The organism is Aerococcus kribbianus, from assembly GCF_026805545.1.
GTDB classification, from domain to species: Bacteria; Bacillota; Bacilli; order Lactobacillales; family Aerococcaceae; genus Aerococcus; species Aerococcus kribbianus.
Genome location: NZ_JAPRFR010000001.1, coordinates 749,727 through 807,397 on the forward strand (window position 1 = coordinate 749,727; position 57,671 = coordinate 807,397).

The 57,671-nt window shown below is 39.5% G+C and carries 54 protein-coding genes (1 of these 54 only partly in view); 17 read left to right on the forward strand and 37 right to left on the reverse strand.

What is annotated here, in order from left to right; genetic code table 11:
• Positions 1-28: 28 nt before the first annotated feature.
• The 5 genes from OW157_RS03525 to OW157_RS03545 form a co-directional block, all read right to left on the reverse strand.
• Positions 29-799: an IclR family transcriptional regulator gene (locus OW157_RS03525; protein WP_268751954.1), complete on the reverse strand. Its 771-nt coding sequence runs from the start codon at positions 797-799 to the stop codon at positions 29-31.
• Between the two features lie 17 nt (positions 800-816).
• Entirely contained in the window at positions 817-1,170 is a 354-nt protein-coding gene (locus OW157_RS03530; RefSeq protein WP_268751955.1) for a Spx/MgsR family RNA polymerase-binding regulatory protein, read from the reverse strand.
• A 394-nt stretch (positions 1,171-1,564) separates the two neighbouring features.
• A complete protein-coding gene (gene fghA / locus OW157_RS03535) occupies positions 1,565-2,404 on the reverse strand; it encodes an S-formylglutathione hydrolase (protein WP_268751956.1) in 840 nt (279 codons plus the stop codon).
• A complete protein-coding gene (locus OW157_RS03540) occupies positions 2,397-3,521 on the reverse strand; it encodes a zinc-binding dehydrogenase (protein WP_268751957.1) in 1,125 nt (374 codons plus the stop codon). Before OW157_RS03540 ends, fghA begins: the two co-directional genes overlap by 8 nt.
• Positions 3,522-3,730: 209 nt before the next feature.
• Positions 3,731-4,597 carry a DegV family protein gene (locus tag OW157_RS03545; RefSeq protein WP_268751958.1) on the reverse strand — a complete coding sequence of 289 codons (867 nt, stop codon included), beginning with the start codon at positions 4,595-4,597 and terminating at the stop codon, positions 3,731-3,733.
• A gap of 212 nt (positions 4,598-4,809) precedes the next feature.
• Here OW157_RS03545 and OW157_RS03550 point away from each other — a divergent pair, with 212 nt between their 5' ends.
• The 8 genes from OW157_RS03550 to OW157_RS03585 all read left to right on the forward strand — a co-directional run bounded on the left by OW157_RS03550 (position 4,810) and on the right by OW157_RS03585 (position 12,919).
• Positions 4,810-6,162 (forward strand): FAD-dependent oxidoreductase, encoded by a 1,353-nt coding sequence (locus OW157_RS03550; RefSeq protein ID WP_326938034.1) that lies wholly within the window; start codon positions 4,810-4,812, stop codon positions 6,160-6,162.
• A gap of 174 nt (positions 6,163-6,336) precedes the next feature.
• On the forward strand, positions 6,337-7,278 hold the full coding sequence (locus OW157_RS03555) for a sugar-binding transcriptional regulator (RefSeq protein ID WP_268751959.1): 942 nt from the start codon (positions 6,337-6,339) through the stop codon (positions 7,276-7,278).
• A gap of 93 nt (positions 7,279-7,371) precedes the next feature.
• Positions 7,372-8,013: a deoxyribose-phosphate aldolase gene (deoC, locus tag OW157_RS03560; RefSeq protein ID WP_268751960.1), complete on the forward strand. Its 642-nt coding sequence runs from the start codon at positions 7,372-7,374 to the stop codon at positions 8,011-8,013.
• A gap of 15 nt (positions 8,014-8,028) precedes the next feature.
• A complete protein-coding gene (locus tag OW157_RS03565; RefSeq protein ID WP_268751961.1) occupies positions 8,029-9,204 on the forward strand; it encodes a NupC/NupG family nucleoside CNT transporter in 1,176 nt (391 codons plus the stop codon).
• Positions 9,205-9,235: 31 nt separating this feature from the next.
• Complete coding sequence (locus OW157_RS03570; RefSeq protein ID WP_268751962.1) at positions 9,236-10,534, forward strand: pyrimidine-nucleoside phosphorylase; 1,299 nt, start codon at positions 9,236-9,238, stop codon at positions 10,532-10,534.
• Positions 10,535-10,556: 22 nt separating this feature from the next.
• Positions 10,557-11,735: a phosphopentomutase gene (deoB, locus tag OW157_RS03575; RefSeq protein WP_268751963.1), complete on the forward strand. Its 1,179-nt coding sequence runs from the start codon at positions 10,557-10,559 to the stop codon at positions 11,733-11,735.
• 16 nt (positions 11,736-11,751) lie between these two features.
• The gene (deoD, locus tag OW157_RS03580) at positions 11,752-12,465 is read left to right on the forward strand and encodes a purine-nucleoside phosphorylase (RefSeq protein ID WP_268751964.1); all 714 of its coding nucleotides are present in this window, start codon (positions 11,752-11,754) and stop codon (positions 12,463-12,465) included.
• A 43-nt stretch (positions 12,466-12,508) separates the two neighbouring features.
• Positions 12,509-12,919: a cytidine deaminase gene (locus OW157_RS03585; RefSeq protein ID WP_268751965.1), complete on the forward strand. Its 411-nt coding sequence runs from the start codon at positions 12,509-12,511 to the stop codon at positions 12,917-12,919.
• 81 nt (positions 12,920-13,000) lie between these two features.
• Here the strand turns inward: OW157_RS03585 and OW157_RS03590 are convergent, their stop codons facing one another.
• The 11 genes from OW157_RS03590 to OW157_RS03640 form a co-directional block, all read right to left on the reverse strand.
• Positions 13,001-13,723, reverse strand: coding sequence for a glycerophosphodiester phosphodiesterase (locus OW157_RS03590; protein ID WP_268751966.1), 723 nt, complete (start codon positions 13,721-13,723; stop codon positions 13,001-13,003).
• A gap of 1 nt (position 13,724) precedes the next feature.
• On the reverse strand, positions 13,725-14,861 hold the full coding sequence (locus OW157_RS03595) for an ABC transporter ATP-binding protein (RefSeq protein ID WP_268751967.1): 1,137 nt from the start codon (positions 14,859-14,861) through the stop codon (positions 13,725-13,727).
• 13 nt (positions 14,862-14,874) lie between these two features.
• A complete protein-coding gene (locus OW157_RS03600) occupies positions 14,875-15,750 on the reverse strand; it encodes a carbohydrate ABC transporter permease (protein ID WP_268751968.1) in 876 nt (291 codons plus the stop codon).
• 2 nt (positions 15,751-15,752) lie between these two features.
• Positions 15,753-16,637, reverse strand: a complete 885-nt coding sequence (locus tag OW157_RS03605) for a carbohydrate ABC transporter permease (RefSeq protein ID WP_268751969.1) — start codon at positions 16,635-16,637, stop codon at positions 15,753-15,755.
• Between the two features lie 66 nt (positions 16,638-16,703).
• Entirely contained in the window at positions 16,704-18,035 is a 1,332-nt protein-coding gene (locus tag OW157_RS03610; protein WP_268751970.1) for an ABC transporter substrate-binding protein, read from the reverse strand.
• A gap of 185 nt (positions 18,036-18,220) precedes the next feature.
• The gene (gene guaD, locus OW157_RS03615) at positions 18,221-19,573 is read right to left on the reverse strand and encodes a guanine deaminase (protein WP_268751971.1); all 1,353 of its coding nucleotides are present in this window, start codon (positions 19,571-19,573) and stop codon (positions 18,221-18,223) included.
• A 287-nt stretch (positions 19,574-19,860) separates the two neighbouring features.
• Complete coding sequence (locus tag OW157_RS03620) at positions 19,861-21,042, reverse strand: acetyl-CoA C-acetyltransferase (RefSeq protein WP_268752247.1); 1,182 nt, start codon at positions 21,040-21,042, stop codon at positions 19,861-19,863.
• A gap of 194 nt (positions 21,043-21,236) precedes the next feature.
• Complete coding sequence (locus OW157_RS03625) at positions 21,237-21,716, reverse strand: LURP-one-related/scramblase family protein (RefSeq protein WP_268751972.1); 480 nt, start codon at positions 21,714-21,716, stop codon at positions 21,237-21,239.
• Positions 21,717-21,859: 143 nt separating this feature from the next.
• Positions 21,860-22,507, reverse strand: coding sequence for a pyroglutamyl-peptidase I (pcp, locus tag OW157_RS03630; RefSeq protein ID WP_268751973.1), 648 nt, complete (start codon positions 22,505-22,507; stop codon positions 21,860-21,862).
• Positions 22,508-22,632: 125 nt separating this feature from the next.
• Entirely contained in the window at positions 22,633-23,610 is a 978-nt protein-coding gene (locus tag OW157_RS03635) for a DUF979 domain-containing protein (protein ID WP_268751974.1), read from the reverse strand.
• A complete protein-coding gene (locus tag OW157_RS03640; RefSeq protein ID WP_268751975.1) occupies positions 23,610-24,311 on the reverse strand; it encodes a DUF969 domain-containing protein in 702 nt (233 codons plus the stop codon). Before OW157_RS03640 ends, OW157_RS03635 begins: the two co-directional genes overlap by 1 nt.
• A gap of 221 nt (positions 24,312-24,532) precedes the next feature.
• Between OW157_RS03640 and OW157_RS03645 the strand changes: the two genes are divergently transcribed.
• Genes OW157_RS03645 through OW157_RS03655 form a run of 3 tightly spaced genes read left to right on the forward strand, consistent with a single transcriptional unit; the run spans position 24,533 to position 27,137 of the window.
• Positions 24,533-25,678, forward strand: coding sequence for an ArgE/DapE family deacylase (locus OW157_RS03645; RefSeq protein WP_268751976.1), 1,146 nt, complete (start codon positions 24,533-24,535; stop codon positions 25,676-25,678).
• A gap of 20 nt (positions 25,679-25,698) precedes the next feature.
• Positions 25,699-26,421, forward strand: a complete 723-nt coding sequence (locus OW157_RS03650) for a DUF5058 family protein (RefSeq protein ID WP_268751977.1) — start codon at positions 25,699-25,701, stop codon at positions 26,419-26,421.
• Between the two features lie 11 nt (positions 26,422-26,432).
• On the forward strand, positions 26,433-27,137 hold the full coding sequence (locus OW157_RS03655) for a hypothetical protein (RefSeq protein WP_268751978.1): 705 nt from the start codon (positions 26,433-26,435) through the stop codon (positions 27,135-27,137).
• A 99-nt stretch (positions 27,138-27,236) separates the two neighbouring features.
• On the opposite strand, the gene OW157_RS03660 is transcribed toward OW157_RS03655, so the two are convergent.
• On the reverse strand, positions 27,237-27,884 hold the full coding sequence (locus tag OW157_RS03660; RefSeq protein ID WP_268751979.1) for a nitroreductase family protein: 648 nt from the start codon (positions 27,882-27,884) through the stop codon (positions 27,237-27,239).
• Between the two features lie 34 nt (positions 27,885-27,918).
• Positions 27,919-28,716, reverse strand: a complete 798-nt coding sequence (gene yghU / locus OW157_RS03665; RefSeq protein ID WP_268751980.1) for a glutathione-dependent disulfide-bond oxidoreductase — start codon at positions 28,714-28,716, stop codon at positions 27,919-27,921.
• 123 nt (positions 28,717-28,839) lie between these two features.
• On the opposite strand from yghU, the gene OW157_RS03670 reads away from it, so the two are divergent.
• The 3 genes from OW157_RS03670 to trkA all read left to right on the forward strand — a co-directional run bounded on the left by OW157_RS03670 (position 28,840) and on the right by trkA (position 33,143).
• Positions 28,840-29,802 carry a D-2-hydroxyacid dehydrogenase gene (locus OW157_RS03670; RefSeq protein WP_268751981.1) on the forward strand — a complete coding sequence of 321 codons (963 nt, stop codon included), beginning with the start codon at positions 28,840-28,842 and terminating at the stop codon, positions 29,800-29,802.
• Positions 29,803-30,332: 530 nt separating this feature from the next.
• Complete coding sequence (locus OW157_RS03675) at positions 30,333-31,781, forward strand: TrkH family potassium uptake protein (RefSeq protein WP_268751982.1); 1,449 nt, start codon at positions 30,333-30,335, stop codon at positions 31,779-31,781.
• 9 nt (positions 31,782-31,790) lie between these two features.
• Complete coding sequence (trkA, locus tag OW157_RS03680; RefSeq protein ID WP_268751983.1) at positions 31,791-33,143, forward strand: Trk system potassium transporter TrkA; 1,353 nt, start codon at positions 31,791-31,793, stop codon at positions 33,141-33,143.
• Between the two features lie 58 nt (positions 33,144-33,201).
• Here trkA and OW157_RS03685 read toward each other — a convergent pair whose 3' ends face one another.
• Both OW157_RS03685 and rlmH read right to left on the reverse strand, forming a co-directional pair.
• Positions 33,202-34,347, reverse strand: coding sequence for an ArgE/DapE family deacylase (locus tag OW157_RS03685; protein ID WP_268751984.1), 1,146 nt, complete (start codon positions 34,345-34,347; stop codon positions 33,202-33,204).
• Positions 34,348-34,431: 84 nt separating this feature from the next.
• Positions 34,432-34,911 (reverse strand): 23S rRNA (pseudouridine(1915)-N(3))-methyltransferase RlmH, encoded by a 480-nt coding sequence (gene rlmH, locus OW157_RS03690; protein WP_268751985.1) that lies wholly within the window; start codon positions 34,909-34,911, stop codon positions 34,432-34,434.
• A 106-nt stretch (positions 34,912-35,017) separates the two neighbouring features.
• On the opposite strand from rlmH, the gene OW157_RS03695 reads away from it, so the two are divergent.
• Both OW157_RS03695 and OW157_RS03700 read left to right on the forward strand, forming a co-directional pair.
• On the forward strand, positions 35,018-36,400 hold the full coding sequence (locus tag OW157_RS03695) for a TrkH family potassium uptake protein (RefSeq protein WP_268751986.1): 1,383 nt from the start codon (positions 35,018-35,020) through the stop codon (positions 36,398-36,400).
• Positions 36,401-36,411: 11 nt separating this feature from the next.
• Entirely contained in the window at positions 36,412-37,086 is a 675-nt protein-coding gene (locus OW157_RS03700; protein WP_268751987.1) for a potassium channel family protein, read from the forward strand.
• A 585-nt stretch (positions 37,087-37,671) separates the two neighbouring features.
• Here the strand turns inward: OW157_RS03700 and OW157_RS03705 are convergent.
• The 9 genes from OW157_RS03705 to OW157_RS03745 form a co-directional block, all read right to left on the reverse strand.
• Entirely contained in the window at positions 37,672-38,982 is a 1,311-nt protein-coding gene (locus tag OW157_RS03705; RefSeq protein ID WP_268751988.1) for a S1C family serine protease, read from the reverse strand.
• A gap of 91 nt (positions 38,983-39,073) precedes the next feature.
• A complete protein-coding gene (locus OW157_RS03710; RefSeq protein ID WP_268751989.1) occupies positions 39,074-39,889 on the reverse strand; it encodes an MBL fold metallo-hydrolase in 816 nt (271 codons plus the stop codon).
• 23 nt (positions 39,890-39,912) lie between these two features.
• Positions 39,913-41,619: a DUF2207 family protein gene (locus tag OW157_RS03715; RefSeq protein ID WP_268751990.1), complete on the reverse strand. Its 1,707-nt coding sequence runs from the start codon at positions 41,617-41,619 to the stop codon at positions 39,913-39,915.
• Between the two features lie 15 nt (positions 41,620-41,634).
• The gene (locus OW157_RS03720) at positions 41,635-42,468 is read right to left on the reverse strand and encodes a two-component system regulatory protein YycI (protein ID WP_268751991.1); all 834 of its coding nucleotides are present in this window, start codon (positions 42,466-42,468) and stop codon (positions 41,635-41,637) included.
• Position 42,469: 1 nt separating this feature from the next.
• Entirely contained in the window at positions 42,470-43,972 is a 1,503-nt protein-coding gene (gene yycH / locus OW157_RS03725) for a two-component system activity regulator YycH (RefSeq protein ID WP_268751992.1), read from the reverse strand.
• A complete protein-coding gene (gene walK / locus OW157_RS03730) occupies positions 43,959-45,833 on the reverse strand; it encodes a cell wall metabolism sensor histidine kinase WalK (RefSeq protein WP_268751993.1) in 1,875 nt (624 codons plus the stop codon). Before walK ends, yycH begins: the two co-directional genes overlap by 14 nt.
• Positions 45,833-46,540, reverse strand: a complete 708-nt coding sequence (gene yycF / locus OW157_RS03735; protein ID WP_268751994.1) for a response regulator YycF — start codon at positions 46,538-46,540, stop codon at positions 45,833-45,835. Before yycF ends, walK begins: the two co-directional genes overlap by 1 nt.
• Before the next feature lie 234 nt (positions 46,541-46,774).
• Positions 46,775-48,361: a C40 family peptidase gene (locus OW157_RS03740; protein WP_268751995.1), complete on the reverse strand. Its 1,587-nt coding sequence runs from the start codon at positions 48,359-48,361 to the stop codon at positions 46,775-46,777.
• A 293-nt stretch (positions 48,362-48,654) separates the two neighbouring features.
• Entirely contained in the window at positions 48,655-49,356 is a 702-nt protein-coding gene (locus OW157_RS03745; RefSeq protein WP_268751996.1) for a CPBP family intramembrane glutamic endopeptidase, read from the reverse strand.
• A gap of 139 nt (positions 49,357-49,495) precedes the next feature.
• Here OW157_RS03745 and OW157_RS03750 point away from each other — a divergent pair, with 139 nt between their 5' ends.
• Positions 49,496-50,452, forward strand: a complete 957-nt coding sequence (locus tag OW157_RS03750; RefSeq protein ID WP_268751997.1) for a glutathione S-transferase family protein — start codon at positions 49,496-49,498, stop codon at positions 50,450-50,452.
• A gap of 130 nt (positions 50,453-50,582) precedes the next feature.
• Here the strand turns inward: OW157_RS03750 and OW157_RS03755 are convergent, their stop codons facing one another.
• From OW157_RS03755 to OW157_RS03790, 8 genes are all read right to left on the reverse strand, one after another.
• Positions 50,583-52,766 carry a PTS sugar transporter subunit IIABC gene (locus OW157_RS03755; RefSeq protein WP_268751998.1) on the reverse strand — a complete coding sequence of 728 codons (2,184 nt, stop codon included), beginning with the start codon at positions 52,764-52,766 and terminating at the stop codon, positions 50,583-50,585.
• 200 nt (positions 52,767-52,966) lie between these two features.
• On the reverse strand, positions 52,967-53,620 hold the full coding sequence (gene nth, locus OW157_RS03760; protein WP_268751999.1) for an endonuclease III: 654 nt from the start codon (positions 53,618-53,620) through the stop codon (positions 52,967-52,969).
• A 17-nt stretch (positions 53,621-53,637) separates the two neighbouring features.
• Complete coding sequence (locus OW157_RS03765; protein WP_268752000.1) at positions 53,638-54,156, reverse strand: hypothetical protein; 519 nt, start codon at positions 54,154-54,156, stop codon at positions 53,638-53,640.
• Positions 54,156-54,728, reverse strand: a complete 573-nt coding sequence (locus OW157_RS03770; RefSeq protein WP_268752001.1) for a HutD family protein — start codon at positions 54,726-54,728, stop codon at positions 54,156-54,158. Before OW157_RS03770 ends, OW157_RS03765 begins: the two co-directional genes overlap by 1 nt.
• Positions 54,729-55,492: 764 nt before the next feature.
• Positions 55,493-56,203, reverse strand: a complete 711-nt coding sequence (locus OW157_RS03775; protein WP_268752002.1) for an LrgB family protein — start codon at positions 56,201-56,203, stop codon at positions 55,493-55,495.
• Between the two features lies 1 nt (position 56,204).
• Complete coding sequence (locus OW157_RS03780) at positions 56,205-56,585, reverse strand: CidA/LrgA family protein (protein ID WP_268752003.1); 381 nt, start codon at positions 56,583-56,585, stop codon at positions 56,205-56,207.
• Positions 56,586-56,735: 150 nt separating this feature from the next.
• Entirely contained in the window at positions 56,736-57,092 is a 357-nt protein-coding gene (locus OW157_RS03785) for a DUF2628 domain-containing protein (protein WP_268752004.1), read from the reverse strand.
• 100 nt (positions 57,093-57,192) lie between these two features.
• Positions 57,193-57,671, reverse strand: the 3' portion of a protein-coding gene (locus OW157_RS03790) for a sugar O-acetyltransferase (protein WP_268752005.1). It continues 85 nt past the right edge of the window; only the last 479 of its 564 coding nucleotides appear in the window; its start codon lies off the right edge, out of view — the gene reads right to left on this strand; the stop codon is at positions 57,193-57,195.

The window sequence follows — 57,671 nt, forward strand, 5'->3', positions numbered from 1 at the left end:
TGCTTGGGAATTTGCATTTTTGGTGATTTTAAATTTCAGTGAGTTGATATTCAATGACGGCCTTGGCCTTCTGCAATTCGCCAATCAAGGCTTCGAAACGTTTAGTTGTTAGCTGATCATAAGGAATTGAAATGCTAAAAGCATAGCGAGACAAAGCCTGGCTATCTCCCATTGTCGTTCCAATACAAAAAATATTATCTTCTGCTTCGCGATTATCGGTAGCGTAACCATTTCGTCGGGCAATAGCAATTTGCCGACGAATAATTTCCGGTTGAATAATGGTATAATCTGTCCGTTTTTCTAAATGACTATTCTCTAAATAGCCTTCTATATAATCATCTTCTTGAGCTGCCAACAAAGCCTTCCCCATGGCTGAACAATAGAGGTCTTCGCGAAAACCTATCCTTGATTGGGTTACATGCCGATTAACAGCGGGAGTAAACTTGTTAACATAAAGAACACTTTTTTCTTGTAACATACCCATATTAACTGTGGCATCTACCTTTTGAAATAAACGGTATAAAATCGGATAGCTTTCTCGTAGGAGATCAAATTGAATAAAGGCGGCGTTGGCTAACTGCAGTAAACGAGGACCTAAGGCATAAGTCTTGTCCCCCATATTTTTACGGACAAAACCTAAAATTTCTAAAGTATCCAAAATTTTATTGGTGGTGGACATCGTTAACTGGCATTCCACTGCAATATTGGTCATTGATTGCGGACTTTGCGTTTGCGATAAATAATCGAGAATGCGCACCGCTTTCACCAAAACCCCGCCATAAGGTTTATTCGCCTGCATAGCGCTCCTCCTTACCACTAATTGGCTAAATTTTGCCAAACATTAATGTCTGAACCAATAGTATATTGATCTTGTCCAATAATCAATGGACGTTTCACTAGCATACCATCTTGGTGAAGCAGGTTTACCTTATCTTCTAAGGTTAAATCTGCCCATTTATTCGCTAAATCTAGTTCCCGATAAAGCTGACCAGAAGTATTAAATAATCGACGTGAATCTTCCCCTTCCTGATCAATCAAAGCTCTCAAGCTTTCTTTGCTGGGAGTTTCTTCTTTTAGATTATAGTATTGATAGTCAAGTCCCCATTCATTAAGCTGTTTTTCTGCTTTTTTACAAGTGGTACAATTAGGGATGCCATAAAACGCTAACATAATACTTTCCTCATTTCTTTTTCATTTTAAATAGCAAAAGGGTGCGATGAAAAGCGGTAGGACGGAATCGTTGGAGCAAAAGACTGCAGATAGCGACTAGCTATCAAAGACTCTTGGGAAAGGCAGTCTGTTCTGACTTTTGGAGCCCGACTAAAAGGATGAGATGAAAAACATATAACTGGAATAAATTGAAGAGGCTGGGACTTTTGTCCCGGCCTCATTTCAATCATTTGGTCAGACTACTATCAGTTGCTGTCTCCTAAGTCCTCTTCATACATATTTCTAGACAAGTATCTAAAAAGTTTATATTTCTAGCAAAATAAATCAGCCATAATTATAATAACTTAAATTTATTTTAGCATAGACAAAGCCTAAAATAAAAAACGTTCTGGCCTTAAATATTGTCTCTTAGATGATCGTGATGAAAGGCTAAATGCTGACCAATAAAACTTGCAATCGTATAGTAGGAATGATCATAAGCTTCTTCCTTATTATAAGTCACTTGATGGTTATGCTGATTGGCTGCAGATAAAAAGGCTTCTTCTGTTAATTGATTAGGATAGAACTCATCTGCAGTACCTTGAGTAATTAGCATAGGAGGTACTTTTTCCTGATCTAATAGGTAAATAGGATCATAAGTCTGCCATTGATGATGATTGTCCCCCAAATAATTACTGAAGGCTTTTTTACCCCATTCTACCTGACTAGGATTGGTAATCGGAGCAAAGGCAGAGACTGATTGAAAACGTTCCGGTTGGCGCAAAGCAAGCATCAGCGCACCATAACCTCCCATAGAATGCCCCATAATAGCTTCTTGGCCAGAAAAATTAGGGATTAGTGACTTCACTAATTCAGGCAACTCCTGACTAAGGTAGGTATACATAAGATAGTTTTGCGACCAGGGTTCTTGACTAGCATCTAAGTAAAAACTTGCCCCTTGCCCTAAGTCATAGGCGTCATCATCAGGAACCCCTTCGCCGCGTGGTGAGGTATCAGGAATTACAATGGCTTGTTGATTGGCTTGAGCATAGGCTTGAAAGCCTCCTTTAGTGGCAAAGTTTTGGTCATCACAAGTTAAACCTGATAGCCACCAAATTAAAGGGATTGTTTGCTTGTTGTCTAGCTTAGGTAAAAACAGAGTAAAAACCATAGAACATTTTAAGACTTGCGAGTCATGTTGGTAGCGGTACTGATAGCCAGAAAATACTTTCTTTTTCTCTAACTCCTTAAGCATTATTAACCTCCTCGAAAGATAAGATATCACGTAAGGATTGGCCAGCTTCTTGCAAACGGATGGCTTCATTAATGTCTTCAAAGGCCAAGTGGTGGGAAATGAAAGGCTCTAAATCGATTTTCCCGGCTTGATAATCAGCAATGACTTTAGGCAAACCACTGCGTCCTTGGACACCACCAAATGAGGACCCTTTCCACTCACGACCAGTGATTAGTTGGAAAGGACGAGTAGAGATTTTTTCCTGACCAGCAGCTACACCCATAATAACGGATTGACCCCAACCCTTATGTGTCGCTTCTAGACCAGCATTCATCGTGTCAACATGTCCCACACAAACAAAACTGTAATCTACGCCACCATCAGTACATTCAATAATATAGTCTTGCACGGGCTGATCTAATTTACTGGAATTGATAAAGTGAGTTGCCCCAGCTTCTCTAGCCATGGCTTCTTTATCATCATTAATATCAACGGCAATGATTTCTTTAGCATCCAATCGTTTCAACATTTGAATAGCGGCTAAGCCTAAGGTACCTACACCAAAAACAGCAGCACTTGACCCTGGTTGGAACTTGGCATCATTCTTAACTGCCCCCATACCAGTGGTCACTCCACAACCTAGCAAGGCCACTTTATCCTGTGGGGCATCTTCCGGAATCTTAGCCAAAGAAATATCAGCAAGCACTGTGTACTCAGAGAACGTTGATGTCCCCATAAAATGGTAAATGGTTTCGCCTTGATAAGAAAAACGGCTGGTTCCATCTGGCATTACCCCTTCGCCTTGTGTGTCAGCAATGGCAGAACAGAAATTCAACCCCTTCTTACAATATTCGCATTGACCACATTCTGGTTTCCATAAGGGCACCACCTTGTCCCCAACGGAGAAATCTGTAACATCTGGACCTACCTTATAGACGGTTCCTGTCGCTTCATGTCCTAAAATACAAGGAAACTTAGCAGAGGGATCATCTCCTGATAAGGTATAAATATCGGTGTGACACACTGAAGTAAAGTCTATTTTCACCATCACTTCATGAGCCTTAGGATCTTGGACATCCACCTCAACAATTTCTAATGCTTTACCTGGTTCAAAAGCAACTGCAGCACGACTCTTCATCTCATCCACTCCTTTTATTGATAACACTTCTTAATTAGCCTTATTATCGCATATAAAATCGCTTTCTCCAAAGAAAGACGCTAACATTAATCTGTAGAGAAGTAACAACGAAAGTGGCTAGGACAAAAGTCCCAGCCTTATTAGCTAATTATATTGGTGAAATTCAATAACTGGAAAATAAATTAATCAGCTACAGGGAAATATAGCATCTAATCCATTAATGGAAGATAAACGTAGGCTAAGACATCTTCGCCTACTTGAGTCCCGATAACAATAGTTAAATTATCGACAATAATATCCTTGGCTTTTGTAAAGACTTGACGTAATTCTTCTGCTTTGGCTTGAGCCGTCTCAGGGATATTGGTATGAACTACTGCAATACGATAAGCTTGACTTTTTTCCGCAAGTTTTTCAGCAAATAGTTTATCCAATGTCTGGCGGATACGTCGCTTACTTCGAGCCATTTTAAGCGAGTCGATTTGCCCTTGGTCAACTGAAAACACACTACCTACCTTCATGGCTCCTGCCAAACGTCCACCTATATGGCTGATTCGCCCACCTTTAATAAAATTCGTTAGATCATGGACGGCTCCATAAATGACCGTATCGGCTATCAATTGTTTTAATTGAGAAAGAATTTTTTCATTACTTTGACCTTGGTCATACCATTTCAGAATATGTTCTACCATATTCTTCAAACCATAAGAAGAAGTACCTGAATCAACGACGTGAATCTCTAATTGGTCCTCATATTCACCAGCCATCATTTGTCCGGTTTGAAAGGTCCCAGAAATTTTAGAAGCAATTAATACAACAATTACTGAGTCATAACCAGCTGCAATAATGGCTTCAAAGCACTCTGCAAAATTTTGTGGTGAGGGCTGACTAGTTGTTGGGAGTTCTTTGGCTGCGGCCATTTTTTCATAAAAACTGCTTAAGGCCTGGTCGTCCCAAGTATCTGAATAATGACTCCCATCATTAAAGTTAACATTTAAATTGACTTGAAAAACATCTGGATGATCATATAAATTTTGTCCGATATTTGCGGTTGAATCAACAAGAACTGCTCGTTTCATAGCAAACCTCCATTTTGACTTGTTAAATAAGCTAAGCCAATCATATAGGAATAGAATCATTAATTCAAGTAATTATGAAAACTAGATAAATAATATATTAATTATAAACCCCTGATTTCTTTTGAAAATCGCCAATCTTTTAGTCAAATTTTTTGAATATGAAAAGGATTACCGATACAATGGGGCCAGAATACAAATATTAGGAGGAATGAATGATGAAATTTGTTGTTGTAGGAACCTCTCATTACGGCTACGAAGCCACTCAAACCCTATTGAAAGATTATCCTGATGCTGAAATTCATCTATATGAACGTGGTGACAAGGCGAGCTTCCTATCCTGCGGAATTCAAAGCTATTTAGAAGATATCGCTCCTTCATTAGACAGCCTGCATTATGCTAATGAAGACTCTTACCAAAAACAAGGCGTTAATATCCATGTCAATGCAGACGTTGTTGCTTTAGATCCTGAAGCCAAAGAAATTACAGTTGAAACTGCTGACGGTCAAGAAAAACAAAGTTACGATAAACTCTTCCTATCTCCTGGTGCGGTTCCCGCTCCACTACCAGTTCCAGGAACTGACTTAGAAGAAGTTTATTACATGCGTGGTCCTGTTTGGGCTGAAAAAATCAAAACCCGCATGCAAACTGCTAAAAAAGTTGTCGTTGTTGGTGCTGGATATATCGGTTTCGAAGCAGCGGAAAGTTTTGCTAAACAAGGTATTGATACGACATTAATCGAATTCAAAGATCATATCCTGCCAACTTATCTTGATAAAGAAATCACCAATGTCTTAGAAGCCAATGCCCAAGAACATGGTTTGAAACTCCAAATGGGTGAAGGCGTTAGTGAAATTGTTGGTGAAGAAGGTAAAGTATCCAAAGTAAAAACCGATAAAGGCGAATATGAAGCTGACACTGTCATTATTGCTCTAGGCGTTAAACCTAATACTGAATGGTTACAAGGCAGTATCGACCTTGATGATCGTGGCTTTGTAAAAATCGACAAATTCACCCATACTTCTGCAGAGGATGTTTTTGCTGGCGGGGACGCCACTTTTATTCCTTATGGTCCAGACCATGAAGAAAAATCAATTGCTCTAGCAACCAATGCCCGGAAACAAGCAGTTGTATCTGTGAAAAATGCCTTTGAAGATAAGCTCGAAGAACCTGAACTTAATGGTACTTCTGCCCTACCAGTTTTTGATTACACTATCGCTACTACTGGTGTCAACGAAACCACAGCTGGTAGCTTAAATGCGGCTAGCCATTACTATGAGGAAAAACTCTTGCCTGACTTCCGTGGCCAAGAAGAAACCGTCCACATGAAGATTACCTATGACAAAGATAGTCATAAGATTCTTGGCGGACAATTAGCTTCTAAAGCTAATATCACCCACGCCATCAATGCCCTTTCTGTAGCAATTACCGCTGAATGGACCTTAGAACAGTTAGCCCTAGCTGACTTCTTCTTCCAACCAGGCTTTGACCGTCCATGGCACTTCCTCAATGTTTTAGCTCAACAAGCTTTGGGTGAAACATTCGGTTCTGACCAAATGATTTTCTAATGACAATTTATTAATAATCATGCTAATTCCCAAGCCCAACTATCACTTATTGGTAGTTGGGTTTTTTTAGTCTTAAATCAAAGGATAACTTGTCTGCAAGGCTGAAAAGGCTTTGCTATTACTAGGTCTAAAAATGTATAATAGATAGTGAATAAAGCATAAGGAAGTGACAAGGTGAATCCAGAACGCTATCAACTAATGGTGCAGGTGGCCCGACTCCACTATACCCACCAAAAAAGTCAACAAGATATTGCCAAGCAGCTTGGCCTTTCAAGGCCCACAATTTCGCGCCTAATCGCTGATGCAATCAAACACAAAATTGTCACCTTTACAATTCACGATGACCAGTCTGATCTCCTAGACTTAGAAAATGACATTCAAGAAAAATATGGCTTAAAAGCCGTTAAAGTTGCCAATGTTGTCAACGAAAATTATGAGTATGTTCTTAATGCGTTGGGACAAACAGCGGCCCAATACATTGAGGCTCTAATCAAGGCTGGTGACATCCTAGGCGTCTCATGGGGACGGACTATCTATCATGTCTCCAAGCATCTTAGTCAAACCCATCTTGAGGATATCCAAGTCGTTCAGCTTAAAGGGGGTGTCAGCCAATCACAACGCAAGACTTATTCCTATGAAACCATTGACCGCTTTGCCCACGCTTTTAATACGGAGCCGGTCTTACTCAATTTACCTGTAATATTTGAAAACCAACATATCAAAGACACTATCCTATCAGATAGCCATATCGCCCGTGTCCTAAACTTGGCTCAAAAGGCAAATATCGCAGTCTTTACGGTAGGTAGTGTACGTCCTAACGCCTTACTCTTCCAACTCAATTACCTCACTGAAGCGGAAATCACACAACTCCAAACAGAAGGCGTCGGAGACATTTGCTCACGCTTCTATAATGCTCATGGACAAATCGTTAATCAAGAGCTAGATCAACGTACTGTGGGACTTAGCCTAAACGAAATTAAAAATAAGGACCATGCCATATTAGTGGCAGGTGGTCAACATAAACTTGCCGCTATTAAAGGTGCCTTGTCTTCTGGTTTCTGCAATGAATTAATTACGGATAAATACACCGCCAAACAACTATTAGTCAAGGGATAGAAATTTATTTCATAAACTTATTTACAAAATTTCTATACCATGCTATATTAAAGATGTAAGCCCTATCGCTCTTTTTAGGAAAGGATGTTTTTAATGGAAAAACTCAACAAATATATTGATCACACACAGTTACAGGCTGACGCTAGTCAAGCAGATATTGAAAAACTAATTGAAGAAGCCAAAACTTATCACTTCTTCTCTGTCTGCATTCAACCGACATGGGTAAAATATGCTAGCCAAATCCTCAGTGATTCTGACGTCAAGGTTTGTACCGTCATTGGCTTCCCTTTAGGTGCCAATACTAGTGCTACAAAAGCTTTCGAAACCAAGGATGCCATCGAAAACGGTGCTGATGAAATTGACATGGTCATTAACATCGGACAGCTAAAATCAGGTGAAAAAGATGCCGTACAAGCTGATATCCAAGCTGTTGTTGATGCGGCGCAAGGAAAATTAGTCAAAGTAATCATCGAAACTTGCCTATTAAGCAAAGACGAAATTGTCACTGCTTGCGAACTAGCTAAAGCAGCCGGAGCAGACTTCGTTAAAACATCAACTGGCTTCTCAACTGGCGGAGCTAAAGCAGAAGATGTCAAATTAATGAAGGATACTGTGGGCGACGCTCTCCAAGTAAAAGCATCAGGTGGTATTCATACCAAGGAAGAAGCCTTAACTATGATTGAAAATGGGGCTAACCGTTTAGGTATGAGTAAAGGAATTGCTATCATCAACTAGTAAGGAGAAAAGTATATGTTATATCGATTATTATCCGTAGTCGGCATTGTCGCTATTTTAGCGGTTGCCTATTTGTTTTCGAATAATAAAAAACAAATTAAAATTAAACCAATTATTACCATGATTGCTATCCAACTGATTGTTGGTTTCATTCTTTTGCGGACTAGTGCAGGAATTACAGTACTTGGAGGTATCGCCAAAGGATTTGAGCATCTTCTATCTTATGCCACTGAAGGGACCGCCTTCGTATTTGGTGGTTTATTAGAAACTGAAGGCGTCTTTTTCTTTCAATCCTTGATGCCAATCGTCTTTATTTCTGCCCTAATTGGGATTTTAAATTATGTTAAAATCTTGCCCCTTATCATTAAATATGTAGGCTTAGCCATTTCCAAAATTAATGGCATGGGAAAACTAGAGTCCTATGTAGGGGTTGCTTCTATGATTTTGGGACAGACGGAAATCTTTATCTCAATTAAGGATTATATTGCTGATCTTCCTAGACATCGGATGTTTGCCTTAACAGCACCAGCCATGTCATCAGTTTCAATGGGAATTGTGGGATCTTATATGCTTTATTTAGATCCCTCTTATGTGCTTGCTGCCATCCCATTAAACTTGTTTGGGGTATTCGTTATTGAAGGAATTATCTACCCATATGAACTCAGTGAAGAAGAAGATACCTTGGATTTAGATGAAGACGAAAGTCGTTCCTTCTTCGAAGTTCTTTCTGACTATATCACTGATGGATTTAATACGGCTATTGGGGTTGCTGCCCAATTAATTGGATTCACCGCCTTGATTGCATTTATCAACGGAATCTTTGCTAACCTTTTTGGTATTTCCTTCCAAGAGGTTTTGGGTTATATCTTCTCACCAGTGGCCTTTATCTTAGGTGTCCCCTTCAATGAAGCCATTGAAGCAGGTACGATTATTGCCACCAAACTTGTCACTAATGAATTCGTAGCCATGATTGATTTAACTAATCTTGAATTTTCTGAACGTACTCTAGCTATGATGTCTACCTTCTTGATGTCATTTGCTAACTTCTCATCTATTGGAATCATTACTGGTGCTGTTAAATCAATCAACCAAAAACAAGGTAAAACCGTCGCAGCATTTGGTCTTAAACTGTTACTAGGCTCTACCCTAGTTTCTGCCTTAACCGCTGCCGTGGTTGGTATTGTCTTCTAGATTTTGTCACTTCTAGCGAAAGGAGTTTATTATGCGCGCAGTTGATATTATTGAAAAGAAACGTAACGGCCAAGAACTCTCTGATCAAGAAATCACCTGGATCATTGACCAATACATTCAAGGAGAAGTTGCTGACTACCAAATCTCCGCCCTTTTAATGGCGATTTACTTCCAAGGAATGACGGAACATGAAGCTGCCATTTTAACCCAAGCCATGGTTGAGTCTGGTGACCAAATTGACCTGTCAGCAATCGATGGCATCAAAGTTGATAAACACTCTACTGGAGGAGTTGGGGACACCACAACTATCATTTTGGCTCCCCTAGTAGCATCAGTTGGGGCACCCATTGCTAAGATGTCTGGTCGTGGTTTAGGGCACACAGGCGGTACCCTAGACAAATTAGAAGCCATTCCCGGTTTCACAATTGAATTATCTACAGAAGAATTTATCGCTGCCGTTAACCAGCACAAAATTGCTGTAGTAGGGCAAACAGGTAACCTTACCCCTGCCGATAAAAAAATCTATGCCTTACGTGATGTCACCGCAACTGTTAACTCTATTCCACTAATTGCCAGTTCTATCATGAGCAAAAAAATCGCTGCCGGTGCTGATGCGATTGTACTAGATGTTAAGGTTGGATCCGGTGCCTTTATGAAAACAGTTGAGGACGCCAGTCAATTAGGCCAAACCATGGTGGACATCGGTAAAAAGGTTAACCGGGACACTATGGTAGTTGTTTCAGACATGTCCCAACCCCTAGGCAAAGCTATCGGTAACGCCTTAGAAGTTAAGGAAGCCATCGCTACCTTGAAAGGCCAAGGTCCAGATGACCTCACTGAACTCGTATTAACCTTAGGTAGTCAAATGGTGGTCTTAGCTAAAAAAGCTGATACGATTGACGAGGCCAGAAAACTCTTAACCGAGGCCATCGAATCTGGTCAGGCACTAGAAAAACTCAAGGAATTTATTCGTACGCAAAATGGGGACCCTAGTGTTGTTGATCATCCCGACCAGTTGGCGACGGCCAAATATCAAATTGATTTACCTGCTAAAAGTAGTGGTCAAGTAGCTGCTATGGAAGCTGAAAAAATTGGTCTAGCCTCTATGCTACTAGGCGCTGGACGTGCCTCTAAAGACGACACTATTGATATGGCTGTCGGTATTGTTCTCAACAAGAAAATTGGAGATGAGGTCAAAGAAGGTGAAAGTTTACTCACCATCCATGCCAACAATGAAGATGTCGAAGAAGTTAAACAAATCCTTTATGATAACATCACCATTGCTGACCAAGCAGATGTCCCAGAATTAATCTTAAATACTATTCACTAGTGAAAAATCAAGGAGGATTGCCATGTTTAAACGTGTTAATGTAATTGTTTTAGACTCTGTCGGTATTGGAGAAGCCCCTGACGCAGCTGATTTTGGTGACCAAGGAACCCATACACTAGGCCATATTATCGAAAAGAATCCCAATGCTAATTGGCAAAACCTATTAGATTTAGGCTTAGCCAATATTGAAGATTTACCACCGCTCAAAGCAGTGGACCAAACTAAGGCTAACTACGGTAAAATGCAAGAAGTCTCAGTAGGTAAAGACACGATGACTGGCCATTGGGAGATCATGGGGCTTAACATTCAAAAGGCTTTTCAAGTGTTCCCTGAAGGCTTCCCCGAAGATTTTCTCAAAAAAATCGAAGACTATTCTGGACGTAAGGTCATCTGCAATCTGCCTTATTCCGGAACAGAAGTCATTAAAGATTATGGCCAAGAACAATTAGATACTGGTGCCTTAATCATCTACACTTCAGCTGATCCAGTGCTACAAGTCGCTGCCCATGAAGACGTCATTCCACTAGAAGAACTCTATGACATTTGTCAATATATTCGTTCCATTTCCAATGAACCTCCAGTAATGATTGGTCGTATAATCGCTCGTCCGTTTACTGGACAAGCTGGTGCCTTTGAACGGAACAATGGTGGTCGACACGACTACGCTCTAGAACCTTTTGGTAAAACGGTTTTAGACTCTCTTAAAGAAGCAGATTATGATGTCTTATCCGTGGGTAAAATCAACGACATTTTTTCTGGTAATGGTATCACCGAATCCCATCCCACTAAATCAAATTTAGATGGCATTAAAACAACCATTAACCTATTAAAACGTGATGATTGGCAAGGACTCACCTTTACTAATTTGGTGGATTTTGACGCTGTCTATGGCCACCGTCGTGATCCTGAAGGTTATGCCAAGGCCATTGAAGAATTTGACCACTACTTGCCAGATATAATGGCAGAGATTGGAGACGATGATCTATTAATTATCACTGCCGATCACGGCAACGATCCGACTGCTCCTGGGACTGACCATACCCGTGAATATGTTCCCCTCTTAGTTTATAGCCCAAAATTAGCTGGTAACAATTCACTTGGTATCCGGAAGACATATGCCGATATTGCTGCTTCTTTAGCTGATAATTTTGACCTTGATTATGACACCCGTGGCCAATCATTTATGAATGACTTGAAATAAAAAGGAGGCCCCTATTATGAGTACCCATATTAATGCCCAAAAAGGCGATATCGCTGAAATTGTTTTACTTCCTGGAGACCCTTTACGCGCTAAATTTATTGCGGAAAACTTCCTAGAAGAAGCTAAACAGTACAATACCGTCCGCAACGCTTTCGGTTATACAGGTAACTATAAAGGTGTCCCTATTTCTGTCCAAGGTACAGGAATGGGAATGCCTTCAGCCATGATTTATAGTGAAGAACTCGTCCAAGACTATGGTGCCAAAATCTTGCTACGAGTAGGTTCAGCTGGCGCTATCAATGCCAATCTTAAAATCCGTGATTTAGTGCTAGGTCAAGGGGCAACAACAGATGCCGCCCTACACCGCAATATTTTTCACCATCAAGTAGAATTTGCACCTATTGCTAACTTTGACCTCTTAAAAGCAGCTCATAATATTGCTCTAGAAAAAGATTTACCAGTCCATGTTGGTAATGTCTTATCTTCTGACCGTTTCTATAATGACGAACTCGATAAAGAAAAATTAGCTCAGTATGGAGTTTTAGCCGTTGAAATGGAAGCTGCTGGTATCTATTCTGTAGCTGCTAAACATGGGGTAAAAGCCCTAGCCATTATGACTGTTTCTGACAGCTTAGTTACTGGTGAAGAAACAACAGCTGAGGAACGAGAAAAAACTTTTGGCGATATGATTGAAGTTGCCCTAGAAGCAGCACTCCAAGTCACTAAATAAGTCATTTTTTATAGTAGTCAATGCCCTAACGAGGAGGCTATTTATGATTGATAACGCAATGAAAGATAAATTGATAGAAGCTGCTACTGACATGTTAAAACAAGCCTACGTCCCCTATTCTGAATTTCCCGTAGGCGCTGCCCTACTCACTTCCGATGGACAAATCTACTCTGGTTGTAATATTGAAAACTCCTCTTATGGACTGAGCAACTGCGCCGAACGAACTGCAGTATTTAAAGCGGTTGCTGATGGCCATCATCAGTTTTCTTACCTCGTCGTTACCGGCACTACTAATCAACCCATCGCCCCTTGTGGTGCCTGCCGACAAGTAATTTCCGAGTTCGCTCCCGCTGACCTACCTGTTCTTTTAACTAATCAAAAAGGGCAAATGCATAAAACAACAATCTCTGACTTGCTTCCAGGCGCCTTCAAATCTGCAGATATGGATATTTAATGGCACTAAACATAAAAGCACGGCTGTAGAATTCCTCTACAGTCGTGCTTTTTCTATATTTGTCCTTAATGATGCATTTTTTTAAGCTAAGACATCTAAAGCTAAACTAACTTCATTAGTAATCACAGCCGTTACGCCTATGTCACTAAGCGTTTGCATATCTTCAACCTTATTCACTGTCCAAGTATTCACTGCCACACCTGCTGCCGTTAATACTTGGATATCTTCTCTGTTAACACTAAAGTAAGCTGGGTGGTAGTTAGTGACACCATATTTATAGCAATACTCTTCAGGATTTAGTAAAGTATCCGCCACCAAAAATCCTAATCTTGCTTGTCTATTAACTTCCTGCATTTTTTTAATCGTCTGATGATTAAAGGAAGAAATAATCACAGTCTCCCAACGTTCATACTTATCCAATAAAGCAGCAACATCTTTGACAATGCCTTCATAAGCAAAAATATTATTTTTTATTTCTATATTAATTAATAATTCAGGGTAGTCACTTGCCCAAGCTAAAAATTCATCTAGAGTCCATATCCCAGTATCAGATTTCCCATAATGATTTGCATTACCGAAATCTAAAGCCTTTAACTGGTCTAGGCTAAGTTCTTTAATTAGCCCCTTGCCATTAGAAGTCCGATCAACCGTTTCATCATGGCAAATAACAATAGCTTGGTCCGCAGAATAATGAACATCTAATTCAATACCATTTGCACCAGCTTTAAGAGCTTCTTGAAAAGCCAGTGGCGTATTTTCTGGAAATTTAGCAGAATAACCACGATGAGCAATCACTGTCGTCATCTTAATCAATCCCTTCTCCAGAAAAATCGCGGGCTGCTAGCAATGCCTCCCCTGTTTGCCCATCAAACAAATAGGCCTTACTCATATCAATAGTAAGATAAATTTCTGATTTATTAGGAATATACTTGGCTGGCGTTAGTTTGGCACAACATTCATTTTCAGCCGCATGGAAATCAAAGTAAATAAAGGTTTCTGATCCCAACTGTTCGACATTTTTAACATCAACTTTAATTGTTGATTGATTCACTCGACTTTGAGCATAAGAAATACTTTCTGGACGGATACCAATTTTAATATCTTGCCCCTTAGGTTCAACTAATAAACGTTCCCGTAAATTATCACTCAAAGGCAAGTTCTCATTAGCGCTCTTAATAGTTGGGCCTTGATCCGTCATGATTAGCTTACCATCAAGCATATTCATTTGTGGTGACCCAATAAATTCTGCCACAAAACGATTAGCAGGATTATAGTAAAGATTACCAGGTGTATCAAATTGCTCAATGTTACCATCATTAAGAACAGCTACGCGAGTTCCCATAGTCATGGCTTCGGTCTGATCGTGAGTTACATAGACAAAGGTTGAATCCAATTGCTCATAAAGTTGTACAATTTGAGCCCGTGTCGCTACCCGTAACTTAGCATCCAAATTAGACAAAGGTTCGTCTAACAAGAAAACTTTAGGATCTCGTACCATAGCCCGACCTAAAGCTACCCGTTGTCGTTGACCACCAGACAAAGCACCAGGTTTTTTATCCAAAATCTGGTCTAATTGTAAAATTTTAGCAACAGCTTCTACCTTGTCATAACGTTCTTCTTTAGGTACTTTTCGCATCTTCATAGAAAATGCGATATTGTCACAAACAGTCATGTGAGGATACAAGGCATATGATTGAAAAACCATAGCAATATCGCGATCTTTAGGGGGAACATTATTAACAACTTCCCCATCAATCAATAATTCACCCTCAGAAATATCCTCTAAACCGGCAATCATTCGTAAAGTCGTCGATTTTCCACATCCAGATGGACCAACTAAAACAATAAACTCTTTTTGCTCTGACTTTAAACTAATATTTTTAACCGCTTTATAGCCATCTTCATAAATTTTTGCCACTTGATTTAATTCTAATCCAGACATTTTTATAACTCCTTTACCCTTTAACTGCTCCAGCAGTGAGTCCTTTAACCATATTCCGTTGACCAAAGACAAAGATCATTAAACTTGGAATCATACAGATAATAACCCCTGCCACCATTAATACCAATGATTGAGAATCCACAGAATTTAACATAGAAATCCCTATTTGAACTGTGCGAGCTTCATCTAAATTCGTCACTAACAACGGCCACATATACATGTTCCAACCACTTAAGAATGATTGTACGGCCATAGCTCCTAAAGTAGGCTTCAATAAAAGAATCATAATAGTGAAAACAAAATTAACATTGGAACATCCATCAACCTTGGCTGCTTCGTAAACTTCATAAGGAAAACTATCTAATGCTTGGCGACACAAAAAGATATTAAAAGCAGACACCATATAAGGAATAATTAAAACATATAAAGTATCTGTCCAATTCCAAGCTGAAACCATCAAGAATTGAGAAATAATGATGGCTTCTCCTGGAATCATCATAGTCGCTAAAATCAAAGCATATAAAATATTAGAAAAACGAAACTTCAGGAAACGGAAAGCAAAAGCTGCTAATGAGGAAGTTAAGATCTGAAAAATAGTAATCGCTACGGATACAATCAAAGAATTGAGAATGTAGCGACCAATTGGGGCCAATTTGAATACATCAACAAAGTTAGAAAAAGTGGGATTCAAAGGAATTAATTTAGCGGCTGGATTATATAAATCAGCAGACGATTTAATAGCCATTAGAAAACCATAGATAATAGGAAACATCACAAATATCCAAAATAGAACATTTAATAGCAATAATAAAATGCATTGGTTGCGTTGACTTTGCCGATAACGCCCCTTAGACGTTTTCTTTTTTTCTTTTTCGATGACTGCCGCCATACTTATTCCCCTTTCTGACGAATAGCGAACATGATTCCAGTAAGAATCATAATGATAATAAATAAGACAACTGATTCTGCTGAGGCATAACCATAACGATAATTCATAAAAGCATTTTTATAAATATCGTAAACAATAACATTGGTTGCTTCACCTGGACCTCCACTAGTTAAAATATTAATTTGTCCAAAGGCTTGAAAAGCGTTAATAATATTGGTTACCACAACGAAGAAAAGGGTTGGTTTTAAAGACGGAATAGTAATATGTAAGAACTGTTGGAAGCCACCTGCCCCGTCAATAGAAGCTGACTCATATAAAGAATCATCAATACCCGCTAGCCCTGATGAGAAATATAGGAAATTCATTCCAGAATTCAACCACCCTGTTAAAAAGCCAACAGTTAATAAAGCTAGATTAGGATCTGTTAAGAAATTTTTAGAAGTATCGAAAATGGCATTAATAATCCCAATCGAAGGATTTAACATCACTTGGAAAATCATCGCCATACCTGCAGAAGCAATAGCCATTGGCATTGCATAAGAAGTAGAGAAGAAAGAAATTCCCTTAAAGGTTCGTTGGCAGAGCATAGCGCCTAAAAAACCAATGATCACACCAACCAAAACAACAATTAAAACAAATAGAATCGTCACCTGAATGGAGTTCCAAAATGATGCTGAATGAAATAATTCATTATAATTTCCTAAACCTTTAAATTCAGCATTTTGACCAAAACCATCTGTTCGATACAAACTCCGATTTAAAGTTTGGATAAAGGGATGAAACATAAAAATCCCTAATATAATCAGAGTAGGTAACAAATACATCCAAGCCTCTAACTTAGATAAGATACCTTGGTCTTTTTTGACAATTGGTACTTTGTCTTCCATAAATTTATCACCTCATAAAAATGAAAAAGAGGGGTAAGTGACCTTACCCCAGAGACTGACAGTAATTTACTCTGCCTTAGCAGGTTGGTAGTTACTTAAGGCCGCATTGACTTGTTCAACAGAATTTTTCACTGCTTCATCAACACTTTGTTCATCATTAAGTAATTTTTCTAATTCTGCTTCGTAAATTTTACGTGCTTCTTGGTTGACTCCTGTAAGAGCCCCTTGATCTTCTGGATTTGAATCATGTAATTGGTTGATTGCTGTTTCAAATTGTGGGAATTCTTCAATATTTTGTTTGAAAACATCCGTATCATGAGCACCAGTATTTACTGGGAAGTAGCCTGTATCACGGTTCCATTGTGCTTGGACATCTGGAGAAACCAAATATTGAATAAAGTCCCAAGTAGCGTCTTTACGGGCATCGTCTTCAGAATCAATCATCCATAGAGACGCACCACCAATGGATACACCACCTTGGTCATCAGAAGTTACTCCTGGGAAGTAAGCTGTACCTACTTCAAAACGACCATCTACTTCATCAAGAATTTGTCGCAAATTAGCAGTTGATCCCACTGTAATTGCTGAAGATCCAGATACAAATTCTGGTTGTCCACCTTCACGACCAACCATTGGTGCTACACCTTCATCTTGAAGATCTTTCCAAGCACCCAAAGTTTTTTCCATACTTCCATTGTCATCGAAGACAACTGAGTTGGCTTGGCCATCCCGTCCATTGTTATTGTCGTACATTAATTCTTCTTGTTTAGTAATAAATTGTTCAATATACCATCCATAGACACCCAAAGACATTGCCATATCGGCACCCGCATCTTCCAATTTAGGAGCGATTTCTTTAATCTCTTCTAAGCTAGTTGGCGCTTCATCAATACCTGCTTCAGCAAACATGTCTTTGTTATAATACATAATTGGTGTTGATGAGTTAAATGGCATTGAATACAAAGTGTCATCAACCGTATAGTAAGCTAACAAGTTTGGTTCTAAGACTGAAGTATCAAAGTCAGTTTCATCAATATATTCTTGAACTGGTACTGCTAAGCCAGAATCCTTCATAAATGTCGTCCCTTGTTCAAACACTTGAACAATATCGGCGCCAACATTTGATCCTGAAGCAGAAGACCGTAATTTTGTTAGAGCATCGTCATATTCCCTTTGATACTGCGCATTTACTACTACTTCATCTTGAGATTCATTATAATCTTGGACAATCTTATCTAAAGCTTCACCAGTACTTCCACCCATAGAATGCCAGAAGGTAATTTCTACCTTATCACCATCTGCACCTGAATTTGATTGCCCCCCACCGTTACCACATGCGACTAAGAAGGCCGAAGTTGTTAAAACAGCCGCGCCTTTAAGTATCTTTTTAAAATTCATAAGTGAATTTTCCTCCTTAAACAATACCCTTAATTTATTAGTGCACCTCATATTATAAAGTGCCAATATTAATTTTATGTAAAATAGCTGTAAAACTCTGTATGGTTTATGTAAATTTTAAATTTTTGTAAAGAAAAAGAGTCTAGGACATAAATCCTAAACTCTTATTATCATTATCATTTAAATTAGTTATTTTTCGTATGCACCAAGCGCCCTTGACAATAAACTGCCTCGATATTATCTGAATTTGTTGAGTACAACAAACGATGGAGAATATGCTCTTCATCACTAAAAACAGCAAAATCTTTATTGTGGCTTGTTGATACGACTTGTAGGTCACACGCATACCCTGGAGCAATTTGGCCTATCGCTAGGTCTAAGGCTTCTCCGCCGCCAGTAGTGGCCAAATAGAAGGCTTCATTCATACCAATTCGAGAATGAACCACTCCACGTTTACTGGCAGGCAAGCTAGTATCCACGCCTTCTTCTAATTGACGAGAAGACATCACCGCTTGCCGCATATTTTCATATAAACTAGGTGTATAGCCCGCAGAAATATCCGTCCCTAAAGCAATTTCCACTCCTAGGTCTTTTAAATGGCGAACAGGTAAGACCGAATTTGCAAAATAAACATTAGAAATGGGACAGTGCGCCACTGCTGTTTGATGCTTACGAAAAATTTTCGCATCTTCATCAGAGATAAAATTACAGTGGGCCATCACTGATTTAGGGCCAAAAAGTCCAAAATCAGCCAACGCCTGGGTATCTGTTTTGCCAAAGCGTTCTGCTGTCACATCATGTTCCCATTGACCTTCGCTACAATGACTTTGTACATGACACTGATATTTAGTTGCTAATTGGCCTAAAGCTGCTAAAGCTTGGTCTGTACAAGACGGTGCAAAACGAGGAGTAATAACGGGGTATAAGCCTTGAGGCACTGTCTCAGCCATTTGTCGTACTTTCTTAATAAAATCTTCTGTGTCCGCTATGGCCTTTTCCGTCGACTCATCACGATAATAATCAGGATTTCCGGTGGGATGGTCCATAACTACCTTACCCACCAATCCCCTTTGACCTTTTTCAGCACAAATTTTAGCCAATTCTAAGGAGGCTTCCATATGAATAGTCGCAAAATATAGTGCAGTTGTGGTGCCATGAGCCAACAATTGCTCTACCAAATCAGTATAAACAGTATGGGCGAATTCAAGGTTGGCGTACTTCGCCTCTAATGGAAAGGTATGTTGTTCTAACCACTCATTTAATGGACGATCTAAGGCCACCCCTAGCTGTGGCCATTGTGGGGCATGAATATGGGTGTCAATGAAACCCGGTAAGAGGTATTGGTCAGGACTGAGTTCGACTAACTGTTCTTGATGACGGTAATGGGCCAAAGCTTCTTGATAACCTGATTGGTCTTTAAACAAAATATCACTAATTACTCCGTGACGATCTACTTCAATCAAGGCATTATCATGGAAATTGACCTCACCATAAACTGGGCTAGTGAAAAAAGAGCCCTTTATTGCTTGAATTTGCATCGTTTCTCCCTTCAATCTGCTAGTCATTCATCATCAAAACGATTGGATAATCATAGTTTAGCGATTCGCTACTGGTAATTCAAGAATTTGTCTAAAGAATCATGGTCAATATTCACCAATAGGCTAGTCAACCGAAAGCTTATCTTATGAGACATGGGAAAAACGCCATCACTGCCAGCATGCAAACAGTTTTAAAATCACAAACCTTATAGAAAAATCAGATAATCCTGACGAAATAAAAAAGTGAGCATAGGAATTACCCACGCTCACCTTTTATAGATTCTATCCTATCGTTTAAAAATCATAGCATTACCTTGTCCCCCACCAATGCATAGGGTAACAAGACCAGTCTTAGCATCACGTTTAATCATTTCATGAATTAGAGTAGCAATAATTCGACTACCCGAAGCTCCGATTGGATGACCTAATGAAATTGCCCCTCCATTCACATTCGTAAGCTTAGGATCAAAAGCTAAAGCTTTGTTCACACATAAAGCTTGAGCGGCAAAGGCTTCATTGGATTCAATTAAATCTAAATCTTCTACACGCAAATTTGCTTTTGCTAAAGCTTTTTGAGTCGCAGAAATTGGTCCTGTTCCCATCATTAGTGGATCCACACCACAAGAAGCTGAGCTAGTGATGCTCGCCAAAATATCTAAGCCTAATGACTCTGCCTTTTCACGGGACATTAAGACTAAAATTGCAGCAGCATCATTAATGGTTGATGAGTTTGCTGCAGTGACCGTTCCACCATCTTTTTTAAAGGCTGGTTTTAACTTGGCCAAACTTTCGACAGTCACACCGAAGCGAACCCCTTCATCTTGGTTAATCACTTGTGGATTCCCTTTACGTTGAGGGACTGAAATAGGAACAATTTCTTCTTGGAAACGATTGGCCTTAATCGCTGCTTCAGCCTTGTTTTGACTGTTAGCAGCAAAAGCATCTTGTTCTTGGCGACTAATATTATACTTTTCAACAATATTTTCCGCCGTTATTCCCATGTGATAGTCATAAAAGGCATCGCTAAGGCCATCTTTAATCATCGTATCAACGACTGTCTTATTTCCCATACGACCGCCCCAACGAAAGTCAGGCATAATGTAAGGGGCTTGACTCATATTTTCTGTTCCACCAGCAATTACGACATCATGATCGCCCAACATAATCGATTGAGCGGCCAACATAATTGTTTTAAGTCCAGAGCCACACACTTGGTTGACTGTGAAGGACGGTACTTCTTTTGGGATGCCAGCTTCCATAGCCACTTGACGAGCGACATTTTGACCTAAACCTGCACTTAACACATTACCAATAATTACCTCTCCGACTTCATTAGGATCTAAATTAAGTTTTTCCAGTGATGCTCTAACAACATCTGCTCCTAAGTGGACAGCAGAATAATCTTTAAAGGTGCCTCCAAACTTTCCGATTGGTGACCGCAAAGCCGATACAACAACAACTTCATTAATACTCATTACTTTCCCTCCATTACAAACTCAGCAAGCAATTGGGCAAGAGTGGCTTTCAAATTTTATTTAGCAAGTTTTCTAAATAATAATTATAAAATAAGTAGCATGGAGAAAGCAAAAGCTAATTACTACAACTATTTCTATAGTTTAAACAGTAATTGGACACGTCCAATTACTGTTTAAACTACTTTTATTTAATCCTCTTCCATATCCATCACAAAATCAATAGCTAAGATAACCCCTATCACTAAGGCTGGATTGGCAGCTTCTGCATTAATATCAAATTCAAATGTATCCGTCCAGGCAAAGAACTTCTTATTAATATCAGCCACCACATTGCCATCTTCATCCTCAATTGTATAGTTATGAGACCAAATATCACCTTTTACAGTCCATCCTAGTTCATCGACCTTATACTTTGATTTAAATACCGTCACTTTTTTACTTACGGATGCCACATGATCACCATCTAAATAAATCTGCATGGTCGGCATAAAGGAAAGCATTTTTTGTTTCACTTCAATTAAATCATTACCCGTTTCAACATCTTCTACATCGAAGGAACGACCAATAGATAATCGTTTTTGCTTAACCTTAAAGACATCCTGATCGTTATCATCTTTTATTGTAAAGTCTTGAAAAAATGAAATTTTCTGTTTCATATAGTAACGCATTGCGGTCACTCCCTTTCACCATCTATAATAGCAAGTTTCCTATAAAAATACACTTCTAAACAACAAAAGAGCCTTAGATAGCCAAAAATTGGTCTCTCCAAGACTCTTTATCATTTATTTTCTTTCGCTCTTTTAGAAAAGAATTAGTGGGTGGCGCCTCCAACAGCTTTTATATCGTCTTTGTCTTGATAGTCTACAATAGCGGCAATGGCAGCCGTGATACCGGTCACCATATCATCTAGAGCCATAGATGGGGTTCCAGGTTTATCAACGACTTGTTGGGACATATAAGGGATATGCATAAAACCAGCCTTGGTATCAGGGAACTCATTGACAACAATATATAAGGTTTGGTACATAATATGGTTACATACAAAGGTTCCTGCGGTGTTAGAAACAGAAGCTGGTAAGCCTTCTTGACGAATGGCTTCAACCATGGCTTTGACAGGAATAGAAGCAAAATAAGCTGGTGCACCATCTGCTTGAATAGCTTCATCAATGGGTTGTTTCCCATCATTATCAGGAATCCGCGCATCGTCTTGATTTATCGCTACCCGTTCCACAGTTAGGTCGTAACGACCGCCTGCTTGGCCAATATTTAAGACCGCATCCGGTTGCACTTCCCGCATTTTTTCACGAACGACATCAGCGGACTTATGAAATACAGTGGGAATTTCTAATTTGATAATCTCGGCCCCTTTGATGGTATCCGGTAAACGTTTCACCGCTTCTAAAGCAGGGTTCTTATCTTCACCACCAAATGGATCGAATCCAGTAACTAAAATCTTCATCAATAAAACCTCCTATTAATAGTTGTAAGTATCTTGAAACTACTCGTGAGAGCTTACGATAGTTTCTGCTTATCTTTAGCCTTTTAGGTCAACGTTTTTACCTTAGCGACTTTTGTCACATCCTGTTAAAAAGCCCAGTAATACATCAACACAATGTGAACAACAACCATGATAAGGGCAACAGGAATCTGTTGTTTGATCACTGAATAGGGACTCTTCATTTCTAGCAGAGCTGCTGGTAAGGCATTAAAGTTACCGGCCATCGGTGTCATCAGTGTTCCACAGAAGCCTGCTGTCATAGCTAACGAGGCAGCAATGGCAGGATTGGCTCCAGCTTCGATAACAAAGGGAATCCCCACACCAACAGTAATTACTGCAAAGGCAGCAAAAGCATTCCCCATAATCATGGTAAAAATTACCATTCCCAAGACATAGGCAACAACACCCCAAAAACGAGAGTCTTCTGGCATTACGGTCGTAATCATCTGTGAAATCACCTCTCCCACTCCAGCAGCAGTAAAAACAGCACCCACCGCCGCTAAAAGTTGGGGCAAAATACCAGTGGTAGAGACTTGTTGGACCATCCGATCGGATTCATCCAAACTTTCCTGGGAAGAAGGTTTAATGAGAATATAAATGGTAATAAAAGCCGCTAAAGCCCCGAATCCCAGTACAGTAGAGCTTAAGGATGGAAGCAAATAAGAGACTAACAAGGAAGTGACCCCTAATAAAATTACCGGAATAAAAATCTTATTCCCATATTTATCAGCACGCTGTTCTTGAGCTTGCTCAGAGGCAATTGGCAAATTACCGATTGCCACTTGTTTAAAGAGGGTTAATAGAGCCACAACGACTAATAAAGCACCTGTAATGGCATATGGAATATACGGGCCAATAATAAAGGTTACTCCTAAAATCCCCCAAAAAGCAGCTGTCCCTAAACGTTTAGGGTTTTCTGAGTCTTGCATCACTTTGTAAGCAGTATAGACTAATTGTAAACCAATAATAATAAAGATAATTTCTTGAATAATAACAATGTGTTCTTCTAAAAACTGGTCTAATCCTGCCAATTGATTAGGTAAAAAATCAATAATCTGCTGCATTATTTGTCGCCTCCCTTATAACGCTTGGTAATTTGTTTGCTCTTGAAATAGTTATAGAGCCCACCAACCACTAGAGAAATAATCGCAATAGGGAAGGATGCCGTTGCCAATTCTGCTGGCGAAATATTAAAGCCTTGATCAGCTAAAATACCTACCATTAGTAGCACGCCAGAAGCTCCAAGGAAAGTATTTTGTCCAAAGAAGTTTCCCCAGTTTTCATTGGCTGCAGCCAGTGATTTCAACTCATCATCCGATTGAGCATCCAGTTCTAAGTCATTAGCATTCTTTCCTGCTAATTTAGTTTTCATGGCGGCTTCTCCCATGGGATGAACAATAGGGCGAACAAATTGCGGGTGACCACCAATTCGAATTGAGAACAAACCTGCCACCAAACGAATCAAAAGATATAAAGTATAAAATAGCCCGGTAGTCAATCCTCTAACAGATTGTATTAATTTCACCGCTTGTTGCTTTAATCCATTTGACTCGGCAATTCCTATCATAGGTAATGTTAAGAAGAAAATTGACACAATTCGGTTGGAGACAAAAGATTCTCCCAATAAGTTTAGAAATTCAAGGGGACCTATCCCCGAAACTAAGGCCGTAGCTAATCCAGCAATAACAACAGTTGCAATGGTGTCAAGCTTTAGGACAAAACCTAAAACAATTATCAGGACACCGATTAAACGTATCCATTCCATAGACACACCTCCATAAAAGATCATATTTAGGAAGCTAGTATAGCATATCCATGAAGACGTCGTCATTTAAAAATGTAAAACTTAAACATTATTTGACGTCATATGTCATAAAACCTAACACAAAATATATAAATTGGATTATAAATTTGTCTATCCAAGCTTTTTCTGTTAAAATTATGGCAAGCTTATGGCCATTATATTTTTGAGAGGATGAAACTCTAATGGAAAAAAATAAGAAAATTCAAATTTTGCAAGATATCATAAAAATCGACTCAGTCAATGATAAAGAAACAGAAGTCGCTGAGTACTTACAAAATTTACTAGCGGAATATGCTATTGACTCCGAACTTATAGAATACGCACCTAATCGTTCCAGCATCGTTGCTGTCTTAGAAGGAAGTCGTCCTGGTAAAACACTAGGAATTTCTGGTCACTTAGACGTAGTTGCTGCTGGTGACGAAGATGAATGGACTTATCCTCCTTTCGCCGCTGAGATTGTCGATGGCAAACTCTACGGTCGTGGTGCTACTGATATGAAATCTGGACTGGCTGCCCTAGTCATCGCTATGATTGAAATGAAAGAAAATAACGTTGATTTTGCCGGTAAAATCAAATTACTCGGTACAGTCGGTGAAGAAGTTGGTATGTATGGCTCTAAACAATTAGTTGATGAAGGCTATGCTGATGACCTTGATGGCTTAATTATCGGTGAACCCTCTTCAATCAAACAAATTATTTATGCACATAAGGGGTCAATCCAGTATGAAATTATTTCCACTGGTCGTTCTGCCCATTCTTCTATGCCAGAACTAGGAATTGATGCCCTCCAACAAATGGTCGATTACATCAACATCTCAAATCCTAAATATCAAGCCTTGGAAGATTCAGCTGAACATCCAGCCCTAGGACGCACAATCAATGTCAATACGGTAATTAATGGTGGAGACCAAATTAATAGTGTCCCAGCAAAAGTCGTCTTAAAAGCCAATGCACGAATTATTCCCCAAGCCGATAATGACCAATTTGTTGCCGCCATCAATGAATCACTAGAAGAAGTCAATAAGTCTATTGAGGGAAAAGTGGAATTAAACATGCTACAAAATAATCCTCCAGTAGAAAGTGCTCAAAATAACGACTTGGTTGAATCTATCCGAAAGGCTGCTGGTAAAGATATTAAATCGATCTCAATGGCAGGAGCTACAGATGCTTCCAACTTTGGCCGAATTGACAAGGACTTTGACCTAGCCATCTTTGGTCCTGGGGAATTAGAAAGATCCCATATCGTTGATGAGTATGTTGAAATTGACGACTATTTAAACTTTATCGATATTTACCGGGCCAGCTATACTGACTATCTAAGTCACTAGGCTAGGAAGGAGAAAAACTTATGGATTATAAAGTCTTAGCCAATTCAACTGTTTTATTCATTCTAATTGCACTCTGCATTACTATTGTTGCTGCTCAGGCCATTCTTTTTATTCGGATGGCATGGAAACATGGTAAAGAACTGGGTATTGAAACGAGCGACATGAAGAAAACAGTTACTAACTCTTTCTTGTTAACTATCATGCCGTCGCTACCTATTATTGTCATGATGTTTGCCTTATCTGTTCCCCTAGGAAAATACTTCCCTTGGTTACGTCTATCGATTGTTGGTTCAGCCTCTTATGAAGGAATGGCTGCCAATATAGCTGCTCAAGCCAGTGGTCTAACTGATATTTCTGATCCTAATATGACAGCTGATATATTTGTTGTGGTTATGTTAGTTATGACGATTGGAATTATTTGGGGAATCATGTTCAATATTTTTATATTGCCTAAGTTAGATAAAAAAGCCAAATCCGCCCAACAAAATGCAAAATCTGGTAATTTAATGGGTTATCTTTCAGGTTTCTTATTTATTGCTATGTTAGCCACTCTGTCCACTCCTTATGCTGCTAATATTAATAACGTGCAAAGCATTGTGGCCTTTGTTACTGCTGGTATTACCGTCTTAATCCTCGACAAGATTGCAGAAGTCACCGAAAAATCTTTAATCAGCGACTTCTCCTTACCTGTTGCCTTAATTGTCGGTATGGCCGCTGTTATTATTCAAACTAACGTATTATAGGAGGCGCATTTATGTCAGAGAAAACAAATTATCAAACTGCTTCAGACAACTTTTACTCGAGTGTCCATCGTTTGGGTGGAACCACCTCAGTAATTGCCTTAATTGCCATGTTCACTGTCCCAATCGGAACTGCCCTTGCCTTTGGGATTGAAATTAACTTTTGGGAATCCTTTGTGACAGCTCTAAGCTTAATCGCTATCTTTCTGCCAACTGCTGTAGCCGAAAACTTGTCTTTCTATCCTGTCTTAGGAGCTGGTGGAATGTACTTGGCTTCCATCACGGGAAATATTTTAAATATGAAATTACCTGTCGTGGTTTCTTCTCAAAAAATTGCTGGTGTTGAACCCGGCACAGAAAAAGGCGATATCATGTCTATTATCGCCATTGGAATTTCGTCATTAACAACGATTGTTATTTTAATTTTAGGTAACTTCTTAATTGGAACTTGGTTGATTCCAATTTTGGAGAGTGACGCCTTAAAACCAGGATTTGACAACATAATCCCTGCTCTAATGGGGGCATTAACTATTCCGCAAATTGTGCGTAACTTCCGTAAATCGATCTTCCCAGTATGTTTTGCCTTAATCTTATTCCTTATCTTAGGACCAGAAAAATGGCCAAATTTCCAATCTTATATTTTAATCCTCAACATGGGAATTACGGTTGGTTTAGCTTACTGGAAATATAAACGTAGCCACAATCGTCAATATAAATAAAAAAAAGTTAAAAAAGGCTGGGAATTTTGTCCCAGCCTTTTTGCTTTATATAAATAACTGTCTTTAGTCCGTCTCTAATTGCTTTTGCTCACATCCTGTTTAGTCTAATACTGAGATCAAACTTTCCGTGTCATAACGAGCAGAATCTATTGGAGTCTCATCAGCTTTACCAATTGAGATAGCCATTATTGGGATATAACGTTGGCTATCCTTATCTAGGGCTGTCACTAAATCGGCCGCTTTGTAACCTGCCCAGGCATTAGCTTCATAGCCATGACTACGTGCCACTAATAATAGCTGCATCGCTACCATAGCCCCATCAAGGGTCGCATCTTTTTCTAGAAATTCTTGTGAGGCATTTTCATAGAGTGGAAGGAAAGTAGAAAATACTTCTTGAAGTTTTTCTTCACTGATACGTCCTTCTTGGCAATACTTTGTCCAAACTTCACGATAAACTTTATGTGAATGGGTATCCCCTAAAACAAAGACAATGGCAGAAGCTGTTTCTAATTGTGGGTAATTGAAAGGCATTGTCACATCTTTGAGTTTTTCCTTACCACTAGCTTGGTCCACAATGACAAAATGCCAAGACTGCAAATTACAAGCAGAAGGTGCTGAACAGGCTTGGGCAATCATTTCTTTAATTTCTTCACGGTCAATCTTAAATTCTGGGTCAAAGCGACGGACAGATTTTCGATTGAGCATTACGTCAGCAAAATCATTATTAATAAAAACTTGCTCTGACATTGGACTTCCTCCTCTATATAGCTAAGGCTATTTATTAATCGTTTTCCTCTTTAATAGCTTGATAATCAGCAGCTAATGCAGCCTGTACTGCGGGACGTTGGTTAATTTTTTTGGCCCATGCTTGTAAATTCTTATATTGGTCAACGGCTAAGAAAACATCAGAGCCTTCATATAATTCACCCAAGGCTAAACGTCCATACCACGGCCAAATCATCATGTCAGCAATACTGTAATCAGAGCCAGCGATATAGTCGCGGTCAGCTAAGATTTTATCTAAGAGATCCAATTGCCGTTTAGTTTCCATTGTAAAACGATCAATAGGATATTTCATTGCTTCTGGCGCATAATTAAAGAAATGGCCAAATCCACCACCGACATAAGGGCCAGCTCCTGTTTGCCAAAATACCCAATTTAGTACTTCCGCACGGCTATGGTTATCTTCAGGCAAGAAGTAATGAAATTTTTCAGCTAAATATAGCAATATTGATCCTGACTCGAATAAGTTTAAGGCCGGGTTTTGGCTACGGTCTACCATAGCAGGAATTTTAGAGTTTGGATTGATCGCCACAAAATCAGACCCAAACTGATCTCCGTCACCGATGTTAATTTTGTAGAGGTCATAATCGGCTTCCTCTACTCCGGCGGCTAATAATTCCTCTAGCATCACTGTCACCTTGATGCCATTAGGCGTTCCTAATGAATACACCTGCAAGTCAGCGTCGCCTACCGGTAAGTCTTGATCAAAACGCGAACCTGCATCAGGGCGGTTGCCTGATTTACTCTCTTTTTCATCGTCCCAGTGCCAAACTTTCGGTAATTCATAACTTGTCATTTCAACACTCTCCTTTTTCTTTTATTAAGTCCATCATACTATGTTTTCCCCATGAATACTAAGATTTCAACCGCTTTCCGCTTCCCTCTTTGCTTCTTGAAAAGTTTGCTATATAATAACCCTATGAAAAAGATTATTATTTTACCACCCTTCATTTCTCCTCTAGCCCCCGATTTAATTGCTAAAGTTGAAAAAGCTAGCGGAGATTATGACGTTGTGGATTATACCCAAACTGATTACACTGTCGATGACCTACGCTCAGCAGAAATTATCTTTGGTTGGTCAAGCAAGGTAGAGGAGGCCTTGGGACAAGAAAACCAGATCAAATGGATTCAAGTCTGGATGGCTGGTATTGATCAATTGCCTTTAGATAAAATTGCTGAAAACGGGACCTATTTAACAACGGCAAGCGGCGCTAATGCCACTATTATTGCCCAACAAATTATGGCTATGATGTTAATACAAGCTCGGCGTTTCGATCAAAAAATTGCTAATCAATCCCAACATGTTTGGGAATTCCCAGAAGGCATGACAGAAATTACCAACAAAAAAGTGCTGTTATTGGGAACCGGTAATATTGGTCGCGTTTTGACTAAATACTTAACAGGTTTTGATATGACAGTCATTGGAGTCAATACCACTGGCCACGATGTTGATTTCTTGTCAGAAACACATGCCATTGCAGACTATCTGGATATCGTTGATGAGGTAGACTATCTTGTCAATGCTCTCCCATTAACGGAAGCAACCAGAAACTTGATTGATGCTGATTGCTTCTTAGCCATGTCAGAAGACGCCTTCTATATCAACTTCGGTCGCGGTAAAACAACTGACCAAGATGCCCTAGTACAAGCTTTACAAGATGGAGAAATTGCCGGAGCGATGTTAGATGTTTTTGCTGACGAACCATTAGATCCTAAAAATCCATTATGGGACATGGACAATGTTATCATCTCCCCTCATTCAGCTGGACAATCCGACTACTATAACCCACGTGTCATCGATATATTCCTAGAAAACTTCCAAGAATATACAAAAAACGGCCAAGTCAACCGCAACTGTGTCGACTACAATAAAGGGTATTAGGATAGGGTGTGACAAAAGTCGTTTAGAACAGAAGTCTTGGACCAAAACGCGATAGGTGGCTAACGGCCATCTGAGAGATTTTGGGAAAGGCAGTCTGTTCTGACTTTTGGAGCCCGACTAAATAGGATGAGATGAAAAGCGATAACTCTGAGCTCTTGGAAATTAGGATGAGATGAAAAGCGGGAGGACTGAAGCCTTGGACCAAAAGACTGCAGATAGCAACTAGCTATCAAGGACTTTTGGGAAACGCAGTCTGTTCTGACTTTTGGAACCCGACTAAACAGGATGTGAGCAAAAGCGGTAAGAGCGAGAGATTTGAGCCAATAGGCAAAAGATACGAACTTAAATCTTTTAGCCTATTGGACAAATATCCGAAGCTCTTGCTTTTGCGATCTCAACTAAAGGATACGATGAAAACTAGGTGTTCAGCCCTAAAACCATATCCTCAATCTGATTTTTCTTATGATGAACAATGAAGCTGGGAGTCAATCCCAGCTTCATTACTGTGTTTAATTTTGATGGAGACAATTATGAATAAAAAAACTGTGTTTGCAACGGTAGGGAATGTCATGTTAGTCGAAGCGGGCTTACTAGGTATTCCCCTAGCCGTCGCCATTTACTATCAAGAAAGTATTTTAAATTACCAGGCCTATTTACTCACCATGTTGTTATTACTGATAGGTGGAGGGCTATTGCGCTTGTTAATGCCCAAACATACCCGCTATACCGTCAAGGATGGTTTTGCCATTACTGCCCTATCCTGGTTTATCCTATCCTTCTTTGGTGCCCTCCCTTTTGTTATTACCGGAGAAATTCCTAGTCTAATTGATGCCACTTTTGAAATGGCATCTGGCTTCACAACTACTGGTGCTTCTATTGTTCCCAACGTCGAAGCTCTGTCACAATCACTATTATTTTGGCGTAGCTTTTCTCACCTAATTGGTGGTTTAGGTGTCCTCGTTTTTATCTTCGCCTTTGCTCCTGACCTAGAAGAAGGATCAGTCAATATTATGATGGCAGAAGTGCCTGGACCAGAATTTGGGAAATTATCAGCTAAAAATAAGAGTTCTGCTAAAATTCTCTATGCCATGTACTTTGTTTTAACGGCCTGCTTGATTTTGGCCTTGCTCTTAACGGGCATGCAGCCTTTCGATGCAATTATTCATGCCTTTGGAACTGCTGGTACTGGTGGCTTTTCTAATAAGGCGACTTCTGTAGCTGCCTTTGACAATCCGGCTGCAGAATACATCCTCTCAATTGGGATGTTAGTTTTTGCCATGAACTTCAATTTATTTTATTATCTAATTAAACAGCAATTCAAGTTAGTGTGGCGCAATGAAGAATTGCGTTGCTTCATACTTATCGTAACTGCCGCAATCTTAGCAATTATGTTTAATATTCAAGGCGAATATAACTCTTTAGAGTCCCTATTTAGAGACGCCTTATTCCAAGTGACGACCATTATTTCTACCACCGGCTATGCTACAGTTGATTTTGGCGCATGGCCGTTGTTTAGTCATATTATTCTATTACTGATTATGTTTGTCGGTGGGATGGCAGGTTCCACTGCAGGGGGGATAAAAGTATCCCGAATTCTAATTTACTTCAAAACGATTTGGGCCCAAGTCCAAAAAGTTTCCAATCCTCGTCGCGTTCTTCCGATTACTATAGATGGTAAATGGGTAAATAATACTGCTATAAATCGCGTGCTAATTTATTGTGGCGTCTATGTTTTTCTGTTTATCACTGCTTTATTGGTGGTTAGTTGGTCGCAAAACGACTTTATCACTGCTTTTTCTGCTGTTGCTGCCACTATTAACAATATCGGACCTGGTCTAGGTTTGGTAGGGCCTACCACTTCTTTTGCTGGTTTGAGTCCTCTTTCCAAAATGGTCCTCACCTTTATCATGATTGCTGGTCGTTTAGAAATTTATCCCGTTTTAGCATTATTCCTGCCAAGTTTATGGAGAGAAAGATAGGGAGTATTTATGAAAATTACTATTTGTGGTGGTGGTCAAACCGGCCAAGCCATCTGTGACGCTTTGTGGAAAAAGAATGATATCACCTTAATTGACCATGATGAAAATGTGGTTAACCAAGTGTTTTCCCAATTTGATATTCAGGCCATTCATGGGTCAGCCTTATCGTTAAATGTGCTTGATCAGGCCGATACTAGCCATGCTGATGTTTTTATTGCGTGTACCAATTCCGATGAAGTCAATGTCGTGGCATGTAACCTTGCCAAGGCTCAAGGTGCAGCCTATGTTTGTGCCCGAGTCCGTAATATGAATTACCATGAAGATCTCGACTTCACCAAATCTGCCTTAAATCTTGATCAGATTATCAATCCAGAATTTCGTGCAGCTGGCTTACTAGAAAAAATTATACATTTCCCAGCGTCCAATGCTGTGGAGAGCTTTGCAGAAGGAAAAGTTGAAATTTTCGCCTTCCCAATAGAAGCCTCTAGTCCTCTAGATACCATGACTTTGAGTGAATTTGACAGTCATTTTAAATCTGATGTCTTAGTATGTTTGATTGACCGCGATGGCGATATTATTATTCCTAGTGGGGACACCCAAATTAAGGTTGGCGATACGGTCCATGTCACCGGTTCCCCACGTCAGATTAAAGCTTGGACCAAGGAATTAGGCGTAGCCAATAAAGCCTTAAAGAAATTATTCATTATTGGGGCAGGCACAGCTACCTATTTCTTGTTAAATAAGTTGAGGCATATCAATTATCATATTACTGTCGTTGAAAAAGACCGAATCAAAGCCAGTCAGTTAGCGCAAAGTTTTCCCCATGTTGAAGTGCTCCATGGCGATGGCACTGATCAGAAACTACTTTTAGACCAAGGCTTACGCACCTATGATGCCTCTATTGCCTTGAGCAATCATGATGAAGCCAATATTTTAATCTCTCTTTTTGCACATTCCCAAGGGGTTGATAAGATTTTTACCTTGGTTAATCGGCCTTATCTACTCAAACCATTGACTCATATGGGATTAGATACTATCATTACGCCCAAACAAATGGCTGCTGAAGGAATTATTCGTTTGGTTCGTAAACTCAAAGCCACCCGACAATCGACCATTACCAATTTCTACCAACTGACACCTAACCAAGTGGAAGCCATTGAATTTAAAATTCTCAACGAAGCTAAAATCACTCAATGTCAATTAAACGATCTGGAATTAATCGACCAAACCTTGATTGTAAATATCCAACGTAATGGTAAGAGTATTTTGCCGCGCGGTGAAAATCAGATTCGAGTGGGTGACTTGGTCTCTCTAGTCACTAAACATCGGGAAATGACCGATATTAATGATTTTGTTAAATAATTCATACATAATAAAAAATCGCGGTATTAGCACCGCGATTTTTTTGTTAGTCATTTTCTTAAGCTAAATCAAAGTAATTTTCAAAGATTGCTTTGTAGCGATCGATAAATTCTAGATAATTGTCAATAGAAACATATTCATCTAATTGATGAGGCAATTCTGCTTCGCCGGGACCAAAGATTAAGAGGTTTAGGTCATGGTCTTTAGTGAAAGAAGCAGCATCTGTTGTCGGTGAAATACCCCCTTGAGCAAAGTCAGAACCAACCACTTTGATAGCTGCTTGCATAATAGCAGAATCATCTGGTTTAGCCACAGAATATTTGTTGTTATCTAAATGCAATTCTAATTGGCCTTGGCCTTCATCATTAATATCTTTAATAATATTTTCCAAAGTTTCAATGACTTTATCGTTGTCATAATCAGGAATAGTACGTGCATTCCCTTCAATTTTAGCTTGAGCTGGAATGGAGTTCACTTGGTCACCACCAGAAATGATAGTGATTGCATTCGTTGTTTCCCCTAAAATTTCATCATGATAATCTTCTGTGACTTGCCCAAGTTCTTTGTCAGCGGCCACAACAAATTTCGCTAAAGCTGAAATAGCATTAATCCCTTCTTTAGGCATTGAAGAGTGGCTTGATTTACCCTTAGAAGTAACAGTATAGAGAATTGAGCCTTTATGGGTGTAAATTAATTTTTCACCAGTGGGTTCACCAATAAGAATATCCGTAACATCATCGACATAACCTTCTTTGGCTAATTGTTCAGAACCATATTGGCCGACTTCTTCACCAACTGTTCCCAAGAAGCGAATTTTACCATTAAAATCAGGATGATCTTCCTTGAATTCAATCAATGCGATAACTAGAGCAGCTACACCAGACTTCATATCAGATGTTCCGCGGCCGTATAACTTATCGCCTTCAATTTCACCGGAGAATGGTGGGTATTTCCATTCGTCTTCATCACCGGCAGCCACCACATCTAAGTGACCAGAAATTCCTAAAACCAAATCAGAGCCAGACCCGTCACCAAATTCAGCCACTAAAGAGTTTCGATCGGTATCATATTCGACTTGCTCAGAATCGATATCATACTCTTTAAAGACATCAGCTAAGTATTGAGCAACCTCTGCTTCATTATCATTAACTGATTTAATTTGAATTATATCTTGCAAAATTTGTACTTTTTTCTCTTTGTCCATAAACTCATTCCCCTTTCGATCTTTATAATTAATATCATAGTGCCAATTCCTTACTTTGTAAAATAATAACCGTTCAAAAGTAGCTTATTTATGATAGGCATGGCCGTTTTGAATACGAAAGGACCGATAAATTTGTTCACTAAGTACTAACCGCATAAGTTGATGAGGAAAAGTCAGCTTACCGAAGCTGATTAATTGATCCGCCCGTTGTTCTAACTCATGGCTTGTTCCTAACGAGCCTCCAATGACAAACACTAGGTTAGAATGCCCATAGATTAGGGATTGACTCATTGATTCGGCTAGTTCTTCTGAACTTAACATTTTTCCTTTAATTGCCAAAACATAAACGTAATCATTGGGAGCAATCTTATCTAAAATACGTTGGCCTTCTTTAATTTTAATTTGTTCCTCTTCCTTATCAGACGCTGAGTCTGGGGTGGCCTCATCTTTGACTTCAATCACTTCAAATTTGCAATATTTGCCTAAACGTTTAGCATACTCAGCGATACCTTGCTTAAGATATTTTTCCTTTAGTTTGCCAACAGCTATGATTTTTACTCGCATAATAAACTCCTTACAAATACCCAGAAATTAAAAATTTTACTTCACTTTTAGAAATAAATGGCTATAATATATATGTTTATAATAACAAAGGAGGCTTATTTCCGCCATGATGCGTTTACTCAACCAGAGACTATCCAATCCCCAAAAGATTGCTTTAAGCTTTCTTTTTGTCATTTTTATTGGCTCACTCTTACTCAGCCTACCCATTAGTCAACTCCCTACTTCACAAGCCACTTATATTGATCATCTCTTTATTTCTGTATCTGCGGTTTGCGTGACCGGACTTTTTACTCAGTCTATTGCTGAATCATATACCCGATTTGGTCAAGTGGTCCTGATGGCCTTGATTCAAGTGGGAGGACTAGGCTTAATGACAATAATCGGACTAATTTATATTCGGATTGGCCAAAAAATTCGCTTATCGAATCAACTCGTTTTAGCCGATGCCTTAAACAAAGAATCAGTCTTCGATACCAAAGACTTTATTGCTAATATTTTTAAATACACAGCGATTATCGAAGGAATCGGTGCCTTACTCTTTGCTACTTACTTTATTCCTCATTTAGGTTGGTTCAAAGGCACTTTCACTGCTTTATTTATGGCGGTCTCCGCTTTCTGTAACGCTGGTTTTGATCCCTTATCGAATCAATCCATGATTCCTTATCAAACCGTGCCAGTGATTAACTGGACCATTATGGCCTTAATTGTCCTAGGTGGGATTGGTTATAGTGTCTGGTTTGATATCAGCCATCAAATCCGCCATTTCAACTGGCATCATCCTAAACTATCGCTAAGGATGGCCTATAAAAAATTACATATTCATAGTAAATTAGCCCTACTAATGACTGCTTTACTCATTCTAATTGGCGCTCTACTATTTTGTCTGGTGGAGTGGCACAACACCCAAACAATTGGTCAGCTTTCAATAGGCAATAAAATTATGACAGGTTTTTTTCAAACGATTACGATGCGAACTGCTGGTTTTGCTAGCATTGATTATACTTTAGCCAAGCCCATCTCCTTATTGATTTTTATTGTGACCATGTTTATTGGGGGATCACCAGGGTCAACTGCCGGAGGATTGAAAACAACGACCTTTGCCTTAGTTCTAATGATGGCTTGGGCTGAAATCAAACAAAGTGAGCCTATCAACTTTGCTAAGCGAACCATCCCACGCCCCTTAGTTCGCAAGGCCTTTGTCATCTTTATGCTTTATGTGAGCTTACTCGTCATAGGATCTGGTCTCATATTAAGCTTCGACCCTGGAACCGATTACCTTTATATTTTATTTGAAAGTGTTTCAGCCATCGCAACAGTCGGTGTGACTGCTAACTTAACCACAGAACTTAGCACCGCTAGCCATATTGTCATTATGTTAATGATGTTTATTGGCCGTATTGGTCCGATGACCATGTTTTTATCCCTACGTTTCAAAAATGATGACAAAACCGAAGTAAATTATGCACGCGGCAACATATTAATTGGATAGGAGCGAATATTATGACAGCACAACGAACAATTGGCATTTTAGGTCTCGGAATCTTCGGATCAACCCTAGCCGAAACCCTAGCAAATTATGGTATTGAAGTGATTGCCTGTGATATTAATCAGAAGAATGTCGACCGCATTAGTCATTCACTGACTGTAGGTGGGGTAGGCGACTTCACTGACCTCGATTATCTTAAATCCTTAGGTTTTGCCCAATGTGACACGATTGTCATTTCTACTGGGTCCAGCTTAGAATCCTCTGTTCTTGGTCTAGTAAATGCCAAAGAATTAGGCGTCGACCGTATCATCTGCAAGGTTAAGAACAAATCACATCGCAAAGTATTAACTGCTTTGGGGGCTGACTTGGTTGTCCAACCTGAAAAAGAATCCGCTAAACGTATGGCGACAAGCTTGCTTCGTCATTCCATTGACGAACTGATTAAGTTAGACAGCCAAACGTCAATCGTCGAATTTCATGCCCCCAAACGGTGGCTAGGTAAAAGTTTGGACAGTCTGGACCTAAGAAATCGCTATGATATCAATATCATTGGCATCCGCCGTGGCAAACAGCAAAGTCTTATTACTAACTTCCCTTTTGACTATTGTTTAAGTGAACATGAAACCTATGTCGCTGTTGCAGACAATGATAAATTCGAAAAAGCTGATTACCTAGAAAGTATTCGCTAATTTTTACTTAGCTTCTAAGAAAAACCTGGTCAAATAATCAATGAAAGCTAGTCACTGGCAAAATGATAACAGCTCATTTTGTTAGCGACTAGCCTTTTTTAATGTCAAAAATTATAGTTATCCCCAGTTATCCAAAAGATATCCACAAATCCACAAAATGTATCTGGTGAAAATCTTGATATAGCAGGATTTTTACGTATATTTGCTATTGAATATAAAATTATAAACATTTTATCCCCAAAGTTAATCACAAGACAAAAACCTTGTCATGTAAGTATTCTGGCTATATTCTTCACCATGATATCCACAGTTATTTCTACTTGTAAGTATCTTTATCCCCAACTTATCCCCAATTCACACACAATTTATACACAACTGTGTATAGAATTCCGTTTTGATAGGCTTTCTCAGTTTATCCGCTGATATTTAAAAGCAAAACGCCTACAAAAATGCGAAGGCAAGAAGGATTGTTTCGATAATTATCGAATACTACCTATAGCGCGTTAAAATACTCATTCTAAAGGAAGCTAAACAAAACCAGCGAGTGGGACAAAATTGTCCCACTCGCTGGTTTGAACTTATATTTTAAGAAACTTGTTCTTCTTGCGGTTCGAGTTGTACTTTAACCGTTTGTTGTTTACCATCCCGGTAGACTTCCACTTCAACTTCTTGGTTAGCATCAGCACTATAAAGGGCTTTGCGTAAGCTAATGGAGTCTGTCACCTCTTGACCATTGAACTTAGTGATAATGTCATTCACTTTAAGGCCGGCATTAGCAGCTGGTGAGTTTGCTTCGATATCCAAAACAACGACACCTGACTCGAGTCCATCTGGTACATTAAGAATTTCTTCTTGTTGTTGCATTGGTACTTGGTTTAGCGTAGCCATCACCACACCTAATGATGGGCGAATCACGCGACCATCTTTTTCTAACTGAGTGATAATGGTTTGAACATCGTTTGCTGGAATCGCAAAGCCCATCCCCTCAACTTGGTCAGCGGAGATTTTCATAGAATTAATACCAATAACTTGACCAGCTGAATTTAGCAAGGCCCCTCCAGAGTTACCAGGGTTGATAGCCGCATCCGTTTGAATGGCATTTACTTGCCAATCATACATTTTATCGCCATCCAAATCAACTGGAACTGTCCGATCTAAACCTGAGATAATCCCTTGGGTAACCGTTGAAGCAAAATCGGAGCCTAATGGTGAACCAATAGCAATAGCTGGTTCACCGACAGTAAGGGAATCAGAATCTCCAAATTCAGCTACCGTATCAACCTCATTAGCAGGGATTCGTAGCACAGCTAAGTCAGTCCAAACATCTGCTCCTACTAGTTCGGCTTTTACCTGTTTACCTTCACTAGTAATCACTTCAAGCGCATCTGATCCATCAATTACATGGTTATTAGTTACCACATAAGCTGAATCACCATCAATCTTATAAACCACACCGCTCCCCTCAGAAGCAGTTTCATAGTTAGCTTCATCATTATTAGATTCTTGACGATCGGGTTGAACTAAACCAAATAAGTCAATTGTCGAATTAGTATCTGCCAAGTTTGCAACTGAGACAACAGCGCCTTGGACCTTAGAAACTGTTTCACTGACATCAGTAGACACATCTAATGACGCAGTCTGGGTGTTTTCTCCTTGCTTATTTTCGTTTTGTTTTTGGACTTGTTCTTGAACCATGGATTCAATTTGAGCTTGATCAGGATTAGTAGCGTTTTCCTGACCCATCGCCAATGAGAAAACACCAACCAGTGAAGCTCCAATCAATCCCCCTACTATTGGTGGCAGCCAGCCCTGTTTATTGGATTTATGGTCTACCTTATGAGGTTCATTAGGGTTCCCAGGCATTTTATTATTCATGTTATTATTTTCACTACTCATACTAGTTGGTCCTCCTTAGTTTCAACTTTGTCATTATTATAAGCTGAAACTGTGAATCTTTGTCTGTCTTATCTTTATATTTTTCTTAAGATTATAACGTATACAATTCAGTAGGTTCTACTGGGTCGGTTTCATTTAGTGTGAAACTTTCGTTGACTCCAAGTCCATGCTCACGCATTAATGTTAAATTCGTTTGGTAGGCAATAGATTTTAGATTATTCTCCTCAGATAGGTGGCCTAGATAAACTCGTTTAGTATGGTCACCAATCATTTCTGACATGGCTAGGGCTGAAGCATCATTAGACAGATGACCCTTGTCCCCTAAGATTCGCTGCTTCAAGGACCAAGGATAGCGTCCCATCCGCAACATATCCAAATCATGGTTGCTTTCAATCAAGAAAACATCGGAATTACTTAGCAGGCCTCGCAAGCGGTCGCTAACATAGCCTGTATCAGTGAGCATGGTAAACTGCTTATTATCTTTTTGAAAGGCATAAAATTGGGGGTCAGCCGCATCATGACTAACTGCAAAAGATTGGATATCAATATCACCCAAAGTCAATACCTCTCCTTGCTCCATGACATTCATCTTTAAGGGATCAATGTGGCCGCACTTGTTCCCAATGGCTTGCCAGGTCGCTTCATTGGCATAAATATTAACATCATACTTACGGGCTAAAACACCTAGGCCTTTGATATGGTCAGAATGTTCGTGTGTGATAAAAATCGAGTCAATATCTTGCATCTGACGGCCAATTTTCGCTAATTTATTTTCAATTTGTTTACCTGAAAATCCCGCATCTACTAGAATTTTTTGCTTGGGAGTTTCAATATAGGTCGCGTTTCCTTTACTACTACTTGAGAGCATGGAAACACGCATAGAATAATCACTAGCTGTGTTTTCCATGAAGTCATCCTTTCTAAAACGAACTAAGAATTTTTAGTCTGATTAGGACTAAGTTGAATTTTTCTAAATGGGAATGATTTAATGGCTTGGCTTTGCTGATACAATGGCGCTTTTTGATGACCATAACGATCAATGGCTTGAGCGAATTCTACTTGCTTTCCTTCCAGCCAAGCATAAAGATAAAGATAATCGAGCTGGTAAGCACTGTTAACCATGTCTCCCATCTTATCAGGGTCCTTTAAGGCTTTAATTTGACTGCGATAAGCCTTGTAAACCTTCACTCCATTTTCACGACGAATAGGTAGGACTAATTTCGCTGCAAAGAGCAGAGTGATGATTGCTAATACAAATAAAATATAAACCCATAAATTACTGAAGTGATATTGATACTGCCAGTAAAGACACACTAGCAGAGCCAGTAGGGCCAAAAAAATTAAAAGATTGGCCAATAAATTAAATAGTTGGCTTTGCTTAAGAAATAAGCCTGATTGTCGTAAGCTTTTATTAGTAATTTGATCAATCTGATTTTTAAGCTGCTTAAACGCTTTTCTCTCCTTCAATCGCCCCTTACTAGATTCCTCATATTGCCATTCTCGTAAAGACAAACTGGCAGATGAATCTGCTGCTACAGCCAGAGCAGTAGTCAGCTTTTCTTCTTCAGGACTAAGCTGACTTCGGTCTAGTAACTGCACCTGAATATCTTGAATCCTCTTCCCTACTTTGTCAAAATTCAAACGCAACTTGCCCCGTCCTGCTAAAGCAAATAAAACGAAATAAAATTGGCTAGTTTTAGAGATATGGTGGCCCATGAACTTAGCCAATGTTAGTGGGGACCATTCTGAACGATCGATAGCCAAATAGGGATAAGAGCTTACTCCTTGATTGATTTGACTTTTACGATAAATAAGATAGGCCACAAAAACCAAGCTAAGAAGGAAAATCAGTCCCGCTAAAGCTAAACTAAAGTAGCTATAGCGCCGTTGTTCGGCTAGTCGCGCCTGTTCATTCTCTTCGATGGCACGTACCAATTCCTGACCCTGTGACTCCGGACCGACTCGACTATTATCTGGGAAGAAATTACCCGGTAAAACCATCTGAATACCGATACCCTTATCGGGACTTAACTGGTTAACAGTTAAACGTAATTCTTGGTCTGATACCCAATTAGCCTCAACCCGATCATTATCTGCAATCACTAACTTCATCTGCTGGCGGTCTACTGCTTTAGGAAATTTAAAACTAATACTCGTTTGTCGGGTAGAAAATGGCGCATTGATAAAAGACAAGTCTAAAATCTGCCATTTCCCATAATTAATCCAAGCCCCTTTCACATTGGCTTGATAATTAACTTCATGTTGGCCCTTAGTTAAGTGGTTAAATAATTCCAAATTTACATAGGGACCATCCTCCTGCAAGGTATAAGTCCCAACATCTTGAGAAGAACTGGCAGCAAAAGGAAAGTAGTCATTGGCATCTGCCGATTTCATTGCCACATTTAAGCTTTCCAAGTCACCTTGATTACCAATCATTAACCGATGCTTGAGCGATTGGACTTCATCATGGACCTGATAAGTAATCAACTCTTCTGACTCCATATTACCAGCTTCAGTAAAATTGACCGTGATTTGATAATCACGAATAGTGGTATCAGCATGTACTTTATCGGCCATAAGAGTTATGCAGACGACCAACATTAAAACGATAGATAAATATTTATGCCACTTTTTCATCGATATCTCCCTCTACTAGTTGGAATCTGCCTGTACAATTGTCCCATTTATTCCATCAACATGCAAACGTTCAAAACTACCATCATTATTCTGAATGAAGAATACCCAGACAGGATTATAAACAATCATATCATCGACTTTTAGGGTTTGATAATAGCCTAATAAACTGCGAACCACTGTATCCCCTTTTTGAATTTTATTATTGAGGTATAAGCTTTCTAAGGCTTGTTTTTCAGATACAATCTTTCGCTTAGTCCCCTGAGGTTTGCAATCTCCAGCAAAGGTTTGATCAAACATATAAACTTGGTAATCATCATTTAAATGGAAGGCAATTTCACCACTTCCATCCACCAATGGTAAATTATTTTCCGTTGTTTGCATATAAGTTAATATTTTTTGATTTTCATCATAAGAAGCAAATTGGTAGTGGTCGCCTTGGTAAATGGATTGGCTAATAAATTCATTTAACGGTGCTAACATATCTTCACTGACATTGTGGGCCCGAGTAGATGAATACAGCCCGTTTAAAGCAATCGGCTCATTCAATTCGCCCACCACACGTCCGTTACTGGAAAGCTCAAAATCATAATGGTTATTGGCTAAATCCTCAACATCTGATTCTTCAATGGCATGGGGAATCGCTCGCATAAAAGGCTCATATTCATCAGTTTCTTCGGGAGGTGAAAATTCAATATTATCCGACCGCATTTCTTCTTGGACATTTACTCGGTTTTGATCAATAGGGTCAGAAAACAAGAGGGCATTTTTACCAACAAAGACATAAAATAAAAAGATATTTAAAGTTAAAAAGGCTAATATCAGCAAGTATTCAATTTTTCGAAATGCCATACTAGGCCTCCTCTTCTTGGTCTGTCTCAACTTGGTCGCCATTACCCAAACTTTCTAAGGCTTCTTCGGTATCCGACTCTGATTCCACCGGTTGGTCTTGGCTATCTTGGAAATAAGCCTCCCAATCAAAAACTTCATCTTCTTCCTTATCATAGAGGCGTAAATGATTATAATCGGACATATCCACAATATCTTCTAAGGCATACCATACGCCATCCCGTTTCACATGCCAAGTTGGCACTAACTCAACTAAACGATTAGATTCTGGGCTCTTAACCCAACGATAACCTACCTGCATGTTTTGAATTTGCGAAGGATCGTAGCCATTATTGCGTAAGAGCTCCAAAGCATTGGTCCCACTCATTAGTTCCAAAGGCTTAGCAAGGTCATCTAACTGCGTTTGAATAGTCAAGGCAGACATAGATAAGTAAGCGACTTGGTTACCATCCATTTTAAAAACGGCACGGGACACGTGGTCCGGACCATAAACTGGAATATTATTAACAAACTTACGATAAGTGATGGTTGACTCATCCTCTTGATAATCAGATAAGACCCAGGTATCTTGTTCTGGTATAAAGCGAGATAACATATTAAAGCTCTCACCTATCTTCTGCCATTCGGTAACATTGATAGCGGACGAGGTATCTTGAGAGAAGTTCAACTCATAGCTATGGTTACTGATGGCTAATTGGTGTCCATTTGCATAGTACCTAGAATAAGAGTCATCAGAATAATCATGGATTTCTTCAGGTGAGGAGAACAAGGCACCTAAAAAGAAAGTGTTAGGCTGACGCTCTAGCATGTAAGTCAACTTATTGACTGTTTCTTTTTCTTTGGAGATATACTTACGACCTTCCGAAAAAACCACTGGTGTAACCTCGGTCATTTTGTCTTTTTCTGCCGCATAATTCTCATAAGCAATCACTTCATTAATTGAACGGTCTAAAGGAACCTGGTAAACCAAGTGATCACTCTCAGAAATAAGATAAAGCGAATCATCTCCCTTGACAAAGACCACCTGGTTAAATCTTACCGCATCCTCTTCATCAGCAATATCGGGATGCATTTTATTGAAGAGAGCGCTAGTTAAGAAATCCAAAAAAGTAAACTCTAAATAATCAGAATCGGATTTGTTTTCCCGAAAGGTATCGAGAGCAGTAGTGGTGACCGCCTGACTCCTATCATAAGGAAGAGACGCCAAGTCTTCTTGGAGTTTTCCCAAGGACCGGCTGTTATTACTAGCCCAATAGTTATCATCTTTATCATGAATAATTAAACGATTAGCAATCACTAAATCATTGAGATGTTCTCGACTGTCCTGAGTTTCCCCATCTTCAGAAGTAGCATTTAAGCCACTCGCTTCTTCCTCATTATGAGTCACTGAGTCCACCCAATTAATAATTTCCACAGGTGAAGCAATAATAAAATATGTAATGATGAGACTTAGGAGTACTAGGATGATTAGAAGGCCATGGATGAAATAATGTTTATTCTGTTTCATTTAACCACTCATCCTCTCCATCTAAATTCTCAATCGGCAAGGCAATAAAGAAAGTTGTTCCAATATTTTCAATTGAGTTAGCCCAAATGCGCCCATTATGTAATTCAACCACTTCCTTGGAAATAGCTAGTCCAAGTCCTGATCCCCCTTGAGCTCGTGACCGTGCCTTATCTACCCGATAGAAACGATCAAATAAGTGAGCCAGGGCCTGTTGTGGAACACCTAATCCTTGGTCTTGAATCGATAGGATAACTTCATTGTTCGCTGTCATCAAACGGATCGTTATGGTCCCACCATCAGGCGAATATTTAATGGCATTATTCAAGATATTATCAATAACTTGGATGATCTTGTCTTGGTCGATTTCTACCAGAATATCTTCTTCTGAAAAATCACGACGAATTGCGATATTGCTTTCCTGATCAGAAGCTAGCATCATATCAAAGCGGTCAATCGTGTGCGAGACAAACTGTCCAAATAAGGTTAGCTCTTTATTGACATCTTCACGTCCAGAATCCATCCGCGATAATTTTAGCAAATCGTTAATCATACGAATCATCCGGTCAGTTTCCGTTTGAATGACACCTAAAAATTCTTTGGCAATTTCTGTTTCTTCTAAGGCCCCATCAGTGAGGGCTTCAGTATAGGATCGTACAGAGGTAAGGGGGGTCCGTAATTCATGAGAAACATTGGACACGAATTGACGTCGATCACGTTCGATTTTTTCATGTTCGGTAATATCCGTTAATACCCAAACTAAACCGCTAATAAAGCCTGATTCCCGTTGAATCACAGAATATTCTCCTTTAATTAAGGATTCCTGTTCTTCTGTTGAAAAGTCCATCACTATTGATTCATGGCTTTCAAACAAGGAACGAAAAGAATAGCGTCCATTTAGTTTCAAAACATCGATAATCGACTCCCCGATGACATCTTCTTGGTTGGCAGAAATGAAGGTCAAGGCAGAATCATTAATAATCATCACCTTACCACGACGATCAGTAGCAATGACACCATCCGTCATATGCTTCAAAACCGAGTCTAAACGCTGACGTTCTGCCTCGGTTAATTCTTGAGCGTCTCGTACGCGTACAGATAAATAATTAATCGCGTTGGCTAATTGGCCAATCTCATCTTCCGATTGAATTTCAATTTGACCGGAATAATTCCCCTCTGAAATCCGCTCAGTTTGGTCTTTAATATCTTGTAAAGGACCAGTAATTCCTCGTGAAATGAAGAAGGCCAAAAAGATTGCAAATACCAAGGATACCGCAGACGAGGTCAAGAAAATAACTGCAATACTCTGTACCTGACCATAAGCGGATTCCAAATTGACACGAATATTGATAACCCCTACCATAGCCCCCGAAGAATCTGAAGCAAAAACAGGTGAAACATATTTTTTCATACGAACTTTTTGATCTGAATCATAACCTTCACTCTCTGTTTGCAAGGCGGTAAAAATAGTTTGTTCAATATTAGGATCCGTAGACCGTTGACCCACTAAGCCCTGATTGGTTGGGTTTGAAGTAGCTAACAAAAAGCCCGAATCATCTAAGACTTGGGTTTCAATAATTTCTGAATTATTAAAGCGCTTTAGCACTTCATTTAATTGACGATTTTTTTCCTGCCCTTCTGTGTCTTCTTGTTGAAGTATCCCTCGCACATTATCCTCTAAGAAATGGGCCTGGGTGGTAATCCGCTCATCAAAAGACGCCAACATTTCTGTTTCTAATTGACGTATAAAATAAGCTCCTACCAATTGTAGAGAAATTAATAGGAGCAAAATAAATACCAGAGGAATCTTAAAATGAATGGACCTAAAGAAGGGAATGGAAAGATTAGCTTTAAACTTATCCATTATGACTCCTGATTGTTATTTTTCACATAGTAACCGACACCACGACGTGTCATCAAAATATTGGGATGACTTGGGGTCTCTTCAATTTTTTCACGTAAACGACGTACAGTAACATCAACTGTCCGTACATCACCAAAATAATCATAACCCCACACTGTCTGCAAGAGATGTTCTCGGGTCATAACTTGGCCAGCATGTTGGGCGAGATAATGCAGTAATTCAAATTCGCGGTGAGTAAGATCAATTTCCTCCCCATTTTTAGACGCAATAAAAGCATCTTCATGGATAATAAGGTCACCAATTTCAATGGTTGTTTGTCCTTTTTCTTCTTCTGACTCTTGTTCTACCACATTGCGGCGTAAGTTAGCCTTAACACGGGCCGCTAATTCGCGATTAGAAAATGGTTTAGTCACATAATCATCAGCGCCTAATTCCAAGCCTAGTACCTTATCAATCTCACTATCCTTGGCAGTGAGCATAATGATAGGCACCTGACTCGTTTTGCGGATTTGCCGACACACTTCTAAGCCATCAACTTTTGGTAACATTAAATCTAGGATAATCAAATCGGGGTTAAAACTGGCAAATTTTTCTAAGGCAACTTCGCCATCATAGGCGACATCAATCTCATAGCCCTCTTTCTTCAAACTAAAAGAGATAATATCTGAAATTGGTTTTTCATCATCAACGACTAAAACTTTTTTCATAAAGAGCTCTCCTTATACTATTCTTTATCTTCATATTATACCGCTTTTAAGCGAATTTTCCAATTATCGATAAAAATAGGCCTTGCTAGCATCTTGCCAGCCACTTAAATGTAAGAAGCTAACTATTGAGTACTAGGCACTTAAATGCTAAGATCCTATGAATTACTAATCTTGATGATAACAAAAAAAGACCGAGTTGGGGTAATCACTCGGTCTTTTTTTATAATTGTTTGCTTATCTGTAAGCAGCCATGCTAACAGCGAATGATGGTTGCCAGTAAGGGCTGATTGTTGAGTAACCTAAAGGTGTACCTGGTTGAGAGGCATGGATAAATGATCCATTACCTGCATAAATTGCAACGTGGTATGGAGAACCGTAACCACCCCAGAACAATAGGTCACCGGGTTGAGCTTGTGACACAGAAATTTGTGGACCAGCATATTGTTGGGCACCAGTGTAACCACCAACATTAACACCACGAGTATTCTTGTAAACATATTGAACAAATCCTGAGCAGTCAAAGCCAGAAGGTGTTTTACCACCCCATACATAAGGTGTACCGATAAATTGTTCAGCATAACCTAAGATGGATGAGCTTGACGCAACATTTTGGCTTTCTTGTGCGGCTTTAGCTTCAGCTTCGGCTTGAGCGGCTGCTTCGGCTTCCGCTTGAGCGGCTGCTTCAGCTTCGGCTTGAGCGGCTGCTTCGGCTTCCGCTTGGGCGGCTGCTTCAGCTTCGGCTTGAGCAGCTGCTTCAGCTTCGGCTTGAGCAGCTGCTTCGGCTTCCGCTTGAGCGGCTGCTTCAGCTTCGGCTTGAGCGGCTGCTTCGGCTTCGGCTTGAGCGGCTGCTTCAGCTTCGGCTTGAGCGGCTGCTTCAGCTTCGGCTTCTTCTAGTTCGGCTTTAGCTTCATCTTCAGCTTCCACTAATTCAGCTTGGGCTTCTTCTTCGGCTTCCACTACTTCGGCTTCAGTTTCTTCTTCAGCCGCTGTATTTAATTGTGCAGTTTCAACTGTTTCAGCTGAACGAAGCACTGGTTGAGCTTCTTCAACAACAGGTTCTTCTTCAACTGTTTCTTCAAGAACTGGTGTTTCCTCAACTACTGATTTTTCAACTGGTGCTTCCTCAACCACTTCTTCTAAAACAACTTGAGCGGAAGAATCACCAACTAAGTTTAATTCTTGACCAACCAAGATAAGATCACTAGAAATACCATTGAAAGCTTTTAAGTCAGCAACACTAATACCATGTTCGCTAGCAATTTTGCTCAATGTGTCGCCAGCTTTAACAACATAAGTTGTAGCAGCTTCTTGGCCTTCTTCTTCAACTGGTGCTTCTTCAGCAACAATTTCTTCTGTAGATTCTTCAACTGGAGTTTCTTCAACCACTTCTTCTGAAGCTTCTTCAAGAACAACAGCTTCATCTTGACCTTCAATACGAAGCTTTTGACCAATTAAAATAAGGTCGCCGTTGATACCATTTAAATCACGGATGTTTTGAGCAGTAGTATCAAAGGCAGCTGCGATTTTATTTAAAGTATCGCCAGCTTTTACAGTGTAAATTCCTGCTTCAGAAGTAAACTCTACTTCTTCACTTCCTGGTAACTTCAAGTCTTTACCAGTAATAATCAAGTTAGGATTTTCAATACCATTTAATTCAGCAATTTCATTGATGGTTGTATTAAATTCTTTAGATAAAGCAGATAGAGTATCACCATCTTGGATAGTATAAACTTCTTCTGCGGATACTTGTGGTGCAAATGCGACTAAAGCGGCAGTCGTTGCAAAAGATGCACCGACCATTGTTTTAATTGATTTACTCATTGTTATATTTACCCCCTGAATAATTTACTCTCACATTATACCCAGTTTTACTAGCTTTTGTGGTAACAGTAAGATTACAAAATCTTTACTCTTTCTTACGCTTTTTAACTAAAAATTTCCATTAATTTTGCTATTTTTAACCTTAAAAATGATTTTAATAAAACAAAAAAACAACAGAAAGTTGATACTATCAGCTTTCTGCTGTTTTATAAAGCTTTATAATTTGAAAGAATTTCTTAAATCTTTCTTTAAAAGACAAAGGAAATATTTCTAAATGTAACATTATTGTAACATTAAGCGAATAGAGTGCTATAAATAATGAAAATCACTGCCGGGAAATTATTGAAGAAATGGACTAAAATCGCATCATTCAAATTATTATTGCGGTAATAAGCATAATATAGAATGGCTCCCATAGCTGCATATAATAAGAAGGAAAAAATATCAGCAGATAAATGGAAGGATGAGAAAAGCAGTGCTGAGATAATCATAGGTAAAATCACGGATTTTTTAGCAAAGAAATAATTGCGTAAATAGCCCCTAAAAATTACTTCTTCGATAATAGGTGCTGCTACTACCGTCATTATAATAAATAAGATTAACACCCAAATATTAGGATTTGTCCCTAACATCATTGCTAGGGCTTGATCATTGGCAGTTGATTCTCCACCGCTACCCATGGCTTCCATAAGATAGCCATAAGCTGTTTTCACTAACACTAGTCCTACATAAATCAAAATATCTATAATAATATCTTTTTTGCTTAAAGGCCGGATATTATTGGGATAGGCATGGCTAAATTTCCACCAAAAAAATAGCGACACTAAAATAATAGCGATACTAGCAATCAATAAATAAATCATTTCTGGCGCGGTTGACTGGAGAAGATAAGCTTGAGGAATACTAATTGCTACCAGATATAGGACAAGCCAAAAGACAAACTTAAGTGCTCTTAAAATATATAGGCCAATACCAACTTTTTCTTGCTTTTCCATAAAAACACCTCTTTCTTCATAAAATTATATCATGAGATCTAAAAGCCAAGAAGCTATATATCGTATTCTTTGAACTTTGCTGTAAAACTTGTTATAGTCACTGTAGATAAAATATTTCGAATTTGAAAGGATTGATCTTATGGGTTTACTTGTTGACGGTAACTGGCAAGACAAATGGTACGACACTAAAAGCACAGGGGGACGCTTCGTCCGTAAAGAGTCCCAATTCCGTAACTGGATCACTAAAGATGGCCAAGCAGGGCCAAGCGGAGAAGCTGGTTTCAAAGCAGAAAAAGGACGCTACCATCTCTATATCTCGCTCGCCTGTCCTTGGGCTAGTCGTGTCCTTATGGTGAGAGCACTCAAAGGATTAGAAGATATGATTTCTCTATCGATCGTCCACCCACATATGTTAGAAAATGGTTGGACTTTTGCTGATTATCCAGGTGTCATTAAGGACCCAGTCATCGACGCTGACTACTTACACCAAATTTATACTCATGTTGATCCTCACTATACTGGACGAGTAACGGTTCCTGTCCTTTACGACTTAGAAAAAGATACTATTGTAAACAACGAATCTTCTGATATCATTCGTATGTTTAATGAAGCTTTCGATGACTTGGGTGCCAAAGACGGTAACTTCTATCCTGAAGAATTACAAGCTGAAATTGATGAAATCAATGACTATGTTTACCCTAATATCAATAACGGGGTCTACAAAACAGGTTTCGCAACCAAACAAGAGGTTTACGAAGAAGAGGTTAACAATGTCTTCACTGCCTTAGATAAATTAGAAGAACGTTTAGAAGACAAGGATTATTTAGTAGGTAACCAATTCACTGAAGCCGACATTCGTCTCTTCACTACTTTGATTCGTTTCGACAAGGTTTACTTTGGCCACTTCAAATGCAATATCCGCCAATTAGTGGACTACCCTAACTTATGGGAATACACACGGCGAATTTATAATATGGATGGGGTCAAAGAAACCGTCAATTTTGACCATATCCAACAACACTACTATTACAGCCACGATACCATCAACCCTAACGGTATTGTTCCAGTCGGACCAGAGCTAGATTTATCATTATAAATCTAGTTGTTCCAACATTATGACAGGTATAAAATTACGGCTACAATGAATGACTGGCAATCACAAAAAGATAAAAAAGCAGGCGAGCTCATCAATCGAGCTGGCCTGCTTTTTTATTAATTATTTATTTTTACTTTAGATTAACATCACCAATTTTATCATGGCCATTAACATCTTTTTGCGCTTCAATCAAAGTTTGGTTAACTTTTTCACTGGAGTTAGTAAAGACCACAATGACATCAGTTATTTTTCCTTGGTCCTTAATATAGTTAAGATCCATATCAGCTAAGACATCGCCAACTTCAACTTGATCGCCTTCTGCCACATGGACAGTAAAGCCTTGGCCTTCCAATTGAACTGTATCAATCCCCATATGTAAGAGGATTTCTAAGCCTTCAGCGGTCTCAAGTCCAATAGCATGTTTAGAATCCATGACCATTTTCACCTCACCAGCCATAGGAGCTAGAATTTGACCTTGGCTAGGTTCTAAGGCAAAACCTTGGCCCATAATACCAGCAGAGAAGACATCATCCTCCACATCCGCTAAGGCTTTAATATTTCCTTGGCCAGGAGCGAAAACTTCAACTAATTGACCGTCATCATCGCTTGTCTTAGTCGTCTCAGCCTGGTCTTCTTCTGATACTTGGTTAGGCACTACTTGATCACTACTTGCTTGAGCATTAGCCGGTGCCTTGCCATCAGAAATCAACTCATCAATAGAAGACTTCACGTTAGGTACCTTGGTGCCATAAACGACTTGCACATTGCTACCATTAACCACTGTAGCAGCTGAACCCGTTGTCTTTAACAGGCCTTCATCCACTAATTTACCGTCTTTTACTTGGACCCGCAAACGAGTGGCACAGTTAGTAAAGGAATCTAAGTTTTCTGTTCCTCCTAAGGCAGAAACAATCCGATAAGCACGTTGTTCTTTCTCTGTTAAGTCATCGTAGTCGCCACCTGCAAAGGCAGTTTCAGCAACCGCCACATCATCTTCACGACCAGGGACTTTCCAATCAAATTTTTGCACACCCCAGGTAAAGATAAGGTAATACAAGACCGCATAAACTAATCCTAATAATAAGACTGGAATCCAATGAGTGATTGGGTTACCTGGTAAGATTCCAAAGAGGAAGAAATCGATAACCCCACCAGAGAAGGTTAATACAACTCCAGCCCCAAATAGATAAACTAAGACGGCAGAAATTCCGTACATCACACAGTGTAAGCCATAGTATAGGGTAGGAGAAGCAAAAACGAAAGCAAACTCAATTGGCTCAGTAATCCCGGTAGCGAAACAAGTCAAAGCAGAAGAAGTATAGAAACCTTTTACATCTGCTTGACGTTCTGGTTTAGCTTGACGATAGAGCGCCGCACAGGCAGCTGGAATCCCAAATAACATGACCGGGAACATATAAGCGAAGTGGGCAGCGGCATGAGGATCAATGGGTTGACCAGCAGCTAATTGCGCAAAAACGATATTTTGAGCACCCACTACAGTTTGTCCATTGATAACCGCAGTTCCCCCAATGGCTGTTTGCCAGAAAGGTAAATAGAAAACATGGTGCAAACCTAATGGAATCAAGGAACGATAGATGTAAGCATAAAGGAAAATACCCAAAACACCCAGACCAGAAATAATGCCTCCTAGTGAAGAGAAAGCATAAGAAATTAATGGCCAAACAAAAGCCATAATAATCCCAATAGCAATAGCAGCTAAGGACGCAGCAATAGGAATAAAGTGAGTGCCTCCAAAGAAGGAGAGGGCTTCAGGTAATTCAATATTATAGTATTTATTATGTAAGTAAGAAACCGTCACCCCTAAAACAATCCCACCAAGAACACCAAGATTCATGGTGTTTTCAAAACCAAGATAGTTGGAGATTAACCCTTGGACTTGGCTCAAAGCTTCTACATCACGGAAGTTATTCACCGTCGATGTTAAGGTAGCATACATTACAAAATATCCAATAATAGCAGACAAGGCAGCGGTTCCTTGTTCCCGCTTAGCCATTCCAAACGCGACAGAAATTCCGAATAAAAGTCCTAAGTTTCCGAAAATAACATCCCCAGCATCAGCTAATACTGATAGGAAACCATACAGGAAGGTTGACTCATTCAGAATCCCTTGTAAATTATACATTTCAATAACGGTTGGGTTGGTAAATGAAGACCCAATTCCTAACAGAATACCAGCTAATGGCAAAATAGAAATTGGCAACATAAAGGTCTGTCCCAATTTTTGTAAGTAGCCAAAAACGGGATTTTGACCGGCTTCTTCACGCAACTCAGCCTTAGTTTGTGCCTTTGACATAAAGCAATCCTCCTAATTTTTTGATCCCCAATAGAATCTTAATAACAAACAGCTTAATTATAGCAGAGGCTAGGAAATTGTGAAAGCAAAAAATAACCACTGACTTGGCGGTTTTTTAAACACTATCAAAAATACGACTCTGCCAAACTCCCATTATCAGGAGCTTGACAGAGTCGTTAATTATCTTCTTAGTGAAATCACTAATTTTCTTGCTGCTTCGCCATAACCGCATGGAGACGATCTAAACATTCTTGATGGTCGTGCTTACGAGCCACGCATTGGTAGCGGCCAAAATGAAGGATAGACAAATGGGCCTGGCGCCACATATTTTCTGGTAATTTTTCTGTCATTATTTTCTCAATTTTATTGGGATTAGCAGATTCTGGCACCATATTGAAGCGTTTAGTGACACGAGCAATATGAGTATCCACCGGGAAACTTGCTTGGCTAAAGCCCACTCCTAATACCACATTGGCTGTTTTCCGCCCGACCCCAGGCAGACTAGTCAAGTCAGTCAAATTATCCGGAACTTGGCCCGAAAAATCATTGACTAAGCTCTCAGCAGTGGCTTGTAGAAACTTGGCCTTATTACGGTATAGGCCAATGGTTTTTATCTTATCAGCAATGGCTTCTGGACTCGCTTTTTGCATGTCTTCAGGCGTTGGGTAAGCTTTAAACAAGGCAGGTGTTACCTTATTTACTGCTTTATCAGTGGTTTGCGCAGAGAGCATGACCGCACATAACAATTCAAAATGATTATGATAATCCAAATCTGAATCAGATTGCGGATACAAGGCAATCATAGCTTCCACGTAGGCCTGACATTCTTCAGCCGACAATAAATCTTCCGCCATACTCATTCCTCCTTTAGTTAGACGTAATCTTCTGGTAATTGATCGAGTTTATTTTGATAGCGTTGAATCATTTGCTCCTTTTGTTTGATTAACTGACTGTAACCCGCTGCCAAAGCGTCAAAATCGTCCATGAAATCAATCGACTCTTTTTGAAAGGCCATGTCTTGGTCGACTAGTTCATGATCCAGCTCATTAGCAATCGCATCTAAAACGGCTTTAATCTGCACTTTGATTCGTTCTGTGCGTTGGTCATCTAGAGCCTTAATTTGGTCTAATTGTCCTAATACCTGTCGAAAGGATAAGTGCCGATGCATATGGCCATCAATGACCCAGCAATATTCTTTCTCAAAGGGTGAAATCCCAGGGCATTGGCCATAAATTTGATAATAGCCATCATATATCGCGTAGGTATTGGGGTTAATTTCCGGTAGAAAAGTCCGTTTCAATTTAAAGGTAGGGTCTTCACCAGTGATTTCTGCTACCCATTTCTTACCGTCCTTATCACCATGAAGGGTTAAATATTGGGGTTCTTGCATTATTTATTGACTCCTAATCCCTTAATAGCAATCAAAATTGCGGTCTGACCAGCCTTCATAGTCACAGAAAGTTTTTCTTCAACCGCCCAAACAGCAGCCATGGACGCTAAGCGCAACTTTTCTGTTTCTACTTCTAAATCCACAGCATCTTGGTTAGGATTAAAGATAAAATAAGCCTGGTCTGATTGTAATTGTACTTGGTCTCCGGCCAGTAAAATTTCATTGTCAATACTTATTGGACTTTGATAAATAACATTGAAATCACGACACTGTCCCTCAGACACTGTCTTAGCCTCCCCAGGGAAATAATGATAGGCTAGTTGCGGCAAATCAAGTGGCTCATCTTGGCCCACTTGTAAACGAATCTCTCCCTGTAAAATTTGTAGAAAACGTTGATAACCAGAAAAATCAGAAAACTCTGACCGCTCCACATTGACCGTTGCTGACGAGATGCGGCATTGAAAATTACGCTGGCCCAATTCAGCTTGGGGGGGATAAATGAATAATTCCGTGGTTTCGCCCCCAGTCCACGTATTGTGTTTATAATCTGCAGCCGTTAAATACTTAAGCATAACCCTTCCTCCTCAATTGACCATTTGTTTAAGCTGTGTTGACTGCCTATATTTTAGCACTTTATTCAGAAAAAAGAAGAGGATGAGATGAAATGCGGGAGCTTTGAGCTGTTGGAAATTAGGGTGTGATGAAAAGCGGTAGGACGGAATCGTTGGAGCAAAAGACTGCAGATAGCGACTAGCTATCAAGGTCTTTTGGGAAACGCATGTCAGTCCTGCTTTTCAGAACCCGACTGTGAGGATGAGATGAAATGCGGGAGCTCCGAGCTGTTGGACTAAAGAGTGACGGATAAGAGAAACTTATCCAAACCTCTTTAGGAAACAGTCGAAGGAGCTGCATTTCAGAACTCGACTATAAGGATGAGATGAAAAACGGTTAGCCCCAAAGGATTTGTCTGAAAATGGGAAGTATTCGCAGAATACTGACTCATTGGCAGAAAATACTGATGGGGCTGTTTTTCAGAACTCGACTAAAGGGTGCGACAAAAGTCGTTAAGAACTGAAGCCTTGGACTAAAACTCGAAAGATGGCAAACAGCCATCAGAGAGCTTTAGGAAAGGCAGTCTGTTCTGACTTTTGAAGCCCGACTAAAAGGATGTGAGTCAATCGCGGTAAGGGTGAGAGATTTACTCCAATAGACAAAGGATATGAACTTAAATCTTTTAGACTATTGGACAAATATCCGAAACTCTTGCTTTTGCAATCTCAACTAAAAGATAATATAAAAAGGCTGGGATTTTTCCCAACCTCTCTTATACGCGTTATTAACCAAAAAAGAAAGCCGTCAAAGGTAGTGTTAGTGGTGCCAGTGCAACGACAATCAAACCAGTCACAACAATTGTTAAACCAGACATTGCCCCTTGGACTTCACCCATTTGAATGGCAATGGTGGTTCCCATCCCATGGGCAGAGCTTCCCATGGCAACACCTTGGGCAACTGGATCATTAATATTAAAAATGCGGTAAACATGTTCACCAATAACTGCTCCGATAACCCCGGTAAAAATAACAATCGCCACAGTCATCGGCACGATACCACCTAATGATTCGGAAATTCCCATTGCAATAGCGGTTGTAATCGATTTAGGAATCAAAGTCCCTACCATCTCAGGACCAAAATTAAATACGAAAGCAAATAGATAAATTAAAGCCGTATGGAAAATAACACCTGAGAAAATACCAATTAAAATAGCTTGGTAATTTTGTTTAAGATAGTCGAAGTTTTTCTCCAATTTTACAGCCAAGGAAACAGTTGCAGGGGTAATAAATAAGCTTAAATAGTGGCCTCCTTCTTGGTAAGTTTCCAAGGGAACACCCGTTAATAGTAAGATAAGAATTAACACCACAATAGCAAAAACCAAAGGAACAAATAGTGGGTTATTGGGCCAACGTTTCTGCAATTTACCTGATAAGAGGTAAAGCCCAATTGTTAACGAAAGCCATAACATTGGTGTTTCTAATAATTGTGCTAACATTTTAAGCCTCCCCCTCTTCATTTGACTTGTTATTAAATTTAGGCATTAAAAACTGAACCAAACGCCCCACAAAAATCATCATTAAGGCAGTGGCCACAAACATAATAATAATTAATTGCCACCAGATATCTTTTAATAAACCAAATTGCGCCATTAAACCGACTCCAGATGGTACAAAGAAAATTGCCATATTAGCTGAAACCCATGTGGCGACTTCATCGACCTGTTCCATTTTTATCCATTTAAAGTGTAAAGCAAAGAAAAACAAAACCATTCCTATCACTGAGCCAGGAATCGCAACAAAAGGCTCAATCAAAATTGACAATCCCGTCCCAATAGCAGAAAACAAAAACAACCAAAATAGCTGGCTAAAAATTTTCATAGACTCTCCCTCAATTTCTTTTTTTATTAACTTGTTAATAATAGCACAAAAAAACAGTTCATGGAACGCTTTCCACAAACTGCTCTCAAAATTTAGCCTAAAAAATAAGTGTTAATTCTAAACAGAAAAAGCTTCTACCGCAAAATTCACTCAGGAGTAACTACGAAATTCTGAGACATAACTTTCTAATCTCGCTTGGGTATCATGGTCTACGCCTTGATAACCTTTATTCATTAGATCGTTGATGTAGACTTTGTTATAAAATAAAGCCAAGACGACATTAATAGCCAAACTCAATGAATCAGAATCAAGGATAGAAGCTAAAGCATACTGAACAACCGCAATTATGAGTGCCCATTTCCAATCTCTTCTAAATAGGGGCACAAAAAAGCCAAAAAAGAAAGTGGTCCAAGAAAACCCTGCTTTTACTAGTTTCAGTCTCTTATCTCCCCGAGGATTAAGTACCATTAAGGCATTTTTTCCTGGAGCCATTTTTCCAAATTCCATGAAATCACCCTTCTTTTGAATTGTATGGTAAAATTTTATGCTTCTATTTTACCATAGCTGATAAAAGAAAAAACCATAGCTATAAAACAAGCTTGTTTTTTTATTGGGTGATTGTTTTAATCACTCGACAAGGCACTCCTGCTGCCACAACATTGGCAGGAATATCTTTACTGACGACTGAACCACCGGCAATGACAGCACCATCCCCAATCGTCACTCCGGGCATCACGTTCACATTAGCGCCCAACCAAACATTATTTCCAATGGTAATAGGGAGCGCTTGTTCTAAACCTTGATTACGTCGCTGATAATCTAACGGATGGCTGGCCGTATATAATCCTGTAAAAGGGCCCACAAAGACATTATCACCCAAGGAAATCTTACCCCCATCCATAAAATAGCAATTAACATTGACGAAACAATCCTTGCCAAAGCTTATATTTTTACCATAATCGCAGGTAAAAGGACTCAGTAATTCTAAATTTTCTGCTTCTTGTCCCAACAATTTATTTAGGACTTTTTGGCGGTCTTCAACTTGGCTAGGGGCTAACTGATTTAAAGCAAAGCACAAATCTTGGG

Coding starts and splice junctions, on each gene's coding strand:
- OW157_RS03525 (WP_268751954.1), bottom strand. CDS start 799: ATGCAGGCGAATAAACCTTATGGCGGGGTTTTGGTGAAAGCGGTGCGC.
- OW157_RS03530 (WP_268751955.1), bottom strand. CDS start 1,170: ATGTTAGCGTTTTATGGCATCCCTAATTGTACCACTTGTAAAAAAGCA.
- fghA (WP_268751956.1), bottom strand. CDS start 2,404: ATGCTTAAGGAGTTAGAGAAAAAGAAAGTATTTTCTGGCTATCAGTAC.
- OW157_RS03540 (WP_268751957.1), bottom strand. CDS start 3,521: ATGAAGAGTCGTGCTGCAGTTGCTTTTGAACCAGGTAAAGCATTAGAA.
- OW157_RS03545 (WP_268751958.1), bottom strand. CDS start 4,597: ATGAAACGAGCAGTTCTTGTTGATTCAACCGCAAATATCGGACAAAAT.
- OW157_RS03550 (WP_326938034.1), top strand. CDS start 4,810: ATGATGAAATTTGTTGTTGTAGGAACCTCTCATTACGGCTACGAAGCC.
- deoC (WP_268751960.1), top strand. CDS start 7,372: ATGGAAAAACTCAACAAATATATTGATCACACACAGTTACAGGCTGAC.
- OW157_RS03565 (WP_268751961.1), top strand. CDS start 8,029: ATGTTATATCGATTATTATCCGTAGTCGGCATTGTCGCTATTTTAGCG.
- OW157_RS03570 (WP_268751962.1), top strand. CDS start 9,236: ATGCGCGCAGTTGATATTATTGAAAAGAAACGTAACGGCCAAGAACTC.
- deoB (WP_268751963.1), top strand. CDS start 10,557: ATGTTTAAACGTGTTAATGTAATTGTTTTAGACTCTGTCGGTATTGGA.
- deoD (WP_268751964.1), top strand. CDS start 11,752: ATGAGTACCCATATTAATGCCCAAAAAGGCGATATCGCTGAAATTGTT.
- OW157_RS03585 (WP_268751965.1), top strand. CDS start 12,509: ATGATTGATAACGCAATGAAAGATAAATTGATAGAAGCTGCTACTGAC.
- OW157_RS03590 (WP_268751966.1), bottom strand. CDS start 13,723: ATGACGACAGTGATTGCTCATCGTGGTTATTCTGCTAAATTTCCAGAA.
- OW157_RS03595 (WP_268751967.1), bottom strand. CDS start 14,861: ATGTCTGGATTAGAATTAAATCAAGTGGCAAAAATTTATGAAGATGGC.
- OW157_RS03600 (WP_268751968.1), bottom strand. CDS start 15,750: ATGGCGGCAGTCATCGAAAAAGAAAAAAAGAAAACGTCTAAGGGGCGT.
- OW157_RS03605 (WP_268751969.1), bottom strand. CDS start 16,637: ATGGAAGACAAAGTACCAATTGTCAAAAAAGACCAAGGTATCTTATCT.
- OW157_RS03610 (WP_268751970.1), bottom strand. CDS start 18,035: ATGAATTTTAAAAAGATACTTAAAGGCGCGGCTGTTTTAACAACTTCG.
- guaD (WP_268751971.1), bottom strand. CDS start 19,573: ATGCAAATTCAAGCAATAAAGGGCTCTTTTTTCACTAGCCCAGTTTAT.
- OW157_RS03625 (WP_268751972.1), bottom strand. CDS start 21,716: ATGCGTTACTATATGAAACAGAAAATTTCATTTTTTCAAGACTTTACA.
- pcp (WP_268751973.1), bottom strand. CDS start 22,507: ATGAAGATTTTAGTTACTGGATTCGATCCATTTGGTGGTGAAGATAAG.
- OW157_RS03635 (WP_268751974.1), bottom strand. CDS start 23,610: ATGCAGCAGATTATTGATTTTTTACCTAATCAATTGGCAGGATTAGAC.
- OW157_RS03640 (WP_268751975.1), bottom strand. CDS start 24,311: ATGGAATGGATACGTTTAATCGGTGTCCTGATAATTGTTTTAGGTTTT.
- OW157_RS03645 (WP_268751976.1), top strand. CDS start 24,533: ATGGAAAAAAATAAGAAAATTCAAATTTTGCAAGATATCATAAAAATC.
- OW157_RS03650 (WP_268751977.1), top strand. CDS start 25,699: ATGGATTATAAAGTCTTAGCCAATTCAACTGTTTTATTCATTCTAATT.
- OW157_RS03655 (WP_268751978.1), top strand. CDS start 26,433: ATGTCAGAGAAAACAAATTATCAAACTGCTTCAGACAACTTTTACTCG.
- OW157_RS03660 (WP_268751979.1), bottom strand. CDS start 27,884: ATGTCAGAGCAAGTTTTTATTAATAATGATTTTGCTGACGTAATGCTC.
- yghU (WP_268751980.1), bottom strand. CDS start 28,716: ATGACAAGTTATGAATTACCGAAAGTTTGGCACTGGGACGATGAAAAA.
- OW157_RS03670 (WP_268751981.1), top strand. CDS start 28,840: ATGAAAAAGATTATTATTTTACCACCCTTCATTTCTCCTCTAGCCCCC.
- OW157_RS03675 (WP_268751982.1), top strand. CDS start 30,333: ATGAATAAAAAAACTGTGTTTGCAACGGTAGGGAATGTCATGTTAGTC.
- trkA (WP_268751983.1), top strand. CDS start 31,791: ATGAAAATTACTATTTGTGGTGGTGGTCAAACCGGCCAAGCCATCTGT.
- OW157_RS03685 (WP_268751984.1), bottom strand. CDS start 34,347: ATGGACAAAGAGAAAAAAGTACAAATTTTGCAAGATATAATTCAAATT.
- rlmH (WP_268751985.1), bottom strand. CDS start 34,911: ATGCGAGTAAAAATCATAGCTGTTGGCAAACTAAAGGAAAAATATCTT.
- OW157_RS03695 (WP_268751986.1), top strand. CDS start 35,018: ATGATGCGTTTACTCAACCAGAGACTATCCAATCCCCAAAAGATTGCT.
- OW157_RS03700 (WP_268751987.1), top strand. CDS start 36,412: ATGACAGCACAACGAACAATTGGCATTTTAGGTCTCGGAATCTTCGGA.
- OW157_RS03705 (WP_268751988.1), bottom strand. CDS start 38,982: ATGAGTAGTGAAAATAATAACATGAATAATAAAATGCCTGGGAACCCT.
- OW157_RS03710 (WP_268751989.1), bottom strand. CDS start 39,889: ATGGAAAACACAGCTAGTGATTATTCTATGCGTGTTTCCATGCTCTCA.
- OW157_RS03715 (WP_268751990.1), bottom strand. CDS start 41,619: ATGAAAAAGTGGCATAAATATTTATCTATCGTTTTAATGTTGGTCGTC.
- OW157_RS03720 (WP_268751991.1), bottom strand. CDS start 42,468: ATGGCATTTCGAAAAATTGAATACTTGCTGATATTAGCCTTTTTAACT.
- yycH (WP_268751992.1), bottom strand. CDS start 43,972: ATGAAACAGAATAAACATTATTTCATCCATGGCCTTCTAATCATCCTA.
- walK (WP_268751993.1), bottom strand. CDS start 45,833: ATGGATAAGTTTAAAGCTAATCTTTCCATTCCCTTCTTTAGGTCCATT.
- yycF (WP_268751994.1), bottom strand. CDS start 46,540: ATGAAAAAAGTTTTAGTCGTTGATGATGAAAAACCAATTTCAGATATT.
- OW157_RS03740 (WP_268751995.1), bottom strand. CDS start 48,361: ATGAGTAAATCAATTAAAACAATGGTCGGTGCATCTTTTGCAACGACT.
- OW157_RS03745 (WP_268751996.1), bottom strand. CDS start 49,356: ATGGAAAAGCAAGAAAAAGTTGGTATTGGCCTATATATTTTAAGAGCA.
- OW157_RS03750 (WP_268751997.1), top strand. CDS start 49,496: ATGGGTTTACTTGTTGACGGTAACTGGCAAGACAAATGGTACGACACT.
- OW157_RS03755 (WP_268751998.1), bottom strand. CDS start 52,766: ATGTCAAAGGCACAAACTAAGGCTGAGTTGCGTGAAGAAGCCGGTCAA.
- nth (WP_268751999.1), bottom strand. CDS start 53,620: ATGGCGGAAGATTTATTGTCGGCTGAAGAATGTCAGGCCTACGTGGAA.
- OW157_RS03765 (WP_268752000.1), bottom strand. CDS start 54,156: ATGCAAGAACCCCAATATTTAACCCTTCATGGTGATAAGGACGGTAAG.
- OW157_RS03770 (WP_268752001.1), bottom strand. CDS start 54,728: ATGCTTAAGTATTTAACGGCTGCAGATTATAAACACAATACGTGGACT.
- OW157_RS03775 (WP_268752002.1), bottom strand. CDS start 56,203: ATGTTAGCACAATTATTAGAAACACCAATGTTATGGCTTTCGTTAACA.
- OW157_RS03780 (WP_268752003.1), bottom strand. CDS start 56,585: ATGAAAATTTTTAGCCAGCTATTTTGGTTGTTTTTGTTTTCTGCTATT.
- OW157_RS03785 (WP_268752004.1), bottom strand. CDS start 57,092: ATGGAATTTGGAAAAATGGCTCCAGGAAAAAATGCCTTAATGGTACTT.